Origin of the sequence: Citrobacter sp. Cs237, from assembly GCF_030332325.1 — a bacterium.
In the GTDB taxonomy this organism is placed as follows: Bacteria; Pseudomonadota; Gammaproteobacteria; order Enterobacterales; family Enterobacteriaceae; genus Citrobacter_A; species Citrobacter_A sedlakii.
The window spans coordinates 57,672-115,342 of the sequence record NZ_JAOWIB010000102.1 but is presented as its reverse complement, the minus strand read 5'-3'; the positions used below and the strand labels follow the sequence as shown (position 1 = coordinate 115,342).

At 56.1% G+C, this 57,671-nt stretch carries 49 protein-coding genes (2 of these 49 cut by a window edge); 35 read left to right on the top strand and 14 right to left on the bottom strand.

Going from position 1 to position 57,671, the window contains the following annotated elements:
• A protein-coding gene (locus tag OGY07_RS10080) for a sugar phosphatase (RefSeq protein WP_060570108.1) crosses the window boundary here: on the top strand, positions 1-618 show its 3' portion. It extends 42 nt beyond the left edge of the window; 618 of the gene's 660 nt are visible here — the last part of the coding sequence; its start codon lies beyond the left edge, outside the window; it ends in the stop codon at positions 616-618.
• A gap of 76 nt (positions 619-694) precedes the next feature.
• Complete coding sequence (locus OGY07_RS10075; RefSeq protein WP_286600296.1) at positions 695-2,527, top strand: SLC13 family permease; 1,833 nt, start codon at positions 695-697, stop codon at positions 2,525-2,527.
• A gap of 53 nt (positions 2,528-2,580) precedes the next feature.
• Here OGY07_RS10075 and yfbR read toward each other — a convergent pair whose 3' ends face one another.
• Positions 2,581-3,180, bottom strand: coding sequence for a 5'-deoxynucleotidase (gene yfbR / locus OGY07_RS10070; RefSeq protein WP_042290691.1), 600 nt, complete (start codon positions 3,178-3,180; stop codon positions 2,581-2,583).
• A gap of 101 nt (positions 3,181-3,281) precedes the next feature.
• Positions 3,282-4,499: an alanine transaminase AlaA gene (alaA, locus tag OGY07_RS10065; RefSeq protein WP_042290688.1), complete on the bottom strand. Its 1,218-nt coding sequence runs from the start codon at positions 4,497-4,499 to the stop codon at positions 3,282-3,284.
• Positions 4,500-5,425: 926 nt separating this feature from the next.
• Between alaA and lrhA the strand changes: the two genes are divergently transcribed.
• The 14 genes from lrhA (at position 5,426) to nuoN (ending at position 22,154) form a co-directional block, all read left to right on the top strand.
• Entirely contained in the window at positions 5,426-6,364 is a 939-nt protein-coding gene (gene lrhA, locus OGY07_RS10060; RefSeq protein ID WP_042290686.1) for a transcriptional regulator LrhA, read from the top strand.
• A 627-nt stretch (positions 6,365-6,991) separates the two neighbouring features.
• Entirely contained in the window at positions 6,992-7,435 is a 444-nt protein-coding gene (nuoA, locus tag OGY07_RS10055) for an NADH-quinone oxidoreductase subunit NuoA (RefSeq protein WP_042317806.1), read from the top strand.
• A 15-nt stretch (positions 7,436-7,450) separates the two neighbouring features.
• On the top strand, positions 7,451-8,113 hold the full coding sequence (nuoB, locus tag OGY07_RS10050) for an NADH-quinone oxidoreductase subunit NuoB (protein WP_003028075.1): 663 nt from the start codon (positions 7,451-7,453) through the stop codon (positions 8,111-8,113).
• A gap of 126 nt (positions 8,114-8,239) precedes the next feature.
• Positions 8,240-10,042, top strand: coding sequence for an NADH-quinone oxidoreductase subunit C/D (nuoC, locus tag OGY07_RS10045; protein WP_082636826.1), 1,803 nt, complete (start codon positions 8,240-8,242; stop codon positions 10,040-10,042).
• A gap of 2 nt (positions 10,043-10,044) precedes the next feature.
• Positions 10,045-10,545, top strand: coding sequence for an NADH-quinone oxidoreductase subunit NuoE (nuoE, locus tag OGY07_RS10040; RefSeq protein WP_012131493.1), 501 nt, complete (start codon positions 10,045-10,047; stop codon positions 10,543-10,545).
• Positions 10,542-11,879, top strand: coding sequence for an NADH-quinone oxidoreductase subunit NuoF (nuoF, locus tag OGY07_RS10035; RefSeq protein ID WP_042290680.1), 1,338 nt, complete (start codon positions 10,542-10,544; stop codon positions 11,877-11,879). Before nuoE ends, nuoF begins: the two co-directional genes overlap by 4 nt.
• A gap of 29 nt (positions 11,880-11,908) precedes the next feature.
• On the top strand, positions 11,909-14,635 hold the full coding sequence (gene nuoG, locus OGY07_RS10030; RefSeq protein ID WP_060570110.1) for an NADH-quinone oxidoreductase subunit NuoG: 2,727 nt from the start codon (positions 11,909-11,911) through the stop codon (positions 14,633-14,635).
• A complete protein-coding gene (gene nuoH / locus OGY07_RS10025) occupies positions 14,632-15,609 on the top strand; it encodes an NADH-quinone oxidoreductase subunit NuoH (RefSeq protein ID WP_042290675.1) in 978 nt (325 codons plus the stop codon). Before nuoG ends, nuoH begins: the two co-directional genes overlap by 4 nt.
• Positions 15,610-15,623: 14 nt before the next feature.
• Positions 15,624-16,166, top strand: a complete 543-nt coding sequence (gene nuoI, locus OGY07_RS10020) for an NADH-quinone oxidoreductase subunit NuoI (protein WP_042290673.1) — start codon at positions 15,624-15,626, stop codon at positions 16,164-16,166.
• 11 nt (positions 16,167-16,177) lie between these two features.
• The gene (gene nuoJ / locus OGY07_RS10015; protein WP_042290671.1) at positions 16,178-16,732 is read left to right on the top strand and encodes an NADH-quinone oxidoreductase subunit J; all 555 of its coding nucleotides are present in this window, start codon (positions 16,178-16,180) and stop codon (positions 16,730-16,732) included.
• Positions 16,729-17,031 (top strand): NADH-quinone oxidoreductase subunit NuoK, encoded by a 303-nt coding sequence (gene nuoK, locus OGY07_RS10010; RefSeq protein ID WP_000612644.1) that lies wholly within the window; start codon positions 16,729-16,731, stop codon positions 17,029-17,031. Before nuoJ ends, nuoK begins: the two co-directional genes overlap by 4 nt.
• The gene (nuoL, locus tag OGY07_RS10005; protein WP_042290669.1) at positions 17,028-18,869 is read left to right on the top strand and encodes an NADH-quinone oxidoreductase subunit L; all 1,842 of its coding nucleotides are present in this window, start codon (positions 17,028-17,030) and stop codon (positions 18,867-18,869) included. The genes nuoK and nuoL overlap by 4 nt, the downstream gene beginning before the upstream one ends.
• A 291-nt stretch (positions 18,870-19,160) precedes the next feature.
• Positions 19,161-20,690, top strand: coding sequence for an NADH-quinone oxidoreductase subunit M (gene nuoM / locus OGY07_RS10000; protein ID WP_042290666.1), 1,530 nt, complete (start codon positions 19,161-19,163; stop codon positions 20,688-20,690).
• Positions 20,691-20,696: 6 nt separating this feature from the next.
• On the top strand, positions 20,697-22,154 hold the full coding sequence (gene nuoN, locus OGY07_RS09995; protein WP_042290665.1) for an NADH-quinone oxidoreductase subunit NuoN: 1,458 nt from the start codon (positions 20,697-20,699) through the stop codon (positions 22,152-22,154).
• A gap of 78 nt (positions 22,155-22,232) precedes the next feature.
• On the opposite strand, the gene OGY07_RS09990 is transcribed toward nuoN, so the two are convergent.
• Together OGY07_RS09990 and rbn are read right to left on the bottom strand one after the other, a co-directional pair.
• A complete protein-coding gene (locus tag OGY07_RS09990; protein ID WP_200034606.1) occupies positions 22,233-23,243 on the bottom strand; it encodes a chemotaxis protein in 1,011 nt (336 codons plus the stop codon).
• Positions 23,244-23,306: 63 nt separating this feature from the next.
• Positions 23,307-24,224 carry a ribonuclease BN gene (gene rbn / locus OGY07_RS09985; RefSeq protein WP_286600284.1) on the bottom strand — a complete coding sequence of 306 codons (918 nt, stop codon included), beginning with the start codon at positions 24,222-24,224 and terminating at the stop codon, positions 23,307-23,309.
• Positions 24,225-24,289: 65 nt separating this feature from the next.
• On the opposite strand from rbn, the gene OGY07_RS09980 reads away from it, so the two are divergent.
• The 9 genes from OGY07_RS09980 (at position 24,290) to OGY07_RS09940 (ending at position 33,083) form a co-directional block, all read left to right on the top strand.
• Entirely contained in the window at positions 24,290-24,751 is a 462-nt protein-coding gene (locus OGY07_RS09980; RefSeq protein ID WP_060570114.1) for a GNAT family N-acetyltransferase, read from the top strand.
• A gap of 54 nt (positions 24,752-24,805) precedes the next feature.
• Positions 24,806-25,111 carry a stress response protein ElaB gene (gene elaB / locus OGY07_RS09975; protein WP_042290656.1) on the top strand — a complete coding sequence of 102 codons (306 nt, stop codon included), beginning with the start codon at positions 24,806-24,808 and terminating at the stop codon, positions 25,109-25,111.
• A 96-nt stretch (positions 25,112-25,207) separates the two neighbouring features.
• On the top strand, positions 25,208-26,506 hold the full coding sequence (gene menF / locus OGY07_RS09970) for an isochorismate synthase MenF (protein ID WP_205612453.1): 1,299 nt from the start codon (positions 25,208-25,210) through the stop codon (positions 26,504-26,506).
• Positions 26,507-26,590: 84 nt separating this feature from the next.
• The gene (menD, locus tag OGY07_RS09965; RefSeq protein ID WP_286600282.1) at positions 26,591-28,261 is read left to right on the top strand and encodes a 2-succinyl-5-enolpyruvyl-6-hydroxy-3-cyclohexene-1-carboxylic-acid synthase; all 1,671 of its coding nucleotides are present in this window, start codon (positions 26,591-26,593) and stop codon (positions 28,259-28,261) included.
• Positions 28,258-29,016 carry a 2-succinyl-6-hydroxy-2,4-cyclohexadiene-1-carboxylate synthase gene (menH, locus tag OGY07_RS09960; RefSeq protein WP_286600280.1) on the top strand — a complete coding sequence of 253 codons (759 nt, stop codon included), beginning with the start codon at positions 28,258-28,260 and terminating at the stop codon, positions 29,014-29,016. The genes menD and menH overlap by 4 nt, the downstream gene beginning before the upstream one ends.
• 14 nt (positions 29,017-29,030) lie before the next feature.
• A complete protein-coding gene (gene menB, locus OGY07_RS09955; protein ID WP_286600278.1) occupies positions 29,031-29,888 on the top strand; it encodes a 1,4-dihydroxy-2-naphthoyl-CoA synthase in 858 nt (285 codons plus the stop codon).
• Positions 29,888-30,850: an o-succinylbenzoate synthase gene (gene menC / locus OGY07_RS09950; protein WP_286600275.1), complete on the top strand. Its 963-nt coding sequence runs from the start codon at positions 29,888-29,890 to the stop codon at positions 30,848-30,850. Before menB ends, menC begins: the two co-directional genes overlap by 1 nt.
• Positions 30,847-32,217 (top strand): o-succinylbenzoate--CoA ligase, encoded by a 1,371-nt coding sequence (gene menE, locus OGY07_RS09945; protein WP_286600273.1) that lies wholly within the window; start codon positions 30,847-30,849, stop codon positions 32,215-32,217. Before menC ends, menE begins: the two co-directional genes overlap by 4 nt.
• A gap of 260 nt (positions 32,218-32,477) precedes the next feature.
• On the top strand, positions 32,478-33,083 hold the full coding sequence (locus tag OGY07_RS09940; protein ID WP_042290640.1) for a histidine phosphatase family protein: 606 nt from the start codon (positions 32,478-32,480) through the stop codon (positions 33,081-33,083).
• Between the two features lie 55 nt (positions 33,084-33,138).
• On the opposite strand, the gene nudI is transcribed toward OGY07_RS09940, so the two are convergent.
• Complete coding sequence (gene nudI / locus OGY07_RS09935) at positions 33,139-33,564, bottom strand: nucleoside triphosphatase NudI (RefSeq protein WP_181822838.1); 426 nt, start codon at positions 33,562-33,564, stop codon at positions 33,139-33,141.
• Positions 33,565-33,876: 312 nt separating this feature from the next.
• Between nudI and OGY07_RS09930 the strand changes: the two genes are divergently transcribed.
• The 6 genes from OGY07_RS09930 (at position 33,877) to yfaU (ending at position 40,181) form a co-directional block, all read left to right on the top strand.
• Complete coding sequence (locus OGY07_RS09930) at positions 33,877-34,419, top strand: YfaZ family protein (protein WP_042290635.1); 543 nt, start codon at positions 33,877-33,879, stop codon at positions 34,417-34,419.
• 93 nt (positions 34,420-34,512) lie between these two features.
• Positions 34,513-35,709: a nicotinamide mononucleotide deamidase-related protein YfaY gene (locus tag OGY07_RS09925; protein WP_181822839.1), complete on the top strand. Its 1,197-nt coding sequence runs from the start codon at positions 34,513-34,515 to the stop codon at positions 35,707-35,709.
• 298 nt (positions 35,710-36,007) lie between these two features.
• Positions 36,008-36,790 (top strand): IclR family transcriptional regulator, encoded by a 783-nt coding sequence (locus OGY07_RS09920; RefSeq protein ID WP_042290625.1) that lies wholly within the window; start codon positions 36,008-36,010, stop codon positions 36,788-36,790.
• A 12-nt stretch (positions 36,791-36,802) separates the two neighbouring features.
• Positions 36,803-38,008 (top strand): L-rhamnonate dehydratase, encoded by a 1,206-nt coding sequence (gene rhmD, locus OGY07_RS09915; RefSeq protein ID WP_286600267.1) that lies wholly within the window; start codon positions 36,803-36,805, stop codon positions 38,006-38,008.
• Between the two features lie 54 nt (positions 38,009-38,062).
• Complete coding sequence (locus tag OGY07_RS09910; protein ID WP_042290623.1) at positions 38,063-39,352, top strand: MFS transporter; 1,290 nt, start codon at positions 38,063-38,065, stop codon at positions 39,350-39,352.
• 25 nt (positions 39,353-39,377) lie between these two features.
• Positions 39,378-40,181, top strand: a complete 804-nt coding sequence (gene yfaU / locus OGY07_RS09905) for a 2-keto-3-deoxy-L-rhamnonate aldolase (RefSeq protein WP_042290620.1) — start codon at positions 39,378-39,380, stop codon at positions 40,179-40,181.
• 49 nt (positions 40,182-40,230) lie between these two features.
• Here yfaU and OGY07_RS09900 read toward each other — a convergent pair whose 3' ends face one another.
• The 4 genes from OGY07_RS09900 to glpA all read right to left on the bottom strand — a co-directional run bounded on the left by OGY07_RS09900 (position 40,231) and on the right by glpA (position 45,463).
• A complete protein-coding gene (locus OGY07_RS09900) occupies positions 40,231-41,181 on the bottom strand; it encodes an Rpn family recombination-promoting nuclease/putative transposase (protein WP_286600264.1) in 951 nt (316 codons plus the stop codon).
• 217 nt (positions 41,182-41,398) lie between these two features.
• Positions 41,399-42,589 carry an anaerobic glycerol-3-phosphate dehydrogenase subunit GlpC gene (gene glpC, locus OGY07_RS09895; RefSeq protein WP_181822844.1) on the bottom strand — a complete coding sequence of 397 codons (1,191 nt, stop codon included), beginning with the start codon at positions 42,587-42,589 and terminating at the stop codon, positions 41,399-41,401.
• Positions 42,586-43,845: a glycerol-3-phosphate dehydrogenase subunit GlpB gene (gene glpB, locus OGY07_RS09890; protein ID WP_060570124.1), complete on the bottom strand. Its 1,260-nt coding sequence runs from the start codon at positions 43,843-43,845 to the stop codon at positions 42,586-42,588. The genes glpC and glpB overlap by 4 nt, the downstream gene beginning before the upstream one ends.
• Positions 43,835-45,463 (bottom strand): anaerobic glycerol-3-phosphate dehydrogenase subunit A, encoded by a 1,629-nt coding sequence (glpA, locus tag OGY07_RS09885; RefSeq protein WP_286600261.1) that lies wholly within the window; start codon positions 45,461-45,463, stop codon positions 43,835-43,837. Before glpA ends, glpB begins: the two co-directional genes overlap by 11 nt.
• Positions 45,464-45,735: 272 nt before the next feature.
• On the opposite strand from glpA, the gene glpT reads away from it, so the two are divergent.
• The 3 genes from glpT (at position 45,736) to inaA (ending at position 49,026) form a co-directional block, all read left to right on the top strand.
• Positions 45,736-47,094: a glycerol-3-phosphate transporter gene (gene glpT / locus OGY07_RS09880; RefSeq protein WP_286600259.1), complete on the top strand. Its 1,359-nt coding sequence runs from the start codon at positions 45,736-45,738 to the stop codon at positions 47,092-47,094.
• Positions 47,095-47,098: 4 nt separating this feature from the next.
• Positions 47,099-48,175, top strand: a complete 1,077-nt coding sequence (gene glpQ / locus OGY07_RS09875; protein ID WP_042290610.1) for a glycerophosphodiester phosphodiesterase — start codon at positions 47,099-47,101, stop codon at positions 48,173-48,175.
• 200 nt (positions 48,176-48,375) lie between these two features.
• Complete coding sequence (gene inaA, locus OGY07_RS09870) at positions 48,376-49,026, top strand: lipopolysaccharide kinase InaA (protein ID WP_060570127.1); 651 nt, start codon at positions 48,376-48,378, stop codon at positions 49,024-49,026.
• Positions 49,027-49,032: 6 nt separating this feature from the next.
• Here the strand turns inward: inaA and yfaE are convergent, their stop codons facing one another.
• The 4 genes from yfaE to ubiG form a co-directional block, all read right to left on the bottom strand.
• Positions 49,033-49,287: a class I ribonucleotide reductase maintenance protein YfaE gene (yfaE, locus tag OGY07_RS09865; protein ID WP_042290605.1), complete on the bottom strand. Its 255-nt coding sequence runs from the start codon at positions 49,285-49,287 to the stop codon at positions 49,033-49,035.
• Complete coding sequence (gene nrdB / locus OGY07_RS09860; RefSeq protein ID WP_042290603.1) at positions 49,287-50,417, bottom strand: class Ia ribonucleoside-diphosphate reductase subunit beta; 1,131 nt, start codon at positions 50,415-50,417, stop codon at positions 49,287-49,289. The genes yfaE and nrdB overlap by 1 nt, the downstream gene beginning before the upstream one ends.
• Before the next feature lie 110 nt (positions 50,418-50,527).
• The gene (gene nrdA / locus OGY07_RS09855) at positions 50,528-52,813 is read right to left on the bottom strand and encodes a class 1a ribonucleoside-diphosphate reductase subunit alpha (RefSeq protein WP_286600256.1); all 2,286 of its coding nucleotides are present in this window, start codon (positions 52,811-52,813) and stop codon (positions 50,528-50,530) included.
• A gap of 389 nt (positions 52,814-53,202) precedes the next feature.
• A complete protein-coding gene (gene ubiG / locus OGY07_RS09850) occupies positions 53,203-53,931 on the bottom strand; it encodes a bifunctional 2-polyprenyl-6-hydroxyphenol methylase/3-demethylubiquinol 3-O-methyltransferase UbiG (protein WP_042290598.1) in 729 nt (242 codons plus the stop codon).
• A gap of 193 nt (positions 53,932-54,124) precedes the next feature.
• Here ubiG and gyrA point away from each other — a divergent pair, with 193 nt between their 5' ends.
• Positions 54,125-56,761 (top strand): DNA topoisomerase (ATP-hydrolyzing) subunit A, encoded by a 2,637-nt coding sequence (gyrA, locus tag OGY07_RS09845; protein ID WP_286600254.1) that lies wholly within the window; start codon positions 54,125-54,127, stop codon positions 56,759-56,761.
• A 50-nt stretch (positions 56,762-56,811) separates the two neighbouring features.
• On the opposite strand, the gene OGY07_RS09840 is transcribed toward gyrA, so the two are convergent.
• On the bottom strand, positions 56,812-57,671 hold the 3' portion of the coding sequence (locus tag OGY07_RS09840; protein ID WP_211935491.1) for an acetyl-CoA C-acetyltransferase. It continues 325 nt past the right edge of the window; 860 of the gene's 1,185 nt are visible here — the last part of the coding sequence; its start codon lies beyond the right edge, outside the window — the gene reads right to left on this strand; its stop codon occupies positions 56,812-56,814.

Here is a 57,671-nt window from a genome sequence, read left to right as displayed (position 1 = left end):
GTCGATTCACTCCCCGCCGTCGAGCGAGCATGGTGTAACTGGGCCGATCGTTTTGGCCTGGCGCACGATGAGGTACTCGGTTTTATTCATGGCAAGCAGGCGATTACCTCGCTGCGTCATTTTATGGCAGGTAAGCCTGAAGCGGAAATCGCCGCTGAGTTTACGCGTCTGGAGCAAATTGAAGCCACGGAAACGGCCGGCATCACTGCGCTGCCGGGGGCGATTGCCTTGCTCAACCATCTGAATAAATCCGGGATCCCGTGGGCGATTGTCACCTCTGGCTCTATGCCCGTTGCCCGCGCCCGCCATCAGGTGGCAGGGCTCCCCGCACCGGAGGTTTTTGTGACCGCCGAGCGTGTCAAACGCGGCAAGCCGGAACCGGACGCCTATCTGCTGGGCGCGCAGCTGTTGGGCCTGGCGCCCCATGAATGTGCGGTGGTGGAAGACGCGCCTGCGGGCGTGTTATCGGGCTTAGCGGCTGGCTGCCATGTTATCGCCGTTAATGCTCCGGTAGACACCCCACGTCTGGCGGACGTCGATTTTGCGCTGACCAGCCTCGAGCAGCTTTCGGTGACGAAACAGCCGAAGGGCAATGTGGTTGTACTCAGCAATACCTGATCATGATTTCGCCCCGGCTTGTCGGGGCTTTTTTATGGCAGAATCATGCCATCTTCTCATCTGACAAGGATAGGTTGTGAACGGTGAATTGATTTGGGTTCTTTCATTACTGGCTATTGCCGTAGTGTTATTTGCGACGGGCAGAGTGCGTATGGACGCGGTTGCTTTGCTGGTCATCGTGGCGTTTGTTTTGAGTGGAACGCTGACCCTCAGCGAAGCCTTTTCTGGCTTTAGCGATCCGAACGTGGTGTTGATTGCCGCGCTGTTTATTATCGGCGACGGGCTGGTGCGTACCGGCGTCGCCACTGTTATGGGCACCTGGCTGGTTAAAATGGCTGGCAGCAGCGAAATCAAAATGCTGGTGCTATTGATGCTGACCGTGGCCGGGCTGGGCGCCTTTATGAGTTCCACCGGAGTGGTTGCCATTTTTATCCCGGTGGTGTTAAGCGTCTCCATGCGTATGCAAACCTCGCCGTCGCGCCTGATGATGCCGCTCAGTTTTGCCGGGCTTATCAGCGGCATGATGACGCTGGTGGCGACGCCGCCAAACCTGGTGGTGAACAGCGAACTTCTGCGTGAAGGGTTTAGCGGATTCAGTTTTTTCAGCGTCACCCCCATCGGGCTGGTGGTCCTGGTACTGGGTATTTTCTATATGCTGCTGATGCGCTTCATGCTGAAAGGCGATCCACAGGCGCAGCAGCGTGATGGCTGGAAACGCCGCACCTTCCGCGATCTGATCAAAGAGTACCGTCTGACCGGGCGAGCGCGCCGGCTGGCGATCCGCCCCGGGTCGCCGATGATTGGTCAGCGCCTTGACGATCTCAAACTGCGCGAACGCTACGGCGCTAACGTGATTGGCGTCGAGCGTTGGCGGCGTTTTCGCCGGGTGATCGTCAACGTCAATGGGGTATCTGAATTTCGTGCGCGTGACGTTTTGTTAATTGATATGTCCGCCGCCGATGTCGATCTGCGGGAGTTCTGTAGTGAACAACTTCTGGAGCCGATGGTGCTGCGCGGCGAATATTTCTCCGATCAGGCGCTGGACGTTGGCATGGCGGAGATCTCGCTGATTCCAGAATCGGAGCTAATCGGCAAGTCGGTACGAGAGATCGGCTTTCGAACCCGCTACGGGCTGAACGTGGTTGGCCTGAAGCGTGACGGCATGGCAATCGAAGGATCGCTGGTCGACGAACCGCTGCTGATGGGCGACATTATTCTGGTGGTCGGTAACTGGAAACTGATCGGGATGCTGGCAAAGCAGGGACGAGACTTTGTGGCGCTGAACCTGCCGGAAGAGGTGAGCGAAGCATCGCCCGCGCACAGCCAGGCGCCGCACGCCATTTTCTGTCTGGTGCTGATGGTCGCACTGATGCTGACCGATGAAATCCCGAACCCCATCGCGGCGATTATCGCCTGTCTGCTGATGGGCAAATTTCGCTGTATTGACGCCGAAAGCGCCTATAAAGCGATTCACTGGCCAAGCATTATCCTGATTGTCGGCATGATGCCTTTCGCGCTGGCGCTGCAAAAAACCGGCGGCGTCGATCTGGTGGTGAAAGGACTGATGGACGTGGGCGGCGGCTACGGGCCGTATATGATGTTGGGCTGCTTGTTTGTACTGTGCGCCACCATTGGCCTGTTTATCTCGAATACGGCAACCGCGGTGCTGATGGCGCCTATCGCGCTGGCAGCGGCGAAATCAATGGGCGTATCACCCTATCCGTTTGCGATGGTGGTGGCGATGGCGGCATCCGCGGCATTTATGACGCCGGTCTCTTCGCCGGTCAACACGCTGGTGTTAGGACCGGGGAACTATAGCTTCAGCGATTTCGTGAAGCTTGGCGTACCGTTTACCGTTATCGTTATGGCGGTGTGCGTGGTGATGATCCCCATGCTGTTCCCGTTTTAACCGCAAGCCCGTCATGCCGGATGGCGGTCAATAACCGCGCCATCCGGCAAACCTTACAACGGTGAATCCTGACTGATCTCATCCAGCGACAAATGGAAACTCGGCACGAAGACCGCCATAAAATAATCCATTTCCGGGCTGCGACGGGACGCAAGCGTTTTTTCCAGCCGCGTTTTCGCCAGCAGAAACTCATTATTTCCCGCCGACAGTTCTTCCAGACATTTCAGGTAGGCGCAAAGGGCGTCGGCCTGCTTAACTATCGATTTTTCTTCATCGCTGTAAGCGTGTTCGTCAATCAGCGGCGCGAAGATATCCCGCAATTCGTCGGGCACCATATCCACCAGTTTCTGCTGGGCAATTTTTTCAATGGCTTTATATTCCTGCGCAATCTGCGAGTTGAAATATTTAACCGGCGTCGGCAGATCGCCAGTGAGTACCTCTGACGCATCATGGTACATCGCCAGCAGCGCAATACGTTCGGCATTCACCTGACCGGCAAATTTGCGATTTTTGATCGCCGCCAGCGCATGCGCCACCATCGCGACCTGTAGACTGTGCTCAGAGACGTTTTCCGTACGCACATTGCGCATCAAAGGCCAGCGGTTAATAAGTTTGAGGCGGGAGAGGTGGGCAAAAAAATGACTCTGCTTCATAGCGACCTTTTCGAGTTAACAACCTGAACGTCATTGTGTGCAGAGAAAGGGGGCGGATGCAAATACTCTTCAACGAGGCATTGCATCCGACCCGGGGCAGATTACAGCTGGTGATAACCTGACAGGAAGCGGGCAAATTTATTTAGCGACATTTCGATATCATCAATGCGCGGCAGGGTGACAATACGCACGTGATCCGGCCACGGCCAGTTAAATGCGGTCCCCTGCACCAGCAGCACTTTTTCCTGCAGCAGGAAATCGAGCACCATTTTTTGGTCGTCATGAATATTGAAACGTTTTGCGTCGATTTTCGGGAACATGTACAGCGCGCCGCGCGGCTTCACGCAGGAGACGCCTGGGATGTCGTTGATCAGTTCCCATGCGCGGTTGCGCTGCTCATAAAGACGACCACCGGGCATGATAAATTCGCTGATGCTCTGATAACCGCCCAGCGCGGTTTGAATGGCGTGCTGGGCCGGAACGTTGGCGCAAAGACGCATCGAGGCCAGCATTTCCAGTCCTTCAATGTACCCTTTAGCGTGCTTTTTCGGCCCGTTGAGCACCATCCAGCCCTGACGGAAACCGGCAACGCGGTAGGTTTTGGACAGGCCGTTAAAGGTGACAGTCAGCAGATCCGGCGCCATGGCGGCAATGGAGTGATGCTCTGCATCGTCATAGAGAATTTTGTCGTAGATCTCATCGGCAAAAATGATCAGGTTGTTCTGGCGGGCGATCTCGACGATCTCCATCAACAACGCTTTCGAATAGACAGCGCCGGTGGGGTTGTTTGGGTTAATGATGACGATGCCTCGGGTGCGCGGGGTGATTTTCGCGCGGATGTCGTCAAGATCCGGGAACCAGTCAGAAGATTCATCACAAAGATAATGCACGGCGTTACCGCCGGAGAGCGCGACCGCCGCCGTCCACAGCGGATAATCCGGCGCGGGCACCAGCATTTCATCCCCGCTATTCAGCAGCGCCTGCATCGCCTGAACAATCAATTCAGAGACGCCGTTACCGATGTAGATATCTTCAACAGTAACGTCACGCATCCCGCGCGCCTGATAATGCTGCATGATGGCTTTACGCGCGGAGTAAAGGCCTTTCGAGTCGGAATAGCCCTGTGCGGTAGGCAAATTGCGGATCACGTCGACCAGAATTTCATCGGGCGCGTCAAAACCAAAAGGGGCGGGGTTACCAATGTTCAGTTTAAGAACCTTATTGCCTTCTTCTTCAAGACGTTTCGCTTCTTTCAGAACCGGACCGCGGATGTCGTAACAGACATTATCTAATTTGCTGGATTTTTCTATGGGGGACATGAATCTTGACCTTTAAGCTGTTATCGCCACTCCCTGCCGTGGAAGTCAGCTTGAAACAATGTACTCCCCCAGCGGTGCGTTTTGAAGGCTTTGCAGAAGAAGATTTTGCAAAATTGTGAAGTGAGAATTTGCTACCAATGACTGGAATTACCTGTTTTTGTGGTTTTATATTCTGAATTTTTATTTGAAAATGGTTTTATAACCTAAGCTGTTGGCGTTGGTGGGGCTGATTCTGTTGTTTGAAAAATAACGCGACGTCGTGAAGAGGAAAAACGTTGCGTCTCTGTTATTTGCATAATTCGTAAATAGTGAACGATTAATCCTGAAGCGTGTTTATGGCCGGCGGGTGATACCGTTAGCTGTAAAACTAATGTTAAGCAAGGTTTATGATTGCCTCCAATTCATATTAATTATTATTTAATATTTAAAAAGGCTTTACGTAACGCGTTATTATTAATGAGGTAGTTTGCCGAACCTAACAAATCTTTGCATCAGATTATTCGCATTAAGGCTTATAAATAAAGTGGTTTTAGGTTAAGATACAAGGGACGAATGACGTGCGGTCCGCATTATTTGCTAATATTCAGGACGGATAAATGTGGCTAACTTACTGCCATATATGCTTATTTCTCGTTGATGTATGCTCGGCTCTTTTCTTGTTCTTACCATTTTGGCATCAGCTCGGGTAGAAATCCGCGTTCACTTAATAGGTGAGGCCGTTCTTGATGAAATATCCTGAGAAATTGCGTCAGGTATTATTACTGAAGAAAGGGAGTAGCATTTCACCCGTCACATGATATACATATTTACTTTCACCCTGTTACATCGGGATATCCTGCTAAGGAAGCGCATTACAAACGGAATTGCTTGTTTTTGTATGCACAGCATTAACGAGCTCAAAATGAGCCGCCAGTAAGTGAAAAATTATGATAAACGCAAATCGTCCGATAATTAACCTCGACCTCGATCTGCTGAGAACATTTGTTGCTGTTGCCGATCTGAACACTTTTGCAGCAGCTGCTGCTGCGGTGTGTCGTACGCAGTCGGCGGTGAGCCAGCAGATGCAGCGTCTTGAGCAACTCGTAGGGAAAGAACTTTTCGCTCGTCACGGTCGTAACAAACTGTTGACGGAACACGGCATTCAGCTTCTGGGCTATGCCCGGAAAATCTTACGTTTCAACGATGAGGCGTGCTCATCTTTGATGTTCAGCAATCTTCAGGGGGTATTAACAATCGGCGCCTCTGATGAATCTGCCGACACCATTCTGCCTTTTCTTCTGAATCGCATTAGTTCGGTTTATCCGAAATTAGCGCTGGATGTCAGGGTGAAGCGTAATGCCTATGTCGTCGACATGCTGCAGTCGCAGGAAGTCGATCTGATCGTGACCACCAATCGTCCCACTTCTGTGGACTTTCTGACGTTACGCACTTCACCTACCCACTGGTATTGCGCGGCGGAATATGTGTTGCAAAAAGGCGAACCGGTACCGCTGGTGCTACTGGACGATCCCAGCCCTTTTCGCGACGTGGTGCTAAAGACCCTGAACGCCGCGAACATTCCCTGGCGTCTGGCTTATGTGGCCTCTACGCTGCCGGCGGTTCGCGCGGCGGTGAAGGCCGGTCTTGGCGTAACGGCGCGTCCGGTTGAAATGATGAGCCCGGATCTGCGTGTACTTGGCGCCGTGGACGGTTTACCGCCGCTGCCCGACACTGAGTATCTGCTCTGTCGCGATCCGGCCAGTCAGAATGAGCTGGCGCAGGTTATCTTTCAGGCGATGGATTCCTGGCAAAATCCCTGGCAATACAGTTCGATTACCCCGGAAGGGGGAGATGACTCGGTGCTGGTCGAAGGGGATTTCGAGTAACGCTTTGCGTTCATCGGTTAAAAATTGTGTTTGTAAAAAAGAGCCACTGATGATGAAAAAACATCCAGTGGTTCTTTTTTTGTACTAATATCGTTAACGGGCAGGAGAAAAAGGGCAAAATTCCTCAAAAATCAGCGAGTAGAAATCACGCTTAACCATTGCGCAAAAAACACGCTAAAACCGAACCGCTGTTTTTGCATGTTAAAAAAAGCGAGAAATTGTTGCTGTTTTTTATGGTGAATTAACAAAAGCGTGTCACAGATCAAGAAAATACTCCCTTTTAGGGGAAGGCATTTGCCCTAATTCCTGTCAAAATAGGCGCGCTTTTTTCCTTTACCTCACTACGGACACGATTCAACAACCGCGATTTTAGGCAGTGAGTCGATCGACACGGCGCTAAAACGCATTAAATGTTAAGGTTGTTGTGGTCATGTAAATTAATGTGAGGAAACTTTTGTTAAAGTTGACAAAAGGTTATAGAAAGGAGTAAAAAACCCCATCAATTGGCTGTGTAAAACGATTTTCTACAGTGATTGTAAGGTTTTTTTTATTCCTCCCCATGAATCGATGTGGCGTTCATCTGCCGATAAGAGCAGAGAATTTGGCGCTACTTTTGATGAGTAAGCAATGAGTATGTCAACATCCACTGAAGTCATCGCTCATCACTGGGCATTCGCTATCTTTCTTATTGTTGCCATTGGCCTGTGCTGCCTGATGCTCATCGGCGGTTGGTTTTTAGGCGGTCGCGCACGCGCGAGGTCAAAAAACACCCCGTTTGAATCAGGTATCGACTCGGTCGGCACCGCCCGCTTACGCCTGTCCGCCAAGTTTTATCTGGTGGCCATGTTCTTCGTTATCTTCGACGTTGAAGCGCTGTATCTGTTCGCATGGTCAACTTCTATTCGCGAAAGCGGCTGGGTTGGCTTTGTGGAAGCCGCAATTTTTATTTTTGTGTTACTGGCAGGTCTGGTTTATCTGGTGCGTATTGGCGCGCTGGACTGGACGCCCGCGCGTTCACGCCGCGAGCGTATGAACCCGGAAACGAACAGTATCGCTAATCGTCAACGCTAACCGCGAGGCATTAAGATGGATTATACGCTCACCCGCATAGATCCTAACGGTGAGAATGACCGTTACCCCCTGCAAAAACAGGAGATCGTAACCGACCCCCTGGAGCAAGAAGTCAACAAAAACGTGTTCATGGGCAAACTGCATGACATGGTTAACTGGGGGCGTAAAAACTCTATTTGGCCGTACAACTTCGGCCTTTCCTGCTGCTACGTTGAAATGGTGACCTCGTTTACCGCCGTGCATGACGTGGCGCGTTTTGGCGCGGAAGTATTGCGTGCGTCGCCGCGTCAGGCTGACCTGATGGTAGTGGCAGGCACCTGCTTTACCAAAATGGCGCCGGTGATTCAGCGCCTTTATGACCAGATGCTGGAGCCGAAATGGGTGATCTCCATGGGCGCATGCGCTAACTCCGGCGGTATGTACGATATTTATTCGGTTGTGCAGGGGGTCGACAAATTTATCCCTGTGGATGTTTACATCCCGGGTTGCCCGCCTCGTCCGGAAGCGTACATGCAGGCGTTAATGCTGTTACAGGATTCGATCGGCAAAGAGCGCCGTCCGCTCTCCTGGGTGGTGGGCGATCAGGGCGTTTATCGCGCCAACATGCAGTCAGAGCGCGAGCGTAAGCGCGGCGAACGCATTGCAGTAACCAATCTGCGTACACCAGACGAGATTTAATTTGCGCCTGTCGGCAGCAGCGTATGACTTCGCTAATTATTAGATAGACACAAAATCGTTCAGGTCTGAAAGATGAGTGGATAAATCGCGCGAAGCTCTGTCGACAGTCACCACGGACCATTTGCAATGGTGAACAATATGACCGACTTAACCGCGCAAGACGCCGTATGGCAGACCCGGGACCACCTTGATGACCCGGTCATTGGCGAACTGCGCAACCGTTTTGGGCCGGATGCCTTTACCGTTCAGGCGACTCGCACCGGGGTACCCGTTGTTTGGATCAAGCGTGAACAATTACTGGAAGTGGGCGATTTCTTAAAGAAACTGCCGAAACCTTACGTCATGCTGTTTGACTTACACGGCATGGACGAACGTCTGCGCACGCACCGCGAAGGGTTACCCGCCGCGGATTTTTCCGTTTTCTACCACCTGATTTCCATTGAACGCAACCGCGACATCATGCTCAAGGTGGCCTTGTCTGAAAACGACCTGCACGTGCCGACATTTACCAAAGTGTTCCCGAACGCGAACTGGTACGAGCGTGAAACCTGGGACATGTTTGGTATTGAGTTTGACGGTCACCCACACCTGACACGTCTGCTGATGCCGCCGACCTGGCAAGGGCACCCGCTGCGTAAAGATTACCCGGCGCGCGCCACCGAATTCGATCCGTTTGAGCTGACCAAAGCGAAACAGGATCTGGAGATGGAAGCGCTGACCTTCAAACCGGAAGACTGGGGCATGCAGCGTGGTACCGAAAACGAGGACTTCATGTTCCTCAACCTCGGTCCAAACCACCCGTCTTCTCACGGTGCTTTCCGTATCGTTCTGCAACTCGACGGTGAAGAGATCGTCGACTGCGTGCCGGACATCGGCTACCACCACCGTGGCGCTGAAAAAATGGGCGAACGCCAGTCCTGGCACAGCTACATTCCGTATACCGACCGTATCGAATACCTCGGCGGCTGCGTCAACGAAATGCCTTACGTGCTGGCGGTAGAAAAACTGGCGGGCATCACCGTGCCGGATCGCGTCAATGTGATCCGTGTGATGCTCTCAGAGCTGTTCCGCATTAACAGCCATCTGCTGTATATCTCGACGTTTATTCAGGACGTCGGCGCAATGACGCCGGTCTTCTTTGCCTTTACCGATCGTCAGAAAATCTATGACGTGGTTGAAGCGATCACCGGTTACCGCATGCATCCGGCGTGGTTCCGCATCGGCGGCGTTGCGCACGATCTGCCGCGCGGGTGGGAAAAACTGCTGCGTGAATTCCTTGACTGGATGCCGAAGCGCCTGGCCTCGTACGAAAAAGCCGCGCTGCGTAACACCATTCTGAAAGGCCGTTCCCAGGGCGTTGCCGCCTATGGGGCGAAAGAGGCGCTGGACTGGGGCTGTACGGGCGCTGCCCTGCGCGCCACCGGTATCGATTTCGATGTGCGTAAAGCGCGTCCGTACTCTGGCTATGAAAACTTCGACTTTGAAGTGCCGGTGGGCGGCGGGGTCTCCGACTGCTATACCCGCGTAATGCTGAAAGTGGAAGAGTTGCGCCAGAGCCTGCGTATCCTTGAGCAGTGTCTCAATAACATGCCGGAAGGCCCGTTCAAAGCGGATCATCCGCTGACAACGCCGCCGCCGAAAGAGCGCACGCTGCAGCATATCGAAACCCTGATCACCCACTTCCTGCAGGTGTCCTGGGGGCCGGTCATGCCAGCGAATGAATCTTTCCAGATGATCGAAGCGACCAAAGGTATTAACAGTTATTACCTGACCAGCGATGGCAGCACCATGAGCTATCGTACCCGTATCCGTACCCCGAGCTATGCGCACCTGCAGCAGATCCCGGTGGCGGTACGCGGCAGCCTGGTGTCCGACCTGATCGTCCATCTGGGTAGTATCGATTTTGTTATGTCAGATGTGGACCGCTAATTATGCACGAGAATCAACAACCACAAACCGAGGCTTTTGAGCTGAGTGCGGCAGAGCGTGAGGCGATTGAGCACGAAAAGCACCACTACGAAGACCCGCGTGCGGCGTCCATTGAAGCGCTGAAAATCGTCCAGAAACAGCGTGGCTGGGTGCCGGACGGCGCGATCTACGCGATCGCCGACGTACTGGGGATCCCGGCGAGCGATGTCGAAGGCGTGGCGACGTTTTACAGCCAGATCTTCCGCCAGCCGGTTGGCCGACACGTGATCCGCTATTGCGACAGCGTGGTATGCCACATTACCGGTTACCAGGGGATCCAGGCGGCGCTGGAGAAAAAACTCAACATCAAGCCGGGGCAAACCACGTTCGATGGTCGCTTCACCCTGCTGCCGACCTGTTGCCTGGGGAACTGCGATAAAGGGCCGAACATGATGATTGATGAGGACACTCACAGCCATCTGACCCCGGAAGCGATTCCAGAACTGCTGGAGCGGTATAAATGAAAAACATTATCCGTACTCCCGAAACGCATCCGCTGACCTGGCGTCTGCGTGATGATAAACAGCCGGTTTGGCTGGACGAATACCGTAGCAAAAACGGTTACGAAGGCGCGCGTAAGGCGCTGACCGGTCTGTCTCCGGACGAGATCGTCAACCAGGTGAAAGACGCTGGCCTGAAGGGGCGCGGCGGCGCAGGCTTTTCTACCGGCCTGAAATGGAGCCTGATGCCGAAAGACGAATCCATGAACATCCGTTACCTGCTGTGTAACGCTGACGAAATGGAGCCGGGCACCTATAAAGACCGTCTGCTGATGGAACAACTGCCGCACCTGTTGGTGGAAGGCATGCTGATCTCCGCGTTTGCGCTGAAAGCGTACCGTGGCTACATCTTCCTGCGCGGTGAATATATTGAAGCGGCGGTTCACCTGCGTCGCGCCATTGCCGAGGCAACCGAAGCCGGTCTGCTCGGCAAAAATATCATGGGCACCGGTTTTGACTTCGAACTGTTTGTGCACACCGGGGCAGGGCGCTACATCTGCGGTGAAGAGACCGCGCTGATTAACTCCCTCGAAGGCCGCCGCGCGAACCCGCGTTCCAAGCCGCCATTCCCGGCGACCTCTGGCGTCTGGGGCAAGCCGACCTGCGTGAACAACGTTGAAACGCTGTGTAACGTCCCGGCGATTCTCGCTAACGGCGTTGAGTGGTATCAGAACATTTCGAAGAGCAAAGACGCTGGCACCAAGCTGATGGGCTTTTCCGGTCGCGTGAAAAATCCAGGCCTGTGGGAACTGCCGTTTGGCACTACCGCGCGTGAGATCCTTGAGGATTATGCGGGCGGTATGCGCGATGGCCTGAAATTCAAAGCCTGGCAGCCTGGCGGCGCGGGAACTGACTTCCTGACCGAAGCGCATCTCGACCTGCCGATGGAGTTCGAAAGTATCGGTAAAGCAGGCAGCCGTCTGGGGACGGCGCTGGCGATGGCGGTGGACCATGAAATTGGCATGGTGTCGCTGGTGCGCAACCTGGAAGAGTTCTTTGCCCGTGAGTCCTGCGGCTGGTGTACGCCGTGTCGCGATGGGTTACCGTGGAGCGTAAAAATTCTGCGCGCACTGGAGCGTGGCGAAGGCCAGCCGGGGGATATCGAGACGCTTGAGCAACTGTGTCGGTTCCTGGGCCCGGGTAAAACCTTCTGTGCACACGCACCGGGCGCGGTGGAACCGCTGCAGAGCGCAATTAAATATTTCCGCGAAGAATTCGAAGCTGGCATCAAGCAGCCGTTCAGCAATACCCACGGAATTGGTGGTATTCAGCCGAACCTGCTGAAAGAGCGCTGGTGAGTTAAATTTTTTAATTTGGAAGCATGCTAATGGCTACGATTCATGTAGACGGCAAAGAATATGAGGTGAACGGAGCGGACAACCTGCTTGAAGCGTGTCTGTCTCTCGGCCTTGATATTCCGTACTTTTGCTGGCACCCGGCGCTGGGAAGCGTCGGTGCTTGCCGCCAGTGTGCGGTGAAGCAATACCAGAACGCGGAAGACACGCGTGGTCGCCTGGTCATGTCCTGTATGACACCGGCCTCCGACGGCACCTTTATTTCTATTGACGACGAAGAAGCGAAACAGTTCCGCGAAAGCGTGGTGGAGTGGTTAATGACCAACCACCCGCACGACTGTCCGGTCTGTGAGGAAGGGGGGAACTGCCACCTTCAGGATATGACCGTGATGACCGGCCACAGCTTCCGTCGTTACCGTTTCACTAAACGTACGCACCGTAACCAGGATCTGGGGCCGTTCATCTCTCACGAAATGAATCGCTGCATCGCCTGCTATCGCTGTGTTCGTTACTACAAAGACTATGCGGACGGTACGGATCTGGGCGTGTATGGCGCGCACGACAACGTCTACTTTGGTCGCCCGGAAGATGGCGTACTGGAAAGCGAGTTCTCCGGCAACCTGGTGGAAATCTGTCCGACCGGCGTCTTTACCGATAAAACGCACTCCGAGCGTTATAACCGTAAATGGGATATGCAGTTTGCCCCGAGCATCTGCCAGCAGTGCTCTATTGGTTGTAACACCAGCCCGGGTGAACGCTACGGCGAACTCCGCCGTATCGAAAACCGTTACAACGGTACCGTGAACCACTATTTCCTCTGCGACCGCGGTCGTTTCGGCTATGGCTACGTCAATCTGAAAGATCGTCCGCGTCAGCCGGTACAGCGTCGTGGAAACGATCTGATTACCCTCAATGCCGAACAGGCCATGCAGGGCGCGGCGGATATTCTACGTCAGTCGAAGAAAGTCATTGGGATCGGGTCTCCGCGCGCCAGCGTGGAAAGCAACTTTGCGCTGCGTGAGTTGGTTGGTGCGGAAAACTTCTACACCGGAATCGCGCAGTCGGAACAAGAACGTCTGCAACTGGCGCTAAAAGTGCTGCGTGAAAGCGGCGTTCATACCCCTGCGCTGCGCGATATTGAATCTTACGACGCCGTGCTGGTGCTCGGTGAAGACATCACCCAGACCGGCGCGCGCGTTGCGCTGGCGGTTCGTCAGGCGGTGAAAGGGAAAGCGCGTGAAATGGCGGCGGCGCAGAAAGTGGCTGACTGGCAGATTGCGGCAATCCTTAACATTGGCCAGCGCGCTAAACATCCGCTGTTCGTCACCAACGTCGACAACACCCGTCTGGACGATATTGCCGCATGGACCTACCGCGCGCCGGTAGAAGACCAGGCGCGTTTGGGCTTTGCCATCGCCCATGCGCTCGACGCCGCCGCGCCAGCGGTGGACGGTCTGAGCAGCGACCTGAAAAGCAAAATCGACGTGATTGTTCAGGCTCTGGCTGGCGCGAAAAAACCCCTGATTATCTCTGGCACCAACGCCGGGAGCAGTGACGTGATCCAGGCGGCGGCTAACGTCGCGAAAGCGCTGAAAGGTCGCGGCGCGGATGTCGGTATCACCATGATTGCCCGTTCCGTAAACAGCATGGGTCTCGGCATTATGGGCGGGGGTTCGCTTGACGACGCGCTGACCGAGCTGGAAACCGGGCGTGCTGACGCTGTCGTGGTGCTGGAAAACGATCTGCATCGTCATGCTTCCGCCACCCGCGTTAACGCTGCGCTGGCAAAAGCGCCGCTGGTGATGGTGGTTGACCATCAACGCACCGCGATCATGGAAAACGCCCATCTGGTCCTTTCCGCCGCCAGCTTTGCTGAAAGCGACGGTACGGTCATTAACAACGAAGGCCGCGCACAGCGTTTCTTCCAGGTTTATGACCCGGCGTACTATGACAGCAACGCCGTGATGCTGGAAAGCTGGCGCTGGCTGCACTCGCTGCACAGCACCGTGCAGAACCGCCAGGTCGACTGGACGCAGCTTGACCACGTCATTGACGCCGTCGTGGCCGCGATGCCAGAGCTGGCCGGTATTAAAGACGCCGCGCCGGATGCTTCTTTCCGCATTCGCGGTCAGAAACTGGCCCGTGAACCGCACCGCTATAGCGGTCGTACCGCGATGCGCGCCAATATCAGCGTGCATGAGCCACGTCAGCCGCAGGATAAAGACACCATGTTCGCCTTCTCAATGGAAGGGAACAACCAGCCGTCGGCGCCGCGTTCACAGATTCCGTTTGCCTGGGCGCCAGGCTGGAACTCGCCACAGGCGTGGAACAAGTTCCAGGATGAAGTGGGCGGTAAACTGCGTCACGGCGATCCGGGCGTGCGTTTGATTGAAGCGTCCGAAGGGGGGCTGGATTATTTCACCACCGTTCCGGCGAGCTTCCAGCCGCAGGACGGTCAGTGGCGTATCGCGCCGTACTACCATCTGTTTGGTAGCGACGAGCTGTCCCAGCGTGCGCCGGTGTTCCAGAGCCGGATGCCGCAGCCGTACATCAAGCTCAACCCGGCCGATGCCGCGAAGCTGGGCGTCAATGCCGGTACCCGCGTCTCCTTTAGCTACGATGGCAATACGGTAACGCTGCCGGTTGAAATCGCGGAAGGGTTAACGGCAGGGCAGGTCGGTCTGCCGATGGGTATGCCAGGCATTGCGCCAGTGCTGGCCGGTGCGCATCTTGAGGATCTGCAGGAGGCACAACAATGAGTTGGATTACACCGGATCTGATCGATATCCTGCTGACTATCCTCAAAGCGGTGGTGATCCTGCTGGTCGTGGTGACCTGCGGGGCCTTCATGAGCTTTGGCGAACGTCGCCTGTTGGGTCTGTTCCAGAACCGTTATGGACCAAACCGCGTCGGCTGGGGCGGTTCGCTCCAGCTGGTGGCGGACATGATCAAGATGTTCTTTAAAGAGGACTGGATCCCGAAATTCTCGGATCGCGTCATCTTTACGCTGGCGCCAATGATCGCCTTTACCTCGCTGCTGCTGGCCTTTGCGATTGTGCCGGTTAGCCCGGGTTGGGTGGTTGCGGACCTGAACATCGGCATCCTGTTTTTCCTGATGATGGCGGGTCTGGCGGTGTATGCGGTGTTGTTCGCCGGTTGGTCGAGCAATAACAAATACTCGCTGCTCGGCGCGATGCGCGCCTCTGCGCAAACTCTGAGCTATGAAGTGTTCCTTGGACTGTCCCTGATGGGCGTGGTGGCGCAGGCCGGATCGTTCAACATGACCGACATTGTGAACAACCAGGCTGACATCTGGAACGTTATCCCGCAGTTCTTTGGTTTTGTCACCTTCGCTATCGCGGGCGTGGCAGTGTGTCACCGTCACCCGTTTGACCAACCGGAAGCCGAACAGGAACTGGCCGACGGTTACCACATTGAATATTCCGGTATGAAATTCGGTCTGTTCTTTGTGGGGGAGTACATCGGTATCGTCACCATTTCCGCGCTGATGGTTACCCTGTTCTTCGGCGGCTGGCAAGGCCCGTTCTTACCGCCATTCATCTGGTTCGCGCTGAAAACCGCGTTCTTCATGATGATGTTCATTTTGATTCGTGCGTCGTTGCCGCGTCCGCGTTATGACCAGGTAATGTCCTTCGGCTGGAAAATCTGCCTGCCGCTGACGCTCATCAACTTGCTGGTAACGGCGGCTGTCATTCTCTGGCAGGCGCAATAAGGGGCACTAAGACCATGACCTTAAAAGAGTTGTTAGTAGGTTTCGGCACCCAGGTACGCAGTATCTGGATGATCGGCCTGCATGCGTTCGCAAAACGCGAAACAAAAATGTATCCGGAAGAGCCGGTGTACCTGCCGCCCCGTTTTCGTGGTCGTATCGTCCTGACGCGCGACCCGGACGGCGAAGAGCGCTGCGTTGCCTGTAACCTGTGTGCGGTAGCGTGCCCGGTAGGCTGTATTTCTCTGCAAAAAGCGGAGACCAAAGACGGTCGCTGGTATCCGGAGTTTTTCCGTATCAACTTCTCACGCTGCATCTTCTGCGGTCTGTGCGAGGAAGCCTGTCCGACAACGGCGATCCAGCTTACCCCGGACTTTGAACTGGGTGAGTATAAGCGCCAGGATCTGGTTTTCGAGAAAGAGGATCTGCTGATCTCCGGTCCGGGTAAATATCCGGAATATAACTTCTACCGGATGGCAGGTATGGCAATCGACGGCAAAGATAAGGGCGAAGCGGAAAACGAAGCTAAGCCTATCGACGTCAAGAGCCTGTTACCGTAAGGAGAGGGGCAATGGAGTTCGCTTTTTATATCTGTGGCCTGATAGCCATTCTCGCAACCTTGCGAGTGATCACCCATACCAATCCGGTGCATGCGCTGCTGTACCTGATTATTTCGCTGCTGGCGATTTCCGGGGTGTTCTTCTCGCTGGGCGCTTACTTCGCCGGTGCGCTGGAAATCATCGTCTACGCGGGCGCCATCATGGTGCTGTTCGTGTTCGTGGTGATGATGCTCAACCTGGGCGGGTCTGAAATTGAACAGGAACGCCAATGGCTGAAGCCGCAGGTGTGGATTGGCCCGGCGGTTCTGTCGGCCATCATGCTGGTGGTGATTGTCTACGCCATTCTTGGCGTTAACGACCAGGGCATTGACGGTGAGCCGATTAGCGCGAAAGCCGTCGGTATCACCCTGTTCGGACCTTACGTTCTGGCGGTGGAGCTGGCGTCTATGCTACTGCTGGCCGGTCTGGTTGTCGCTTTCCACGTGGGGCGTGAAGAACGCGCCGGGGAAGTGCTGAGCAACCGTAAGGACGACAGCGCGAAAAGAAAAACGGAGGAGCACGCATGATCCCCTTACAACACGGACTGATCCTCGCGGCAATTTTATTTGTTCTGGGCTTAACCGGTCTGGTTATCCGCCGCAATCTGCTGTTTATGCTGATTGGGCTGGAGATCATGATCAACGCTTCCGCGCTGGCTTTTGTGGTCGCCGGAAGCTACTGGGGCCAGACCGATGGTCAGGTGATGTACATTCTCGCCATCAGCCTTGCGGCGGCTGAAGCGAGCATCGGCCTTGCGCTGCTGCTGCAACTTCATCGCCGTCGCCAGAACCTGAACATCGATTCAGTAAGTGAGATGCGTGGATGAACATGCTTGCCTTAACCATTATTCTGCCATTGATTGGCTTTGTACTGCTGGCGTTCTCTCGCGGACGCTGGTCGGAAAATCTCTCCGCGACCGTGGGCGTTGGCTCCATCGGTCTGGCGGCGCTGGTAACCGCATTTGTCGGTATGGACTTCTTCGCGAACGGCAAGCAGGCGTACAGCCAGCCGCTGTGGACGTGGATGTCGGTCGGTGATTTCAATATCGGCTTCAACCTGGTGCTGGACGGCCTGTCGCTGACCATGCTTTCCGTGGTTACCGGCGTGGGTTTCCTGATCCACATGTTCGCTTCCTGGTACATGCGCGGCGAAGAGGGTTACTCTCGCTTCTTCGCCTACACCAACCTGTTTATCGCCAGTATGGTTGTTCTGGTGCTGTCCGATAACCTGTTGTTGATGTACCTCGGCTGGGAAGGCGTGGGCCTGTGTTCTTACTTACTGATCGGCTTCTATTACAGCGATCCGAAGAATGGCGCCGCGGCGATGAAAGCGTTCGTCGTAACCCGCGTGGGTGACGTATTCCTCGCCTTCGCGCTGTTCATCCTCTACAACGAGCTGGGTACCCTGAACTTCCGCGAAATGGTTGAACTGGCGCCAGCGCATTTCGACGCGGGCAACAATATGCTGACCTGGGCGACGCTGATGTTGCTGGGGGGAGCGGTAGGGAAATCCGCACAGCTGCCGTTGCAGACCTGGCTTGCCGACGCGATGGCTGGCCCGACGCCTGTCTCCGCGCTGATCCACGCCGCGACCATGGTCACCGCCGGCGTCTATCTGATCGCACGTACGCACGGCCTGTTCCTGATGACCCCGGAAATCCTGCATCTGGTTGGGATCGTGGGCGCAATCACGCTGGTGATGGCCGGTTTCGCCGCGCTGGTGCAAACCGACATCAAACGTGTGCTGGCATACTCCACCATGAGTCAGATTGGCTACATGTTCCTGGCGCTCGGCGTGCAGGCGTGGGATGCGGCGATTTTCCACCTGATGACGCACGCCTTCTTTAAAGCGCTGCTGTTCCTGGCGTCTGGCTCCGTTATCCTGGCCTGCCATCATGAACAGAACATCTTCAAGATGGGCGGCCTGCGTAAGTCCATTCCGCTGGTGTATCTCTGCTTCCTGGTGGGCGGCGCGGCGCTGTCGGCGCTGCCGCTGGTGACCGCAGGCTTCTTCAGTAAGGATGAGATTTTGGCTGGCGCGATGGCGAACGGTCATATCAATCTGATGGTGGCAGGTCTGGTCGGTGCATTCATGACCTCTCTGTATACCTTCCGAATGATTTTCATCGTATTCCACGGTAAAGAACAAATTCACGCACATGCAGGGAAGGGGATCACCCACCATCTGCCGCTGATTGTCCTGATGGTGCTGTCCACCTTTGTCGGCGCGCTGATTGTGCCGCCGCTGCAGGGGGTTCTGCCGCAGACTACCGAACTTGAACATGGCCGCGTAATGACGCTGGAAATTACCTCTGGTGTCGTGGCGATCGCGGGCATCCTGATTGCCGCATGGCTGTGGCTGGGCAAACGCACGCTGGTGACGTCCATCGCCAACAGTGCGCCGGGCCGTCTGCTGGGCACCTGGTGGTACAACGCCTGGGGCTTTGACTGGCTGTACGACAAAGTGTTCGTGAAGCCGTTCCTTGGCGTGGCCTGGCTGCTGAAGCGCGATCCGCTGAATGCGCTGATGAACGTACCGGCAATCCTTTCCCGCTTTGCAGGTAAAGGCCTGCTGTTCAGCGAGAACGGCTATCTGCGCTGGTATGTGGCATCCATGAGCATCGGTGCGGTTGTGGTGCTGGCGTTGTTGATGGTTTTACGTTGATTTGAGATCGCGGTTTTGCCCGGTGGCGCTGCGCTTACCGGGCCTACAAGACCGTAGGTCGGGTAAGCAAAGCGCCACCCAACACAACAAACCGCACTCAAACGTGAATTTGTTGAAATTCGTTGAAAATCAGGTCCGACAGGACAGGCGTTATCGGCGAAGTCAGAGTGGACACCGCCTGCGCACAGCAACCGAAGCGTACTTAAGTACGTGCGGATTGCGAGCACAGCCGGGGTCGCTATGACGAGCAAGATAGCCTGAACCGGACTTAAACAAGGAACAAATACTGCCATGTTATTACCCTGGCTAATACTTATTCCCTTCATTGGTGGGTTTCTGTGCTGGCAGACCGAACGCTTTGGCGTGAAGGTGCCGCGCTGGATCGCGCTGATCACCATGGGACTGACGCTTGCGCTTGGCCTGCAGCTGTGGTTGCAGGGCGGCTATTCACTGACGCAATCCGCTGGCATTCCGCAGTGGCAGTCTGAATTTGTCCTGCCGTGGATCCCGCGCTTTGGCATCTCTATTCATCTGGCTATCGACGGTCTGTCGCTGCTGATGGTGGTGCTGACCGGCCTGCTCGGCGTTCTGGCGGTACTTTGCTCCTGGCGAGAAATCGAAAAATACCAGGGCTTCTTCCACCTGAACCTGATGTGGATCCTGGGCGGTGTGATCGGCGTGTTCCTCGCCATCGACATGTTCCTGTTCTTCTTCTTCTGGGAAATGATGCTGGTGCCGATGTACTTCCTGATCGCGCTGTGGGGCCATAAGGCGTCCGACGGTAAAACGCGTATCACGGCGGCAACCAAGTTCTTCATTTACACCCAGGCGAGCGGTCTGGTGATGCTGATTGCGATCCTGGCGCTGGTGTTCGTGCATTACAATGCAACCGGCGTCTGGACCTTCAACTATGAAGCGTTGCTGAATACCCCGATGTCCCACGGCGTCGAATACTTGCTGATGCTGGGCTTCTTCATCGCCTTCGCGGTGAAAATGCCGGTGGTTCCGCTGCACGGCTGGCTGCCGGATGCGCACTCTCAGGCGCCGACCGCCGGTTCCGTTGACCTTGCGGGGATTCTGCTGAAAACCGCGGCCTACGGTCTGCTGCGTTTTTCTCTGCCGCTGTTTCCGAACGCCTCTGCGGAGTTCGCGCCGATTGCCATGTGGCTGGGTGTGATCGGCATCTTCTACGGTGCGTGGATGGCGTTTACCCAGTACGACATCAAGCGTCTGATTGCCTACACCTCCGTCTCCCATATGGGCTTCGTGCTGATTGCTATCTACACCGGCAGCCAGCTGGCGTACCAGGGGGCGGTGATCCAGATGATCGCGCACGGTCTGTCCGCGGCGGGTCTGTTTATCCTTTGCGGCCAGCTGTACGAACGTCTGCATACGCGTGATATGCGTATGATGGGCGGCCTGTGGGGCAAAATGAAGTGGCTGCCTGCGCTGTCGATGTTCTTCGCAGTGGCAACGCTCGGTATGCCTGGCACCGGTAACTTCGTCGGTGAATTTATGATCCTGTTCGGCAGCTACCAGGTTGTTCCGGTGATCACCGTCATCTCCACCTTTGGTCTGGTGTTTGCCTCTGTTTACTCGCTGGCGATGCTGCATCGTGCTTACTTCGGTAAAGCCAAAAGCCAGATTGCGAATCAGGAACTGGCAGGGATGTCGCTGCGCGAGCTGTTTATCATCCTGTTGCTGGTCGTGCTTCTGGTACTGCTTGGCTTCTATCCGCAGCCGATTCTGGATACGTCGCATTCCGCGATGAGCAACATCCAGCAGTGGTTTGTTAATTCCGTTTCTACTACAAGGCCGTAAATCGCCATGACAATAACTCCACAACACCTGATTGCGCTGCTACCGCTGCTGATCGTCGGCTTGACGGTGGTGGTTGTGATGCTCTCCATTGCGTGGCGACGCAATCACTTTCTCAATGCCACGCTGTCGGTCATTGGGCTTAACGCTGCGCTGGTTTCGCTCTGGTTTGTTGGCCAGGCGGGCGCCATGGACGTCACGCCGCTGATGCGGGTTGACGGTTTCGCCATGCTCTACACCGGGCTGGTTCTGCTGGCGAGCCTGGCGACCTGTACGTTTGCCTACCCGTGGCTGGAAGGCTATGACGACAACCGGGAAGAGTTCTACCTGCTGGTGCTGATTGCCGCTCTGGGCGGGATCCTGCTGGCGAACGCTAACCATCTGGCCGCGCTGTTCCTCGGTATCGAACTGATCTCCCTGCCGCTGTTTGGTCTGGTAGGCTATGCCTTCCGCCAGAAGCGCTCGCTGGAAGCCAGTATCAAATACACTATCCTGTCCGCCGCCGCGTCTTCCTTCCTGCTGTTTGGTATGGCGCTGGTGTACGCACAGTCCGGCAACCTGTCGTTCGTGGCCCTCGGCAAGAGCCTCGGCGACGGTATGCTGAGCGAACCACTGTTGCTGGCGGGCTTCGGGATGATGATTGTCGGCCTCGGCTTTAAACTGTCTCTGGTGCCGTTCCACCTGTGGACGCCTGACGTCTACCAGGGCGCGCCTGCGCCGGTATCGACCTTCCTGGCGACGGCGAGCAAAATCGCTATCTTCGGTGTGGTGATGCGTTTGTTCCTCTATGCGCCAGTAGGCGACAGCGAAGCGGTACGCGTGGTGCTGGGCATTATCGCCTTTGCCTCCATCATCTTCGGTAACCTGATGGCGCTGAGCCAGACCAACATTAAGCGTCTGCTCGGTTACTCCTCCATCTCTCACCTCGGCTATCTGCTGGTGGCGCTGATTGCCCTGCAGAGTGGCGAGATGTCGATGGAAGCGGTAGGCGTCTACCTGGCCGGCTATCTCTTTAGCAGCCTTGGCGCGTTTGGTGTGGTCAGTCTGATGTCCAGTCCGTACCGTGGGCCGGATGCTGATTCACTGTTCTCCTATCGCGGTCTGTTCTGGCATCGTCCTGTTCTCGCCGCGGTCATGACGGTAATGATGCTGTCGCTGGCGGGTATCCCGATGACGCTCGGCTTTATCGGCAAGTTCTACGTGCTGGCGGTCGGCGTGCAGGCCAGCCTGTGGTGGCTGGTTGCCGCCGTGGTGGTCGGTTCCGCGATTGGTTTGTACTACTACCTGCGCGTTGCGGTCAGCCTGTACCTGAGCGCGCCGCAGCAGCTTAACCGCGATGCGCCGTCGAACTGGCAGTACAGCGCGGGCGGCATTGTGGTGCTGATCTCCGCGCTGCTGGTGCTGGTGCTCGGCGTCTGGCCGCAGCCGCTGATCAGCATTGTGCAGTTAGCGATGCCGCTGATGTAAGCGAAACGCAGACCTAAAAAAACCCGCTTCGGCGGGTTTTTTTGTGGGCTGGCATAACGCCCAGCCTCTCTGGTGTTATTAGGATCCGCTTAACCGCTGTCTGCTCACCAGCGGGCCGTCAATTCTGTTCACCGCGCGCGTCATCACTTCCTGAATAACTGACGACAGCTCGTTGATTTCAAACTTCGCCACATAGCCGTCAGCTTTCACTTTGCGTACGTGATCTTCGTTGGCGCTGCCAGACAAAGAGGAGTGGATCACCACTGGAATGTGCTTTAGGCGTTCATCGGTTTTAATCTTACGGGTAAGGGTGAATCCGTCCATCTCTGGCATTTCCAGGTCGGTAAGCACCAGGGCGATTTTTTCGCTGATGGCTTTGCCTTCCGCTTCGGCCTCTTTCGCCAGTTGCTGGATTTTCTCCCACGCGTCTTTTCCGGTAACGTGCATCTGGTGCGGAATGTCCATTGCGTTCAAGCCTTTTTCCAGCATCGCCCGGGCCACGCGAGAGTCTTCGGCGACAATGGCCACCGCTCCGGGGGTAATGTTGAATTTACTGGTTTTCAGTTCCGTGGCGCGTAGGTCATGGTTTGCAGGCACGATGTCATACAGGATCTGCTCAACGTCCAGCACTAGCGCCAGGTTGTTGGTCTCTTTGTCCTCGTCCAGGCAGGCGATACTGGTGATGTAACGTCCGTTTACCGCTTTCTCGGCGGTATGCACCTGCTGCCAGTCCAGACGCATGATGTTTTCCACTGACTCGACGGCGAAGGCCTGGACGCTGCGGGCGTATTCAGTGATCAGCAGGATATTCAACCCGTTTTCCGGTTGACACCCGGCGACGGCGGGGAGGTCGATCACCGGGATCACCTGATCGCGAATATTCACCATCCCCAGCAGCGGCGCCTTCATGCCTGCCGGACGCGTAAACGTCGGCATTGGCACAATTTCACGCAACTTAAAGACGTTAATGCCAAACAGCTCAGACTTTTGCTCGTGCAGGGAGGTTCCCAAACGAAACAGCAGCAGCTCAAAGCGGTTGGACAGGGTGAGATTCGCCCTGTCATCGATATCTTTCTGGAAATTGTCCATTCTGTCCTCAGTGTGAATACTGCCTTTTTACTGTTATCGGCACCGGGGACAAAAAGTGGAGCGTTAAACCGTGAAAACGGCGAAATCCGCAGCCAGTTCCGTGTGCGGAAAAATGGCCCGACACTCCGCCAGAAGGCGCTGGCAGCCAGTTTCATCGTAGCGTGAACTGATATGCGTCATGATGAGCTTGCCGACTCCTGCCTCTTTCGCCAGCATCGCCGCCTGACGGGTGGAGCTGTGACCCCGGCTGTTGGCCTTCTCTTCCATCGAGGCATCCAGGGTGGTTTCGTGAATCATCACGTCAACCCCTTTCGCCAGCGCAAGGGCGCCGATGCAGGGCGCCGTGTCGCCAAAAATGGCCACCGCTTTGCCCGTGGTTGCCGGAGCAAGGTAGTCCGCGCCGTTGATGGTGCGGCCATCATCAAGGGTAATTGTCTTTCCGGCTTTCAAGTCCTGAAACCAGGGACCCGGCGTAACCCCCGCGGCTTTCAGCGCGTTGGCGTCAAGCGCACCCGGTTTGTCGTGTTCTTCAACGCGGTAGCCGTAGCATTCCAGCGGGTGTTCAAGCGGGTAGGCGGTCACCTTTCGCAAGCCGTCGTCAAGGATTTCACCGGCGGTAATCTCGATGATATCCAGTGGATAATCGGTCCACGAACCGCTCAGGCGCAGGCTGGTTTCGGTGAATTCACGAAGCCCTTTGGGACCATAAAGGGTCAGCGGATGCGGATTGCCTGCCATCGAGCGGCTACACAACAGACCCGGTAAACCAAACAGATGATCGCCATGCAGGTGGCTGATAAAAATGCGTTCAATCTTGCCGGGATGAAACGCCGTCTCCAGCATCTGCTGCTGCGTGCCTTCCCCGCAGTCAAACAGCCACAGCGCAGGCTGAGTGGGATGGTGCAGATGCAACAATATCGCCGTGACGTTGCGCGCGCGGGTAGGGACGCCCGCCGAGGTACCTAAAAAGATAAATTCCATTATTTCATTACACTTTTTCAACTTATTCTGGCTAGTATAAAACGTTTGAGCAAAAGGAGGGCGCGATGATTACCTGGCAAGATCTGCATCATTCACAATTAACGGTTCCCGCGTTGTACGCGCTACTTAAACTGCGCTGCGCGGTGTTTGTCGTCGAACAGCACTGCCCTTATCTGGATATTGACGGCGACGATCTGGTGGGTGAAAACCGCCATATCCTCGGCTGGCATAACGATGAGCTGGTGGCGTACGCGAGGATTCTGAAAAGTGACAACGCGCTGGAGCCGGTGGTCATTGGCCGGGTGATCGTCAGCGAAGCCCTGCGTGGCGAAAAGCTTGGCCAACATCTGATGTCCCGGACGCTCGCCGCCTGCCAGCAGCACTGGCCGCAAAAAGCGCTGTATCTCGGCGCGCAGGCGCATCTGCAAAACTTCTACGCGCGATTCGGTTTTACGCCTGTGACCGATGTCTATGATGAAGACGGCATTGCCCATATCGGTATGGCCCGTGAGGCAATTCAGGCGTAAATCCGCGTCGTTGTCTATAGTTAGGAACAGGTTTTACTAAAATGGAGAACGAGAATGTCTTATCAGTTTGGTGATTCGCGTATTGATGACGACCTGACGTTGCTGAGCGAGACGCTGGAAGAGGTGCTGCGCTCTTCGGGTGACCCTGCCGATCAAAAGTATATCGAACTCAAAGCGCGCGCAGAACAAGCGCTGGAAGATGTAAAAAATCGCGTCAGCCATGCGTCCGACAGCTATTACTATCGCGCAAAACAGGCGGTATATCGCGCTGATGACTATGTGCATGAAAAACCGTGGCAGGGGATCGGCGTGGGCGCAGCGGTAGGTATGGTACTGGGCTTGCTGCTCGCACGGCGTTAACCCTCACCGGAAACGCATCGACTCCCTAAACTGGGGTACTGCATTTTTTCTGTAGTACCCCGTATAATGTGAGGTTTTTAACAGGGAGAGGTCCGCGTGAATTCACTCACTACTGCGCTGGAAAGCCTGACGCGCCTTTTATCGCAGGAATTACCCGCCGCGCCGGGCATGCGGGTTTTCGATGTCCCTTTCCCCCTCAATGACGCTTTCGACGCGTTAAGCTGGCTTGCGAGCCAGCCTGTTTACCCACAATTTTACTGGCAGCAGCGCAACGGCGATGAAGAAGCCGCCGTGCTCGGTTCGGTTTCCCGCTTTTCCTCGCTTGATGCCGCGCAGCGTTTTCTTCGCGACCACCCACAGCAAAGCGACCTGCGAGTCTGGGGACTGAACGCCTTCGACCCGAAAACGGGCGAACTCTTTTTGCCCCGTCTGGAATGGCGGCGCTGTGCGGGCGTGGCGGTGCTGCGGTTGCATGTCTGGAGCGACAGATCGCTGCGTGAGGATGCCGACCGGGCGCTGTCGTTTCTCGCTTCACTGGCGAGCGTCAAACCGCTGGCGGCGCTGCGGCTCACCCTGGTTGGCGAGCAGCACTGGCCGGAAAAAGCAGGCTGGGTGACGCTGATTCAGCAGGCAACGCGCACGATTGCCGAAGACCAACTGGAAAAAGTGGTGTTGGCGCGCGCCAGCGACCTGCAATTTTCTCGTCCGGTGAATGCGGCCGCGATGATGGCGGCAAGCCGTCGTCTGAATCTGAACTGCTATCATTTCTATATGGCCTTTTGCGCGAACAGCGCTTTTCTTGGCTCATCCCCGGAGCGACTCTGGCGGCGGCGGGATACCGCGCTCCGGACCGAGGCGCTGGCGGGGACAGTCGCTAACGATCCTGATGACTACAAAGCCTGGCAACTGGGCGAGTGGTTAATGAAGGACGATAAAAATCAGCGCGAAAACATGCTGGTGGTCGAAGATATTTGCCAGCGATTACAACAATATACCCATTCGCTGGACGTGCTGCCGCCAAAAGTGCTGAGGCTGCGAAAGGTCCAGCATTTGCGCCGCTGCATCTGGACGGCGCTGAATCAGCCTGACGATACGCTGTGCTTACTGCAACTCCAGCCGACGGCGGCGGTGGCGGGGATCCCCCGGGATCGCGCGCGGATGTTCATTCATCAACATGAACCGTTCGAACGCGAATGGTACGCCGGGTCGGCGGGTTATTTGTCGTTACAGCAAAGCGAGTTTTGCGTGTCGCTGCGCTCAGCGAAAATCACCGACAACGTGGTCAGACTGTATGCCGGAGCGGGCATTGTTCGCGGTTCCGATCCCGAACAGGAATGGCAGGAAATCAACAATAAAGCCGCAGGTCTGAGAACTTTGTTACAGATGGACGGATAATGAGTCACTTAATTCCGATTCATATCAATAATCCATTTTTTCCATTCTTTATACTGAGTCGCAATATTGATACCGGACAAACTCATGTCAGTAAGCGCATTTAACCGACGCTGGGCGGCGGTCATTCTGGAAGCATTAACTCGCCACGGTGTCAGGCATGTCTGCATTGCCCCTGGCTCGCGTTCCACGCCCCTCACGCTGGCGGCGGCGGAAAACGCGGCATTTATTCACCACACGCATTTCGATGAGCGTGGACTTGGTCATCTGGCGCTGGGACTGGCAAAGGCGAGCAAACAACCGGTGGCGGTAATCGTCACGTCCGGTACGGCGGTGGCTAACCTCTATCCGGCGCTGATTGAAGCGGGGCTGACCGGTGAAAAGCTGATTCTGCTGACGGCCGATCGCCCCCCTGAACTGATCGACTGCGGTGCGAATCAGGCCATTCGCCAGGCAGGGATGTTTGCGTCCCATCCGTCGCAAACGATCTCGCTGCCGCGTCCGACGCAGGATATTCCTGCAAGCTGGCTGGTTTCGACCATCGATAACGCGCTGGCGTCGCTGCATGCAGGCGCCGTGCACATCAACTGTCCCTTTGCCGAACCGTTGTATGGTGATATGGACGACACGGGACTGGCCTGGCAGCAGCGCCTCGGCGACTGGTGGCAGGATGACAAGCCCTGGCTGCGCGAAGCGCGTCGGCTGGAAAGTGAAAAGCAGCGCGACTGGTTTTTCTGGCGCCAGAAGCGAGGGGTGGTCGTTGCCGGGCGCATGAGCGCGGAAGAGGGTAAAAAGGTTGCCGAGTGGGCGCAAACGCTGGGCTGGCCGCTAATTGGCGATGTGCTGTCGCAAACCGGACAACCGCTGCCCTGTGCCGATCTGTGGCTCGGGAACGCGAAGGCGGTCACCGAACTGCAACAGGCGCAGATCGTCGTACAGTTGGGCAGCAGCCTGACCGGGAAACGGTTGCTGCAGTGGCAGGCAACCTGCACGCCGGACGAATACTGGATTGTCGATAATATCGAAGGGCGGCTGGATCCGGCCCATCATCGCGGTCGCCGTCTGGTGGCGAAAATTGGCGACTGGCTGGCATTGCATCCGGCGGAAAAACGCAAGCCCTGGTGCGTGGCGATCCCGCGTCTGGCTGAGCAGGCCTGGCAGGCGGTGGCGGCGCGTCGTGACGCGTTTGGCGAAGCGCAACTGGCGCACCGCCTCCGCGACTATTTGCCCGAACAGGGACAGTTGTTCGTCGGTAACAGCCTGGTGGTGCGCCTGATCGATGCGTTTTCACAGTTACCCGCGGGATATCCGGTATACAGCAACCGTGGGGCGAGCGGCATTGACGGCTTATTGTCAACCGCCGCGGGCGTACAGCGCGCCAGCGCCAAATCAACGCTGGCGATTGTCGGCGATCTTTCGGCGCTCTACGATCTTAACGCGCTGGCGCTGCTGCGCCAGGTATCCGCGCCGTTCGTACTGATTGTCGTCAACAATAACGGTGGACAGATTTTCTCACTACTGCCGACGCCGCAGAGCGAACGCGAGCGATTTTATCTGATGCCGCAAAATGTCCATTTTGAACACGCTGCCGCGATGTTCGAGCTGAAATATTATCGTCCGGAAACCTGGGATGAACTGGACGCGGCGATAGCCGGCGCGTGGCGAACACCCGCGACGACGGTGATTGAACTGGTGGTTAACGATACCGACGGCACCCGGACGTTGCAGCAACTGCTGGCGCAGGTAAGCCATCTATGAACCTGCACGCGCAGGCGAAACCCGCTAAGCCCGGCGCGCCCTGGCTGGTTTTTCTGCACGGTTTTTCCGGCGACTGCCGGGAATGGCAGGCGGTCGGCGAGCAGTTGACGGCGTTTTCCCGTCTGTATGTCGATCTGCCCGGCCACGGCGGTTCCGCTGAGATTCGCGTAAGCGGATTTGCGCAGGTGATCGAATTACTGCGCAGTACTTTAATTAGTTACAACATACTGGACTACTGGCTGGTGGGTTACTCGCTCGGCGGCAGAGTGGCGATGACGGCAGCCTGTCAGGGGATGACCGGACTGTGTGGCCTGGTGGTTGAAGGCGGTCATCCGGGGCTACAAAGTGAGGCGGCGCGCGACGCGCGCCGTCGTTCCGATGCCCACTGGGCGCAGCGTTTTCGCCAGGAAGCGCTGCGAGACGTTTTCAGCGACTGGTATCAACAACCCGTTTTTGCCTCGTTAAATGCCGGGCAAAGGGCCGAACTGGTTGCCCTGCGAAGCGACAATAACGGCGGCACGCTGGCGGCGATGCTCGAAGCCACCTCGCTTGCGGCGCAGCCCGATTTACGCGCGGCGCTCACCGCGCGGACATTTCCGTTTTATTATTTATGTGGTGAACGTGACAGCAAATTCCGCGCGCTTGCGGCGGAATTAGCGGCGGAAAGCCATGTGATTCGTAACGCCGGACACAACGCGCACCGGGAAAATCCCGCTGGCGTGGTGGCGTGTCTGGCGCAGATTCTGCGTCTCTGACTAAAGGACACACTATGATCTATCCTGATGAAACAATGCTTTACGCACCGGTTGAATGGCTCGACTGCTCTGAAGGCTACACCGATATTCGCTATGAGAAGTCCAGCGACGGTATTGCAAAAATCACCATTAACCGTCCACAGGTGCGCAACGCTTTCCGTCCTTTGACCGTTAAAGAGATGATCCAGGCGCTGGCGGATGCCCGTTATGACGACAACGTGGGGGTGATTATCCTCACTGGCGAAGGTGACAAAGCCTTTTGCGCGGGTGGCGACCAGAAGGTGCGCGGCGACTACGGCGGTTACCAGGACGACTCCGGCGTACATCACCTGAACGTGCTGGATTTCCAGCGCCAGATCCGCACCTGTCCGAAGCCGGTAGTGGCGATGGTGGCCGGTTATTCCATCGGCGGCGGCCACGTGCTGCATATGATGTGCGATCTGACCATCGCAGCGGAAAATGCAATTTTCGGCCAGACCGGCCCGAAAGTCGGTTCGTTTGACGGCGGCTGGGGCGCATCTTACATGGCGCGGATCGTTGGACAAAAGAAAGCGCGTGAAATCTGGTTCCTGTGCCGTCAGTATGATGCGCAGCAGGCGCTGGATATGGGGCTGGTTAACACCGTAGTTCCGCTGGCGGATCTGGAAAAAGAGACCGTGCGTTGGTGTCGCGAAATGCTGCAAAACAGCCCGATGGCGCTGCGCTGCCTGAAAGCCGCGCTGAACGCCGACTGTGACGGGCAGGCGGGTCTGCAGGAACTGGCGGGAAATGCCACCATGCTGTTCTATATGACGGAAGAAGGTCAGGAAGGCCGTAACGCCTTCAACCAGAAACGTCAGCCTGATTTCAGCAAATTCAAACGGAATCCGTAATGCGTAGCGCGCAGGTATACCGCTGGCAGATCCCCATGGACGCGGGGGTGGTTCTGCGTGACAGGCGGTTAAAAACCCGCGACGGGCTGTATGTCTGTCTGCGTGACGGCGAACAGGAAGGGTGGGGAGAGATCTCCCCGCTGCCAGGCTTTAGCCTCGAAACCGTTGAAGATGCGCAGGTGGCCCTGCTGGCCTGGGTTAACGACTGGCTGCTGGGCGGCGAGTTACTGCCGGATATGCCGTCGGTGGCGTTTGGCGTCAGCTGCGCGCAGGCGGAACTGACGGGAATGCTGCCCGCGGCGGCGGACTATCGCGCCGCGCCGCTGTGTACCGGCGATCCGGACGATCTGGTGCTGCAACTGGCCGACATGCCTGGCGAAAAAGTGGCGAAGATTAAAGTCGGCCTGTACGAAGCGGTACGCGACGGCATGGTGGTTAACCTGCTGCTGGAGGCGATACCGGAACTGCATCTGCGTCTGGATGCCAACCGTGCCTGGACACCGCTGAAAGCGCAACAATTTGCGAAGTACGTCAACCCGGACTATCGCCATCGCATCGCTTTCCTGGAAGAACCGTGTAAAACCCGCGACGATTCCCGGGCATTTGCCCGTGAGACCGGTATTGCCATCGCCTGGGATGAAAGCCTGCGCGATGCCGACTTCGCCTTCGAGGCGGAAGAGGGCGTCCGCGCGGTGGTGATCAAGCCGACGCTGACCGGCTCGCTGGACAAGGTTCGTCAACAGGTTGAGTCCGCACATGCGCTGGGGCTGACGGCGGTGATCAGTTCGTCCCTTGAATCGAGCCTGGGTTTAACGCAGTTGGCGCGTATTGCCGCGTGGCTGACGCCGCAGACCATTCCCGGTCTCGACACCCTGAACCTGATGCAGACGCAGCAGCTTCGCCGCTGGCCGGGCAGCACGCTACCGTGTACAGAACTTGATGCGCTGGAACGGGTGCAATGAGCTTTTCTGACTGGCCGTGGCGTCACTGGCGGCAGGTAAGAGGGGATGCGCCCGCTCTGCGCCTGAATGATGAGGTACTCACCTGGCAAGCGCTCTGCCAGCGCATTAACGCGCTGGCGGGCGGCTTTGCCGCGCAGGGCGTGGTGGAAGGCAGTGGGGTAATGCTGCGCGCCTGGAACCATCCTCAGACGCTGTTGGCGTGGCTGGCGCTATTGCAGTGCGGCGCGCGTGTTCTGCCGATCAACCCGCAGCTTCCGCAGTCGCTTCTGTCCACGCTGCTGCCGGATCTGACGTTACAGTTTGCGCTGGATCGCGAAGGCGACAATCCCTTTGCTTTTTTGACGACGCTGACGATGCGGGAAGAGGCGGGCGATCATGGCGTGGCCTGGCAACCACAGCGTCTGAGTTCAATGACGCTGACGTCCGGCTCTACCGGTTTGCCTAAGGCCGCCGTGCATACCTGCAAGGCGCATCTCGCCAGCGCCGAAGGCGTCCTCTCGCTGATACCCTTCGGCAAAGACGACGACTGGCTGCTTTCCCTGCCGCTGTTTCACGTCTCCGGTCAGGGCATCTTATGGCGCTGGCTGTTTGCCGGCGCGCGGATGACCGTACGGGAAAAACAGCCGCTGGAGCAGATGCTGGCCGGATGCACCCATGCGTCGCTGGTGCCAACGCAACTGTGGCGGTTGCTGATGAACCAGACGCCCGTTTCGCTGAAGGCGGTGCTGCTCGGCGGCGCGGCGATCCCGGTTGCATTAACGGAGCAGGCGCGCGCGCAGGGCATTCGCTGTTGGTGCGGCTACGGACTGACCGAATTTGCCTCGACGGTATGCGCCAAAGAGGCCGATGGGCAGGCGGACGTCGGGGAGCCGTTACCGGGACGCGAAGTCAACGTTGTTAATGACGAAGTGTGGCTGCGTGCGGCGAGCATGGCGGCAGGTTACTGGCGAAACGGCAGACTGGCGCCGCTGGTTAACGACGAAGGATGGTTTGCTACACGCGATCGCGGTGTGCTGTCTAATAATAAATTAACCCTTCTCGGGCGGCTGGATAATCTCTTTTTTAGCGGTGGCGAAGGGATCCAACCGGAAGAGGTTGAGCGGGTGATTGCCGCCCATCCGCAGGTGCAACAGGTCTTTATTGTTCCCGTGGCGGATGCCGAGTTCGGCCAACGTCCCGTTGCGGTCGTGGAATATGACGCCAGCGAAGCGGTTCCGGACCTTCGCGAATGGGTGAAAGACAAGCTGGCGCGTTTCCAGCAGCCGGTGGGGTGGTTGATCTTGCCGGATACGCTTAAAAACGGCGGCATCAAAATTTCACGCCGGGCGTTGACCGACTGGGTGCGACAGATTTACGCGGATCGATAATGAATACGCGGGGGGAGCAATCTCCCCGAAAAACGTCATTAAACTCTTCGGGAAATAATTATTAAATAGCGGGTAATGCAATATTAGCAGGCGAACATTAATTTAACCTTAAGAAATAAAATAAAGACGAAAAAGGGATTATTCGCCTGAATAACCTTTGCTTTTATTCAGATTTTAAGGCATTTTCACGACACGAATTTTCGACTGGTAAACCGAAAGGTAGACCACATTTTATTTATTTTTATTGCGTGGAAAGTGACGTGTCAGCTTTTTTCCAGTATTTTTCTCATTCCCGAAAATATGCCGCTATTTTGATCGTCAGTCTGGTTGTTCTGATTGGTGTTAGCGGCAAGGTGGCGTGGAGCAGCAACGGTTTGCCGCGCATCAATACCCCGACGCTCGCCTTGCTGGCAAAGCAGCACCCCGTCATCGTTCTGTTTCGCCATGCTGAGCGCTGCGATCGTTCCGAACATCCCTGTCTGTCAGATAAAACCGGTATTACCGCATACGGCGCGCATCAGGCCAGGGCGCGTGGAGAGACGTTCGCCGCACAAATTAACGATTATTCATTATTTGCCAGTCCTGCCGTACGCACTATTCAGTCGGCGACGTGGTTTTCCGGCGGTAAGAAACTCACCGTGGATAACGCGATGCGTACATGTGGAGGCGGAACGCAACGGGCTATTCTACGCCTCGCCAAACAGTCACAGGGTAAAAATACGGTTATTTTTACGCATAATCATTGTCTGACGTGGCTGGCGGAAAATATGCGCGGCGTTAAATACGATCCGGGATATCTGGACGCTTTAGTGATGCATGCCGATCACGGTAAGCTTTATTTAGATGGTCAATTGATGATTCAATAATAAAAGCTTATCTCATCAGCGTCTCAATGACAGCCATAAAGGCTGTCATGTTCTGTTAAAGTAATCCTTTCAGTCCCAACGTTTTTCGCGTGGCGATATTCAGATCATATTTCGGTAAATCTTCCGGTTTGACCCAGGCGAAGGCCTGAAACTCTTCGTTAATATGCACTTCACGGTTAGCGGCAATGCAGTCAAAGATCAGGTAAATCATGTAGATCTCTTCCTGACTACCGTCCGGATAGGTTTTAGTACGGATATCATCGCTGAACGTCCAGGGTTTAATATCACTCAGTATCAATTCATCTCCGAGCTCTTCGCGGATCTCACGACGCAGGGCGTCTTCAATTAGCTCCCCCGGCTCCACGCCACCGCCTGATAAGGCCCATTGACCCGGAAAAACACCGCGATCGTCGGCCATCTGGCACAACAGGTAACTGCCATTATTCTGTATTAAGGGGCAAACAATAGTCCTTTGACGCACGATAATGTTCCTTAAAGCAGAGGTAAATGTGCCAGCGAAAAGCATATCGCCTGACAACACGAGTAAAAAACGTCTCTTTTCCAGACAAAACCGGGAATTAATGTAAGGAAGATTGATCAATAAAAAATTGATCCTGGGCAAGCCCCTATTGGCTATACGGATTTCGTTACCGTTTCCCCTTACCAGACCGATCTTATTTAGTTACAAAACCCTGAACTAACCATTTTTTAACACCTTGATTCCTGCGTTAATGACAGTACAATCCGGCGGTTTTGGGACGTTTTGCGCAATTGCTTGCTGGAAAGGGTAAAAATGAAAAAAAGCGTAATAGTTGGACTGGCTGGAATGCTGTTCGTGTCTGCGACCGTGAATGCGATGAGTATCAGCGGTCAGGCGGGGGAAGATTACACCAATCTCGGTGTTGGATTTGGTACGGAGTCCAGCGGCCTGGCGCTGAGCGGTAACTGGATGCACAACGATGACGACGGCGACGCCGCAGGTCTGGGTTTGGGGTTAAATATTCCTCTTGGACCCATGCTGGCAACGGTCGGCGGCAAAGGCATTTATACCAATCCCAAGGATGGTGAAGAAGGTTACGCGGCGGCGGTCGGCGGCGGGCTGCAGTGGCCGATTGGCGACAGCTTCCGTCTGTTTGGCGAGTACTATTACTCACCGGACTCGCTGTCCAGCGGTATTGACAGCTATGAAGAAGCTAACGCTGGCGCACGCTGGACCCTTCTGCGTCCGCTGAGCATTGAAGCGGGCTATCGCTATCTGAATCTGGCGGGCAAAGACGGCAACCGCGACAACGCAATTGCTGACGGTCCGTATGTTGGGGTTAACGCCAGCTTCTAATCGCTTCGGCGCGGCGTCCTGCCGCGCCTGTTTTTTTCTCCTCCTCCTTCTTCATGCGTTATAGTGTTTGCATCATAAAAGCAGGAGAACACGATGTTACACGTGGAGATGCTATCCACCGGGGATGAAGTGTTGCATGGGCAAATTGTCGACACTAACGCCGCCTGGCTGGCCGATTTTTTCTTTAATCAGGGATTACCCTTAACGCGTCGCAACACGGTGGGCGACAATCTTGACGACCTGGTCGCCGTTTTGCGCGAGCGCAGCCAGCACGCAGATGTTCTGATCGTCAATGGCGGGCTGGGCCCCACCAGCGATGATCTGAGCGCCCTGGCGGCGGCGACGGCAAAGGGGGAGGGGCTGGTGTTACATGAACCCTGGCTTGCTGAAATGGCGCGTTTTTTCCGCGAGCGCGGTCGGGCGATGGCGCCCAGCAACCGCAAACAGGCGGAGCTGCCGGCCAGCGCCGAGTTTATCAACAATCCGGTCGGGACCGCCTGTGGCTTTGCGGTTCAGTTGAATCGCTGCCTGATGTTTTTCACGCCGGGCGTGCCGTCTGAATTTAAGGTGATGATTGAGCACGAGATCTTGCCGCGCCTGCGTGAACGCTTCGCGCTGAGCGAAGCACCGCTGTGTCTGCGTCTGACGACCTTTGGACGTTCGGAAAGCGATCTTGCCCAAAGCCTCGACTCGCTGACGCTGCCGGAAGGGGTGACGCTGGGGTATCGTTCGTCAATGCCGATCATCGAGTTGAAGCTCACTGGCCCATACGCCCAGCGTGAAGCGATGCAAACTCTGTGGCAGGAGGTGAAGCGCGTTGCCGGACAAAGCCTGATCTTTGAAGGCACGGAAGGCCTGCCTGCGCAAATTGCCCGTGAACTGCAGAAAAGGCAGCTTAGCCTGACGCTCAGCGAGCAGTACACCGCAGGGCTGGTGGCGTTGCAGCTTTCAAGGGCGGGCGCGCCGCTTCTGGCCAGTGAAGTGGTGCCTTCTCAGGAAGAAACGCTGGCGCAAACCGCGCACTGGACGAACGAGCGTCGCGGTAACCATTATGCCGGTCTGGCGCTGGCGGTATCCGGCCTGGAAAACGAACATCTTAATTTTGCCCTGGCCACGCCAGACGGCACCTGGGCGCTACGGGTTCATTTTAGCGTCACACGGCATAGCTTGCAGGTGCGTCAGGAAGTCTGCGCGATGATGGCGCTGAATATGCTGCGCCGCTGGCTTAACCATCAGGAGATCGCGACAGAGCACGGCTGGATTGAGGTGGTCGAGTCGTTTACGCTGTGATCGCGCTGACTCGCTTGTAAAAAAGTATCCGGCACACTGCCCGGTTGCGTTACGGCATACCGGGCCTGGGCGATAGCGCTTTTTAAGATGCCCACCGTGGCGTCAGTCGCCATCCGGCAATAAGCCGTCATGCTTGTCCAACCTGCTGTACTCCCGCCGAAAAAATCCGTGCGTTTATTCACATTTTTCCTCATTTTTTTTCCATTCTACTGGAAGTGAGGCGCGATTTGATGTGCTTCACAAATTTCCCCCCGCGTACCGATCACACTGATTCCAGTATCTCAGACTGGAGTCCAGTATGTTGGAATCAAGTAAAGTGCCGGCGCTTACCCGCGCCATCGACATCCTTAATCTGATCGCGAGGATTGGCCCGTGCAGCGCGGCGACGATCATTGAGACGCTGGGCATTCCCAAGAGCACCGCGTATCTGCTGCTCAACGAACTGAAGCGCCAGCGATTTATCAGCGTCGACCATCAGGAGAATTTTTGCCTGTGGACCAAACTGGTGGAGCTTTCCGGACATGCGCTTAGCAAAATGGATCTGCGTGAACTGGCACGCCCGCGCCTGACACAGTTGATGGATGAAACCGGCATGCTCTGCCATTTGGGGATCATCGATCACGAGAGTGCTTACTACATCCTGAAAGTGGAATCTTCCTCCACCATCAGCGTTCGCTCCCACGAAGGTAAAAGCCTTTCGCTCTATCGTTCCGGTATCGGCAAATGTCTGCTGGCCTGGCAACCGGCGCCGGTGCGCAAAGCCATCATTGCGCAACTGGTATGGGAAAAGGCGACGCCGACGACCATTACCGATCCGCAACAGCTTAGCGACGAACTGGAGCGCATCCGCCAGCGTGGATGGAGCTTTGACAACGGTGAAGATTACCCGGACGTGCGTTGCGTCGCCGCGCCAGTTTTTAATGCCAACAATGAACCCGCCGCCGCCATTTCGGTGGTCGGCACCCGATTACAAATCAACGATGAGAACCGTGATTATCTGGCCGGGAAGGCGATTGCCTGCGCGAAGGATATTTCACGCCTTCTGGGATGGAAAAGTCCCTTCGATTCACTCGCATCATAAATGGAGAACATCATGACCCTACCTAAAATTAAACATGTTCGCGCCTGGTTTACCGGCGGCGCTACGGCTGAAAAAGGCGCTGGCGGCGGTGACTATCACGATCAGGGGGCCAATCACTGGATTGACGATCACATCGCCACGCCGATGAGTAAATATCGCGAGTACGAACAGTCGCGTCAGTCTTTCGGGATCAACGTACTGGGCACGCTGATTGTGGAAGTCGAAGCCGATAACGGCCAGACGGGCTTTGCCGTTTCCACGGCGGGCGAGATGGGCTGTTTTATCGTTGAAAAGCATCTCAATCGGTTTATCGAAGGGAAATGTGTCAGCGACATCAAACTGATACACGATCAAATGCTTGGCGCGACCATGTACTATTCCGGTTCCGGCGGTCTGGTCATGAACACGATTTCCTGCGTCGATCTGGCGTTGTGGGATCTGTTCGGTAAAGTCGTTGGCCTGCCGGTTTACAAACTGCTTGGCGGCGCAGTGCGGGACGAAATTCAGTTCTATGCCACTGGCGCCCGTCCTGATCTGGCGAAAGGGATGGGCTTTATCGGCGGGAAAATGCCGACCCACTGGGGGCCGTATGACGGCGATGCGGGGATCCGTAAAGACGCGGCAATGGTCGCCGATATGCGCGAGAAATGTGGCCCGGACTTCTGGCTGATGCTCGACTGCTGGATGAGCCAGGACGTGAACTATGCCACCAAACTGGCCCACGCCTGTGCGCCTTACAATCTGAAATGGATTGAAGAGTGTCTGCCGCCGCAGCAGTACGAAGGCTACCGCGAACTGAAGCGCAATGCGCCGGCGGGGATGATGGTCACCAGCGGTGAGCATCACGGCACCCTCCAGTCTTTCCGCACCTTGTCGGAAACCGGCATCGACATTATGCAGCCGGATGTGGGCTGGTGCGGCGGCCTGACCACACTGGTCGAGATCGCCGCTATCGCCAAAGCGCGCGGACAGCTGGTGGTGCCACACGGTTCCTCGGTCTATTCGCATCACGCGGTCATTACCTTCACGAATACGCCATTCAGCGAATTCCTGATGACCAGCCCGGACTGTTCAACGATGCGCCCGCAGTTTGACCCGATCCTGCTCGATGAGCCGGTGCCGGTGAACGGACGCATTCATAAATCTGTACTGGATAAGCCTGGATTTGGCGTCGAGCTTAACCGCGACTGCAACCTGAAACGCCCTTATAGCCACTAATGACCTGTGCGTTGCCGTTTATCCGGCAACGCCCTCCCTGTTGAGGATCTTGCTATGAGTACCACTTTGCTTGACCGCGTCGTAAAGAAAAACCGCGCGCGTTTGATCCCGTTCATGCTCACGCTGTACGTACTGGCGTTTCTGGATCGTTCGAATATTGGCTTCGCCAAAGAGACCTATCAAATTGATACCGGGCTAAGCAATGAAGCCTATGCGCTGGGGGCGGGGATTTTCTTCGTGGTCTACGCCTTTCTCGGGGTGCCTGCCAACCTGCTGATGCGCAAACTGGGGGCGAGAACCTGGATCGGCACCACCACGCTGCTGTGGGGCTTTCTCTCCGCGGCGATGGCGTGGGCGGATACAGAGGCGAAATTCCTGATTATTCGTACCCTGCTGGGGGCGGCGGAAGCCGGTTTCTTCCCCGGCATGATCTATCTGACCTCGCAGTGGTTCCCGCAGCGCACCCGCGCAAGCATTATGGGGCTGTTCTATATGGGCGCGCCGCTGGCGCTGACGCTGGGGTCGCCGCTTTCCGGCGCGCTGCTGGAAATGCACGGCTTCATGGGGCATCCGGGATGGTTCTGGATGTTCGTTATCGAAGGTTTACTGGCGGTTGGCGCAGGCGTGTTCACGTTTTTCTGGCTGGACGACACGCCGCAACAGGCACGTTTCCTGAGCGCAGAAGAAAAGGCCGCGCTGATAAGCCAACTGGCGAGCGAAGAAGAGAAGAAAGTCACGTCAAAACTCACCGATGCCCTGCGTAACGGACGCGTCTGGCAACTGGCGATCATTTACCTGACGATCCAGGTGGCGGTGTACGGCCTGATCTTCTTTCTGCCGACGCAGGTGGCGGCGTTGTTGGGCACCAAAGTGGGGTTCACCGCGTCGGTGGTCACCGCCATTCCGTGGGTCGCCGCGCTGTTTGGCACCTGGCTCATCCCGCGCTATTCCGACCGCACCGGCGATCGCCGAAATGTCGCCGCGCTGACGCTGTTAGCGGCTGGCATTGGTATTGGGCTTTCCGGGCTGGTTTCTCCGGTGCTGGCGATACTGGCGCTTTGCGTCGCGGCGGTGGGCTTTATTGCGGTACAACCGGTGTTCTGGACCATGCCGACGCAGCTGCTTTCGGGTACGGCGCTGGCGGCGGGGATCGGCTTTGTTAACCTGTTTGGCGCGGTAGGGGGATTTATCGCACCGATCCTGCGCGTGAAGGCGGAAACGATGTTCGCCAGCGATGCGGCGGGTCTGCTGACTCTGGCCGGGGTCGCCATCATTGGCGCGTTAATCATCTTCACTCTGAGCGTGAACCGTGCCGCGTCGCAACCGGGTGCTGCGCATCAATAATTTTATCCACGTTGTAAGGATCATTATGAACGCATTGTTAGCAAACCCTTTTAAGGAAGGTTTACAAAAAGGGGAAGTGCAAATTGGGCTGTGGCTGAGTTCGACCACGTCTTATATGGCGGAAATTGCCGCGACCTCCGGTTATGACTGGCTGCTGATCGACGGTGAACACGCACCGAATACGGTGCAGGATCTGTATCATCAATTACAGGCTATCGCGCCGTATGCCAGCCAGCCGGTGATCCGGCCGGTTGAGGGAAGCAAAGCGCTGATTAAACAAGTCCTGGATATCGGTGCGCAAACGCTGCTAATCCCGATGGTCGATACCGCCGAACAGGCGCGTCAGGTGGTTGCCGCCACCCGTTACCCACCGCTTGGCGAGCGCGGCGTAGGGGCCAGCGTCGCGCGGGCGGCACGCTGGGGACGTATCGACAACTACATGGCGCAGGCCAACGAATCGCTGTGCCTGCTGGTACAGGTCGAAAGCAAAACGGCGCTCGACAATCTCGACGCTATTCTCGACGTGGACGGCATTGACGGCGTGTTTATTGGCCCGGCGGATCTCTCTGCGTCGCTGGGTTATCCGGATAACGCCGGACACCCGGACGTGCAGCGCATCATTCAGGAAAGCATTGCTCGCATACGCGCCGCCGGTAAAGCGGCAGGGTTCCTCGCGGTTGACCCGGCCATGGCGAAAAAATGCCTGCAGTGGGGGGCTAACTTCGTCGCCGTGGGCGTCGATACCATGCTTTATACCGAGGCGCTGGATCGCCGACTGGCGATGTTTAAAGCTGTCGGTTCAGCGACCCCGGTAAAAAGTAGCTACTGAGTAAACGTGCCGGATGGCGACGCTTCGCTTATCCGGCCTGCTTATGGCATCAGTGGTGGCTGGCTATGACCTCATCAACAGAGATACCGGTGATGGTCAGCACCAAATCACGTTCGATCCCTTTCTCGATCATCATTCGCGCAATGCGCAGCGCCTCTTCTCTGGTGCCTGTTCGCTTACCTTCGTGTAATCCTTGCTGCAGGCCTTTTTGCAGCCCCTCCTGCAATCCATGACGGTGGCCTTCCTGCCGCAGTCGTTCTGCAATTGTCATCAGTCTCTCCTTATGATGGGGGGAACGTTCGGCGACCTCGCGGATAAACTCGCTAAAGCGCGTCGCATCGCCGTACTGCACCAGATAATTAAACAGCGTTTGCAGCTGGCTGTCATTAGCAATACCGTTAATTAACAGCGTCACCAGCCGGTCAACCAGACCCATCAGATCGCGATCCCGGATATGCTTTTGCATAAGCTCAAGCAGAGCAACGCGCTGGTGTTGCATGATTTCATCGTCAGGCACCACCGTTATGTCCACCAGCGGAAAGGCCTCCGTATAGAGCTGCCGTGCCAGCTGCGGATTATCAAATTCGTCCAGCCAGTTTAGCGACCAGGGATACGGACTTTGCACGCCGTGGTAAAACAGCATCGGGATCACCAGCGGCAGCGTTTTATGCCCGGCATCCAGATGATGTTGCATGGCGGCGGTGGCATAGCGCATGAGCCGAAAGGCCATATGCGGCACGGCAGTGCTCTGATGTTCAATGACGCAATAGATATAGCCTTCGCCTTCTTTTGTTTTCAGCGACCACACGACGTCAGAATAATATGCGCGGAGATCCTGTTCGATAAACGTGGTGGCTTCCAGCCTGAGCGTTGTTAAATCGCACATTTCGCGCAATGGCGCGGGAAGGTGGATAGTGAGAAAGTCCCGTGCCACTTCAGGACTGGAAATCAGCTTTTTAAACACCGCATCGTGCGGAGTGGATGTGGTTGAATGCGTCATGGTAGTCCGTCACCTTAACATTGTGTTGTCGTGACGTTACAGGCTGATGGCGCGGGTTGCATTAGTTGAATACAGGCTTTGCGCGGCGGGACGAGGGAAAGTTGCTTGCGGTTGCAACGTATACAGTTTTATGGAAAGAATCACGCAAAAATGCCGGATGCAATCCGGCATGGATGTGATGTTCAGGCTCTGCGTTTTGCGCCGTCAGGTAAGTGCGTTAACCGAGCGCCTGCGCTAACAGCGTTATCGGATGTTCGCAGCGTTTGCTGGTGGACATCTCAATTTGCCATTTGCAGGTTTCGCAGTCGGTGACCACCAGATCGGCGCCGCTCTCTTCAATCTGCTTAAACAGCGGCGCGCCAATGGACTGCGAGGTGGGGTAGTTCTCTTTCTTAAAGCCATAGGTTCCGGCGATTCCGCAGCACTGAGAGTCCAGCACCGTTAGCTCCAGACCCGGTATCCGGCGCAGCAGTTCAAGGGTATACAGCGTCCAGCCCATTTTTTCCATGTGGCACGGCGTGTGATAAACCACTTTCAGCGGCAGCGTTTTCAACGGCAACGTTTTGCCTTCATCAAGTCTGCGCCACAGCCAGCGGGTCGCCAGTTCGATGTGCTCTCGGAGACCGCGGTTGTCGACATCCAGCACTTCCGGATACTCGTCGCGCAGGGCGAAGGTACAGGTGGAGGAGGTGGCGATAACGGGGATGCCTTTTACCGCAATCGCTTCGCGCAGCGATTCGACGTTCGTCACCGCCTGCTTACGCGCTTTGTCGGTGAAACCGTTGGCGATAAGCGGTACCCCGCAACACTTCTCTTTGCTCAACAACTGGACGCCGGTGCCCATGGCGTTCAGTACCTTAATTAAGTCCTTTCCGAGTTGCGGATGGTTGTAATTGACAAAACAACCATGAAAGAAGGCGACCTGATCCTTATACTGCGCCTGCTGCTGCGCTACGCTGCGATACCAGCGACGGAAGGTGCCAAACGAGTATTTGGGCAGGGTGCGACGATGGTCGATTTTTAGCGCGTAATCAAGCAACTGGCGCACCGGTTTTAGCGATGTTGCGGTATTCACCACCGGGGCGAACGGCGTAGAGACGCTTCCCATCAGATCCGTATGGCTGAGGATGAAATTGCGTAGCGACGGGCGCGAAGTGTCATATTTTGCCCGCGCGCGCTGAATGATATCGCCAATCTTCACATCAGACGGACACGCCACTTCGCAGCGCTTGCAGTTAATGCAATATTTCAGCGCCTCATCGTATAGCGCACCGTCTTTCAGACGCAGACGCTCGCCGTCGGGTCCGGCCTGTTTGGGGCCGGGATAACCGGGATTGACGCGGCTGACCGGACAGGCGGTGGTGCACACTGTGCACTTGATGCAACTTTCAAAACGGGTATCGCTCATTGCTCACCTCCTGCACGTTTTGCGATCTCATGGGCGGCGTGTAAGGCGGTGACGGCGCAGACGCCGCCGCCGCATCCCTGGGTTATCGGGTCGAATCCGCCGAGCACCGAACCAATGGCAAACAGGTTTTCTACCGTTTGCCCGGCCAGAGATGGACGTAACGCTGCGTCGGTGGTGACGCCAAACTGCTGCCAGGGTTGGGCGTCAAAGAAATCTTGTCGGTACCACCCGGCACGGTTGGCCGTTTGCTGAACATCCAGTCCAAGAATCGGTTCGCGAATGCCCTGACGGTCAGCCACCAGCCCACTGCTGAAGAAGCTGCCGCTGGCCAGTACCGCGAAGCGCGGACGGAGTGGAATATCAGCATGATTGCGGGTCCAGATTTCGCTCACCGCGCCGTTTTTGCAGGTCACTTTCTTCACTTCATCGCCTGGCATCCAGATCCCGCCCTGACGTACAAACTGGCGCTGAAGCTGATTATGCAGACGAATGCCCAGCACAGACGGCGGCAGGGTCGGCAGCAGCGTCAGCGGACACGGCAGGCGCGCGTTGAGCCAGCGCCATAGGCGCTCATCCGCGAGGCCAAAGCAGGCGGGCATCATCACCATCTCGCAGCTTTTCGCCACGGGTAACAGCGCGTCGAACAGCAGCGGCCATTTGTCTTCGTTGTCAAGAAAACGCGCAATGTTCACCGCGCGAAACTCCGTGGCGTTGTCGCGTAGCACGTCCAGTTCGGGCAGGTCGATCTCCGCCGTGTCGACCGTCAAACCGGCCTGCTGCAGAGAGGCGGCGGCAAGATGCGCCTGAAAATCGAGCAGACCGGTGATACCGACCACGCACAAATGTTTTGCGGTAAGCGGCCAGACCGGAATTTCCGGCGCGCTAAGCCAGGTTGTCCGCAGCGTGCCCAGCGGGGTGACGCGCTGATGCGATTGCCTTACGTCGCCCTGCATCTGCGCGCCGGATGCCTGCAGCACTGCCTGTGCTTGCTGTGCAAGCTGTAGCACATGTTCTGTTCCCAGTTGTGAATAAGGGTGGGCAGGCGCCTGTTTTTGCAGTGCGTCCAGACCGGCAGCGATATCCGTTACCGGTTGTCCATCCGGTAATGCGCTGAGCAGATCCAGCGAACCGGAGGAGAAGTGCAGCGCGCTCTGCCCGCGGGTGACGATCGCACAGCGCTGGCCATGTTTTTGCAACTGCAAACCGCAGAGGAGTCCGGCCAGACCGCCGCCCATAATGACTGTATCAAATCTCATCGCGCGGCTCCTTTTCCAGACCACATAAGCCCTGGTATACCCAGCGGGTGAATTCGCTTTCGCGCAGCGCGTCGCCCCAGGCGATAGGCTGCACGCCTTTCCAGCGTTCATTTAAGAAATCAGAGAGTTGGCTGATGGATTGTGTGGCGGTGGTGATATTAAAACGTTGCAGCAATCCGGCGGCACGGCAGGCGCACAGTTCACCCTGGCAGGTGCCCATGCCTACGCGGGTACGGCGGCGCAGGTCAAGCAGGCTGTTCACGTTTAAATTTTCCACCGCGTACTGGACTTCGCCAGCGGTGACGGCTTCACATTCGCAAACCACGCTGCGATGCTGACGTCCCTGGCTTAACCACGCCGGCGTGCGATCGCCGTGGCGATAAACGGCGGAGCCGCGCAACGGCGCGGGCAGGGAGATCACGCGCTTAAGGGTGGTTTCTGTCGGTTCGTGCGAACCAGGCAGCGGCGTGTCGGCGGTCATGCAGGGGCGAGTATTACCCAGTTTGCGACAGACCGCATCGGTGGCCCACTCCGCCATCAGGCGGTAGGTCATCAGTTTGCCGCCGGTAATGGTGATAAATCCGTCCAGACCATCGCGTTCCGCATGGTCGAACAGCACTATACCGCGGCTGACGTTGCGTCCGCTCGGATCGTCGTCGCTGGCGACCAGCGGCCTTACTCCGGAGTATGCACGCAGGATACGGGTCTTCGCCATCACGGGCGCCAGTTTTTCCCCTTCACGCAGCAGAATATCCACTTCCTCGGCGGTGACGCGGTTGCTGTCGATATCGTTGTAATCAATGTGGGTTGAGGTGGTGCCAATGAGTGAAATGGTGTCGCCCGGCACCAGAATATCGGCATCGGACGGCTTACGGCAGCGGTTTATCACATGCTGATTAATACGGTGATCCAGAATCAGCAGCGATCCTTTCGCCGGGAACATGCGGATGCTCAGGTCGGCGTATTCCGCGATTCGTTGCCCCCAGATCCCGGCGGCATTGACCACCACTGGCGCATGCAGCGTTTGCGTTTCGCCAGTCAGCGCATTGCGTACATGCACGCCGCTGACCGTTGCCCCTTCGCGGATCAGGCCGGTCACTTCATGAGCGGTCAGAATCACTGCGCCATGCTCCTTCGCATCAAGCATATTCGCCGCCGTGAGGCGGAACGGATCGACCGTGCCGTCAGGGACTTTTACCGCGCCAGTCAGCTGTGGATTGACTGAGGGTTCAATTATGCGCGCCTGCTGCGGATCGATCGCCTCTGCGCGGATCCCGGCCTCTTCGCAGGCGCGAATAAACGTGGCCTGGAATGCGAGGTCGTCTTCGGGCAGGGTAATAAACAGACCGTCCGTCGGTTCAACGCAGTGACGGGCGATACGTTTTAAAATCTGGTTTTCGCTGATGCACTCGCGGGCGGACTCTGCGTCAGTGACCGCATAGCGCGCGCCGCTGTGCAGCAGACCGTGGTTGCGCCCGGTCGCGCCGGTGGCGATGTCGTGGCGTTCAACTAAAATAACGCGCAGGCCGCGTAGCGCGCAGTCACGGGCAATACCGGCCCCCGTGGCGCCTCCACCAATGATAATCACGTCAGCAGTTTGCGAGTCGCGAGTTTTCATTGTTTTCCCTCACAGTTCGTTTTTTATCATTTAGCCACATAAAACGCATGGTTTGTTTGATTTCGCGCATATTCGCTCATGATTCGAAAATGAAACGTGATTTCGTGCGCCTTTCTGAACATTTGTCATAAAACTGTAACAATATGTGCTGTAATTCACATTAACCGCATGTATCTTTACTTAACATCGCGGCCACACTGGAAGCAGCGGGGTTGTTTGTACGAACTGCGGTGTTGACCACTTATAAAGAGACGGGCCACGGAGGCTACATTATGTTGAGTATTTTTAAACCAGCCGCGCATAAAGCGCGCTTGCCGCAAGCGGAGATTGATCCGACCTATCGTCGGCTCCGTTGGCAGATTTTCCTGGGGATATTCTTTGGCTATGCCGCGTATTACCTGGTGCGCAAGAACTTCGCGCTGGCCATGCCGTATCTGGTGGAGCAAGGGTTTTCGCGCGGCGATCTCGGTTTTGCGCTGTCAGGGATTTCCATCGCTTACGGATTTTCGAAATTCATCATGGGGTCGGTGTCCGACCGCTCGAATCCGCGCGTTTTCCTTCCTGCCGGTCTGATTCTCGCGGCGGCGGTTATGCTGTTCATGGGCTTTGTGCCGTGGGCGACATCGAGCATTGCCATTATGTTTGTCCTGTTATTCCTGTGTGGCTGGTTCCAGGGGATGGGGTGGCCGCCGTGTGGTCGTACTATGGTGCACTGGTGGTCGCAGAAAGAGCGCGGCGGAATCGTGTCGGTATGGAACTGCGCGCATAACGTCGGCGGCGGGATCCCTCCACTGCTGTTCCTGCTTGGTATGGCATGGTTTAACGACTGGAAAGCCGCGCTGTATATGCCTGCGTTTGGCGCCATCATCGTTGCGCTCTTTGCTTTCGCCATGATGCGCGACACGCCGCAGTCCTGCGGCCTGCCGCCGATCGAAGAGTACAAAAACGATTATCCGGACGACTACAACGAAAAAGCGGAAGAAGAGCTGACCGCGAAGCAGATTTTCATGCAGTACGTGTTGCCGAACAAACTGTTGTGGTACATCGCTATCGCTAACGTCTTTGTTTATCTGCTGCGCTACGGCATCCTCGACTGGTCGCCGACCTATCTGAAGGAAGTGAAGCATTTTGCGTTGGATAAATCGTCCTGGGCTTATTTCTTGTATGAATATGCAGGCATTCCGGGCACCCTGTTGTGCGGTTGGATGTCGGATAAAGTGTTCCGCGGCAACCGTGGCGCCACCGGCGTATTCTTTATGACCCTGGTGACCATTGCGACCATCGTCTACTGGATGAACCCGGCGGGCAACCCGACTGTCGACATGATTTGCATGATCGTTATCGGCTTCCTGATTTACGGTCCGGTTATGTTGATTGGTCTGCATGCGCTGGAACTGGCGCCGAAAAAAGCGGCAGGGACTGCGGCAGGCTTTACCGGTCTGTTTGGCTATCTCGGCGGTTCTGTGGCGGCGAGCGCGATAGTGGGTTACACCGTTGACTTCTTCGGCTGGGACGGCGGCTTCATGGTGATGATTGGCGGCAGCATTCTGGCGGTGGTCCTGCTGGTTATCGTCATGTTCGGCGAGAAACGCCATCACCAGGAGATGATGCTGAAACGCAACGGAGGCTAATGTAATGAAAACGACGTTTAAGAACCTGAGCCTGGCGCTGATGATGAGCGGGATGGTGCTGGGAAGCAGCGCGCTGGCTGCCAGCGATAACGACAAAGTGGTGATTGCGCACCGCGGCGCAAGCGGCTATCTGCCGGAGCATACGCTGCCTGCGAAGGCGATGGCCTACGCCCAGGGAGCGGATTACCTGGAGCAGGATCTGGTGATGACGAAGGACGACCGGCTGGTCGTCCTCCATGACCACTATCTTGATCGCGTCACTGATGTCGCTGAGCGCTTCCCGGATCGCGCGCGGAAAGACGGACGCTATTACGCTATCGACTTCACCCTTGAGGAGATCAAATCCCTGAAGTTTACCGAAGGGTTCGACCTGGAAAACGGCAAGAAGGTGCAAACCTATCCGGGCCGTTTCCCGATGGGAAAATCGGATTTCCGCGTGCATACTTTTGAAGAAGAGATCGAGTTTGTGCAGGGGCTGAATCACTCTACCGGCAAAAACATCGGCATCTATCCGGAAATTAAAGCGCCGTGGTTCCACCATCAGGAAGGAAAGGACATTGCGGCAACCACGCTGGACGTGCTGAAAAAGTACGGCTACAGCGACAAGCAGGATAAGGTTTATCTGCAAAGTTTTGACGTCGCGGAACTCAAGCGCATCAAAAACGAGCTGGAGCCAAAGATGGGGATGGATCTCAACCTGGTGCAGCTCATTGCGTATACCGACTGGAATGAGACTCAGGAAAAACAGCCGGACGGAAAATGGGTGAACTACAGCTATGACTGGATGTTCAAGCCCGGGGCGATGAAGCAGATTGCCGAATACGCCGATGGCATTGGCCCTGACTATCATATGCTGATTGATGAGACGTCGAAAAAAGACAACATCATCCTGACTGACATGGTGAAAGACGCGCACCAGAATAAGATGACGGTTCATCCTTATACGGTACGCGCGGATCAACTGCCGGACTACGCCGCGAATGTCGACCAGCTTTATGACATTCTTTACAACCAGGCGGGTGTTGACGGGCTGTTTACTGATTTCCCCGATAAAGCGGTAGTGTTCCTGCGTAAAGAGTAAACCGCGCCGTATCAACCTTACCACTGCACCCAAAAGCGGTTTTTCGCGCACCCGGGTGCAGTTTTTATTTTTACCCTCCTGGCCGCGCAGCCGAGCGTGAAGTCCGCAACCGAACATCACCTTCTCATGTATTTCTTATGTAAGCGATCTATATTTCCTGTCTAAATCGTTTTCCACGTGACTATAACGGATGGTGAAAGATGGCGCAGGACGTTCTGCAGTCAACCTTTTATGACTGGTGGGCCACGGAAGGGGATTGGGTGGAAGAACCTAACTCCCGACGCAAAGGCATGAGCGGAGTACAGTGTATTGAGCGGGACGGAACCCGGCTGTACGTGAAGCGGATGACGCAACATCTATTTTACTCGCTGCGTTATCCGTGGGGGCGCCCGACGATTGTGCGTGAAATCGCGGTGATCAAAGAACTGGCGCGAGCTGGCGTTATCGTACCGAAAATCGTATATGGCGACGCGATGAAAGTTAACGGCGAGTGGCGCGCGTTACTTGTTACTGAGGACATGAGCGGCTTTGTCAGCATTGCCGACTGGTACCACCAGCATGCGCTAACGCCCTATCCTGATGATCTGCGGCAGGACATGCTCAAAGCCGTGGCGCTGGCCTTCAAAAAGATGCATGCCGTGAACCGTCAGCACGGTTGTTGCTATGTACGTCACATCTACGTAAAAACGGAAGGTGAAGTGGAAGCCGGATTTCTCGATCTGGAAAAAAGCCGTCGCCGCTTTCGTCGGCGTAAAGCCGCGCAGCACGACTTTTCCCAGTTAGAGAAAAACCTGCATCCGATTCCGCAAGCGGACTGGGAGGCGGTTAAAGCGTATTATGCCGCGCTGTAATACGCGTTACATCTCAATCTCAATATCGCCTTTTGCCCTGCAACAGCAGGGTAAAATTTCGTCAGGCTGCACAAAGGCCAGCGGTTCGGTGAGCCAGTCAACCTGACCGGCGACCAGACGGATGCGACACGAGCCGCAGTAGCCTTCGCGGCACTGATATTCCACTTCCACGTTATGCGATTCAAGCGCGGCGAGCAGGGAAGGGTGCTCATCCTGGCACAGCAGCTGTGTGCCAGTGATGCGCAGCGTAACGCGTCCCATCAGAGCTGGAAATTGCTCAGATCGTCGGTATCGACTTCAGAGTCGATCTGACCGACCAGGTAAGAACTGACTTCCACTTCCTGCGGCGCGACCTGCACGTTGTCCGACACCAGCCAGGTGTTGATCCACGGGATCGGGTTGGAGCGCGTCTGGAAGGGGAGATCAAGGCCAACCGCCTGCATGCGGATGTTGGTGATATATTCCACGTACTGGCAAAGAATGTCTTTGTTCAGACCGATCATTGAGCCGTCGCGGAACAGATAATCTGCCCACTCTTTTTCCTGCTGCGCCGCCTGGACAAACAGGTCATAGCACTCTTGCTTGCACTCTTCGGCAATCTCCGCCATTTCCGGATCGTCGCTGCCGGAACGCAGCAGGTTCAGCATGTGCTGAGTGCCGGTCAGGTGCAGCGCTTCGTCGCGGGCAATCAGGCGAATGATTTTGGCGTTGCCTTCCATCAGTTCGCGCTCGGCGAAGGCGAACGAGCAGGCAAAGCTGACGTAGAAGCGAATGGCTTCCAGCGCGTTAACGCTCATCAGGCACAGGTACAGCTTTTTCTTCAGTTCACGCAGGTTCACGGTGACGGTTTTGCCATTTACCGTGTGCGTGCCTTCGCCCAGCAGATGCCAGTAGCTGGTCATCTCAATCAGTTCGTCATAATAGCTGGCGATGCCTTCAGCGCGTTTCTGAATTTGCTCGTTGGTCACGATATCATCAAACACCACCGCCGGATCGTTGACGATATTACGAATGATATGGGTGTAAGAGCGGGAGTGAATTGTTTCTGAAAACGCCCAGGTTTCGACCCAGGTCTCCAGCTCCGGAATGGAGATCAGAGGCAGCAGCGCCACGTTCGGACTGCGTCCCTGAATGGAGTCCAGTAGCGTCTGATACTTCAGATTGCTGATAAAAATGTGTTTTTCATGCTCCGGCAGCGCCTGGTAGTCGATGCGGTCGCGGGAAACGTCCACTTCTTCCGGACGCCAGAAGAAGGAGAGCTGTTTTTCAATCAGCTTTTCGAAGATGTCATATTTTTGCTGATCGTAACGCGCAACGTTCACCGGCTGGCCGAAAAACATCGGTTCCAGCAACTGGTCATTTTTCGTCTGTGAAAAAGTGGTGTATGCCATTGAAGTGAGTCCTTTGTGGGATGAGCGCCGGATAGGGGCAAGCACCGTATCCGGCCTACAAACCGTGCAATCGTAGGCCGGGTAAGCGTAGCGCCACCCGGCATCTTTCATCAGATCTTACATGCGCCGCTTTCGCAGCCATCGTCCTGAATGGATGGCACCAGATCGTCCTGGGCATCTTCCGCACCATCGCGGGTGTTCTGATAATACAGCGTCTTGACGCCGAATTTATAGGCGGTGAGCAGGTCTTTCAGCAACTGCTGCATCGGCACTTTTCCTGACGGGAAGCGTGTCGGGTCATAGTTGGTGTTAGCCGAAATCGACTGATCGATAAATTTCTGCATGATGCCAACTAACTGCAGATACCCATCGTTACCCGGCATTTCCCACAGCAGTTCGTAGGCCTTGCCCAGATGCTCATAGTCCGGTACCACCTGACGCAGAATGCCGTCCTTCGACGCTTTAATGCTGACGTAACCGCGCGGCGGCTCAATACCGTTGGTCGCGTTCGAGATCTGCGAAGAGGTCTCGGACGGCATCAGCGCAGAGAGCGTGGAGTTACGCAGGCCGTGGGTCTTGATGGATTCACGCAACGCTTCCCAGTCGTGATGCAGCGGCTCGTTGGCAATCGCGTCGAGGTCTTTCTTGTAAGTATCGATCGGCAGAATGCCCTGCGCATAGGTGGTCTCGTTAAACCACGGGCAGGCGCCTTGCTCGATCGCCAGTTCGTTAGAGGCTTTCAGCAGATAGTACTGGATCGCTTCAAACGTTTTGTGCGTCAGGTTGTTGGCACTGCCGTCGGAGTAGCGAACGCCGTGTTTCGCCAGATAGTAGGCGAAGTTAATGACGCCGATACCCAGCGTACGGCGACCCATAGCGCCACGTTTCGCGGCCGGGATAGGGTAGTCCTGGTAATCCAGCAGCGCGTCGAGGGCTCGAACCGCCAGCACCGCCAGCTCTTCCAGTTCGTTAAGGCTGTTGATCGCGCCGAGGTTAAACGCAGACAGCGTACACAGCGCGATTTCGCCGTTTTCGTCGTTAACGTCCATCAGCGGCCTGGTCGGCAGGGCGATTTCCAGGCACAGGTTGGACTGACGTACCGGCGCGACCTGCGGGTCGAACGGGCTATGGGTGTTGCAATGGTCAACGTTCTGAATGTAGATACGGCCCGTGGACGCACGTTCCTGCATCATCAGAGAGAACAGATCTACCGCTTTTACGCGCTGTTTACGGATACTGTCGTCTTTTTCGTATTTGGTATACAGACGTTCGAACTCATCCTGATCGGCGAAGAACGCGTCATACAGGCCCGGGACGTCAGACGGGCTGAACAGGGTGATCTCTTCCCCTTTCAGCAGGCGGGTGTACATCAGTTTGTTGATCTGTACGCCATAGTCCATGTGACGCACGCGGTTGCCTTCCACGCCGCGGTTGTTTTTCAGCACCAGCAGGCTTTCGACTTCCAGATGCCACATCGGGTAGAACAAGGTTGCTGCGCCGCCGCGCACGCCGCCCTGCGAGCAGGATTTCACCGCCGTCTGGAAGTGTTTGTAGAACGGGATGCAGCCGGTGTGGAACGCTTCGCCGCCGCGAATCGGGCTGCCCAGCGCGCGGATGCGACCGGCGTTGATGCCGATACCGGCGCGCTGGGAGACGTATTTCACGATGGCGCTGGAGGTCGCGTTAATCGAGTCCAGGCTGTCGCCGCACTCAATTAGCACGCAAGAGCTGAACTGGCGCGTCGGGGTGCGCACGCCGGACATAATTGGCGTCGGCAGGGAAATCTTGAACGTAGAAACGGCATCGTAAAAACGCTTAACGTAATCGAGACGGGTTTCTCGCGGATAGTTCGAGAACAGGCAGGCGGCCACCAGAATATACAGGAACTGGGCGCTCTCGTAGATCTCGCCGGTGACGCGGTTCTGCACCAGGTATTTGCCTTCCAACTGTTTCACGGCAGCATAGGAGAAGGTCATATCGCGATCGTGCACGATGAACGAATCCATCTGCTTGAACTCTTCTTCCGTGTAGTCTTCCAGCAGATGATTGTCGTATTTGCCCATCTCAACCATTTTCACCACATGGTCGTACAGCGCGGGCGGTTCGAACTCGCCGTAGGCTTTTTTACGCAGATGGAAAATCGCCAGGCGAGCGGCCAGGTACTGGTAGTCCGGCGCGTCGCGGGAGATCAGATCGGCGGCGGCTTTGATGATCGTTTCATGGATATCGGATGTCTTGATACCGTCATAAAACTGGATGTGGGAGCGCAGTTCGACCTGAGAAATCGAGACGTTGTTCAGTCCTTCTGCCGCCCAATCCAGAACCCGATGGATTTTGTCGAGATTGATGCGCTCTGTACTACCATCACGCTTTGTCACCAGCAGACTCTGATTCATGTGGTTTTTACCTGTCCGTGAAAGAAAAAATATCCCCCGCATTATCCACAGCGCCACCTTGTGACTAACTCTGTGGATAAATACTATATGTAGGGGGTGGGTGTTAAAGTAAACGCTATATGGTGAGTATTCTAGTAGGGAATCTTTTCAGTACAAGAGTTGATTTTAAGGTTAAATTGAGGTTGCAAAAGGGTAAGAAAGGCTAAGTGCGCGTCTTATAAGGCCTGGCGGGGATGTCAATAATTCATAAAAAAAATAGATAATTTGATCGAGTGCTGATTTCTTCAACGAAGGTGAAGAAAGTTCTTATGAGCTGGCACAATTTTTTCGGATTTTTATTTTTTCCGCAGGCCGGACAGGACGCCGTAGCGTCTCATCCGGCGACGGGATTACTCAGCTTTAGCCGTGGTGTGCACCATGTAGTTGACGTCAACGCCTGGGCCCAGCTTGAAGCTGTTGGTGAGCGGGTTATAGTGCAGGCCGGTGATATGGCGTTCTTTCAGTGCCGTCTCGTCCACCCAGCCTAACAGCTCGGCGGGCTTGATAAATTTTTTCACATCATGCGTGCCCTTGGGCACCATTCGCAGAATGTATTCTGCGCCGACGACCGCCATCAGCCAGGACTTACCGTTACGGTTAATCGTCGAGAAAAAGACTTCGCCGCCGGGTTTGACTAACTGTGCGCAGGCGCGAACCACCGACTGCGGATCCGGGACATGCTCCAGCATCTCCATGCAGGTCACCACATCATACTGTCCGGCATGCTTCGCCGCGTGTTCCTCCACGGTTTCCTGCACGTAATCGACGTGAATACCGCTTTCCAGCGCATGCAGTTTTGCCACCTGCAGCGGCTCGAAGCCCATATCCAGCCCGGTAACGCTGGCGCCTTCGCGGGCCATACTTTCAGCCAGAATGCCGCCGCCGCAGCCGACGTCGAGCACCTTTTTCCCAAACAGACCCCCGGAACGCTCCGCGATGTAACCGAGGCGCAGCGGGTTAATGCGGTGCAGCGGCTTAAATTCGCCTTCCAGATCCCACCAGCGCGACGCGACTGCTTCAAATTTGGCAATTTCTTCGTGGTCAACGTTCTGGTTTACCGGCTGTTTTTCGGCATTCATCGGGGCTATTACTCCTTATTTGGCATGACGAATGAGTATATCAGGCATTCACGCTGAATAAAGCGCAGATCCCGGTCATACAGCAGGTCGCGGCCAGCTTAAGTATTTAGGGGATAGGTTTACCTCAATCAGCGCGGTTGTGTTATAATTTGCGACCTTTGAATCCGGGATACAGTAGAGGGATAGCGGTTAGATGAGCGACCTTGCGAGAGAAATTACACCGGTCAACATTGAGGAGGAGCTGAAAAGCTCTTATCTGGATTACGCGATGTCGGTCATTGTTGGCCGTGCGCTGCCGGATGTCCGAGATGGCCTGAAGCCGGTACACCGTCGCGTACTTTACGCCATGAACGTATTGGGCAATGACTGGAATAAAGCCTATAAAAAATCTGCCCGTGTCGTTGGTGACGTAATCGGTAAATACCATCCTCACGGCGATTCCGCGGTGTATGACACCATTGTTCGTATGGCGCAGCCGTTTTCGCTGCGCTATATGCTGGTGGATGGTCAGGGTAACTTCGGTTCTATCGACGGCGACTCTGCTGCGGCGATGCGTTATACGGAAATTCGTCTGGCGAAGATTGCCCATGAACTGATGGCCGATCTGGAAAAAGAGACGGTAGATTTCGTTGATAACTATGACGGCACGGAGAAAATCCCTGACGTTATGCCAACGAAGATCCCGAACCTGCTGGTAAACGGTTCGTCCGGTATCGCGGTAGGTATGGCGACCAACATCCCGCCGCACAACCTGACGGAAGTGATCAACGGTTGCCTGGCGTATATCGACGATGAAGACATCAGCATTGAAGGGCTGATGGAACACATCCCGGGTCCGGACTTCCCGACTGCGGCGATCATTAATGGTCGTCGCGGCATTGAAGAAGCCTACCGTACCGGTCGCGGCAAAGTGTACATTCGCGCGCGCGCCGAAGTGGAAGCGGACGCGAAAACCGGTCGCGAAACCATTATCGTTCATGAAATCCCGTACCAGGTGAACAAAGCGCGCCTGATCGAGAAAATCGCTGAGCTGGTAAAAGATAAGCGCGTTGAAGGCATCAGCGCACTGCGTGACGAGTCCGATAAAGACGGTATGCGCATTGTGATTGAAGTGAAACGCGATGCGGTTGGGGAAGTGGTTCTGAACAACCTCTATTCCCAGACGCAGCTGCAGGTCTCCTTCGGTATTAACATGGTGGCGTTGCACCACGGCCAGCCGAAGATCATGAACCTGAAAGATATCATTTCCGCGTTCGTGCGCCATCGCCGTGAAGTGGTGACTCGCCGTACCATTTTCGAACTGCGTAAAGCACGCGATCGCGCGCATATCCTTGAAGCGTTGGCGATTGCGCTGGCGAACATCGATCCGATCATTGAACTGATCCGCCGCGCGCCGACTCCGGCAGAAGCGAAAGCCGCGCTGATCGCGCGTCCGTGGGATCTGGGCAACGTGGCGGCGATGCTGGAGCGTGCGGGCGATGACGCTGCGCGTCCGGAATGGCTGGAACCGGAATTCGGTGTGCGTGATGGTCAGTACTATCTGACTGAACAGCAGGCGCAGGCGATTCTGGATCTGCGCTTGCAGAAGCTGACCGGTCTTGAGCATGAAAAACTGCTCGATGAGTACAAAGAGCTGCTGGAGCAGATCGCTGAACTGCTGCATATTCTGGGCAGCGCCGATCGTCTGATGGAAGTGATCCGCGAGGAGCTGGAGCTGATCCGCGATCAGTTCGGCGATGCGCGTCGCACCGAAATCACCGCCAACAGCGCGGACATCAACATCGAAGACCTGATCAACCAGGAAGACGTTGTGGTGACTCTGTCGCACCAGGGTTACGTGAAGTATCAGCCGTTGACCGACTACGAAGCCCAGCGCCGTGGCGGAAAAGGCAAATCAGCGGCACGCATTAAAGAAGAAGACTTTATCGACCGCCTGCTGGTGGCCAACACCCACGACACCATCCTCTGCTTCTCCAGCCGTGGACGCCTGTACTGGATGAAAGTTTACCAGTTACCGGAAGCGAGTCGCGGCGCGCGTGGTCGTCCGATCGTTAACCTGCTGCCGTTAGAAGCTGATGAACGTATCACCGCTATCCTGCCGGTACGCGAGTACGAAGAGGGCGTGAACGTCTTTATGGCGACCGCCAGCGGTACGGTGAAGAAAACCGCGCTGACCGAGTTCAGCCGCCCGCGTTCCGCCGGTATCATTGCGGTGAACCTGAACGAGGGCGACGAGCTGATTGGCGTCGATCTGACCTCCGGTCAGGACGAAGTCATGCTGTTCTCTGCCGCCGGTAAAGTGGTGCGCTTTAAAGAGGACGCCGTCCGTGCGATGGGCCGTACCGCGACCGGCGTGCGCGGCATCAAGCTGGCGGGCGAAGACAAGGTCGTTTCGCTGATTATTCCTCGTGGCGAAGGCGCGATCCTGACCGTGACGCAAAACGGTTACGGTAAGCGTACCGCGGCGGACGAATATCCGACCAAGTCACGTGCGACGCAGGGTGTTATCTCTATCAAAGTGACCGAGCGTAACGGTTCCGTTGTTGGCGCGGTGCAGGTAGACGATTGTGACCAGATCATGATGATTACCGATGCCGGTACGCTGGTGCGTACCCGCGTGTCGGAAATCAGCGTGGTGGGTCGTAACACCCAGGGCGTGATCCTCATCCGTACTGCGGAAGATGAAAACGTCGTGGGCCTGCAGCGTGTTGCTGAACCGGTGGATGACGAAGAGCTGGATTCTATCGACGGCAGCGTCGCGGAAGGGGATGATGACATCGCTCCGGAAGCGGAAACCGACGACGATGCGGCGGATGACGCAGACGAGTAATTGACTCACCGCTGAGTGCGAAGGGCCGGATATTCTCCGGCCCTTTTTATTTAGTTCATCCTTTCCACGATCATGGCAATTCCCTGCCCGCCGCCAATACACAGCGTCGCCAGTCCCAGCGTTTTATCTCTCGCTGAAAGCGCGTGCAGTAACGTCACCAGGATACGTGCGCCGCTGGCGCCGATAGGATGGCCCAGCGCAATCGCGCCACCGTTGACGTTGACTTTTTGCGGATCAAACCCCAGCGTTTTACCGACCGCTAAAAATTGCGCGGCAAAGGCTTCATTCGCTTCAATCAAGTCAATATCTGACAGCGCTAGTCCACATTGCTGTAACGCTTTTTGGGTGGCGGGAACGGGGCCCATCCCCATTAACGCGGGGGCGACGCCGCCGCTGGCATAGGCTTTGATCCGCGCCAGCGGCTTAAGCCCTGCCGCCAGCGCCGCCGATTCGGCCATGACGATAAGCGCCGCCGCGCCGTCGTTGATCCCAGAAGCATTACCGGCCGTTACCGTACCCGCCTTGTCGAAGGCGGGACGCAGCCCGGCCAGACCTTCCGCCGTACAGTCCGCTTTAGGAAATTCGTCGCGTTCCACCACCGCCGTTTTCTTCCGCGACGTGACGCTAACAGGGACGATTTCAGCCTCGAACGCGCCGGCGTTAATCGCGGCAACCGCCTTCTGCTGAGAGAGCAGCGCCAGTTCGTCCTGCATTTCGCGGCTGATGCCATATTCGCGGGCCACGTTTTCCGCCGTAATTCCCATGTGATAGCCGTGCGTGGCGCAAAGTAAGCCATCGCGCAGGATCACGTCAGAAAGCTGGCCGTCGCCGAGGCGATAACCCCAGCGGGCCTTTGCATCCAGGAGATACGGCGCCTGGCTCATGTTTTCCATTCCCCCTGCGATAATCG

Excerpts from the sequence above, each read along its gene's own strand:
- yfbR (WP_042290691.1), bottom strand. The coding sequence starts at position 3,180 with ATGAAGCAGAGTCATTTTTTTGCCCACCTCTCCCGCCTCAAACTTATT.
- alaA (WP_042290688.1), bottom strand. The coding sequence starts at position 4,499 with ATGTCCCCCATAGAAAAATCCAGCAAATTAGATAATGTCTGTTACGAC.
- lrhA (WP_042290686.1), top strand. The coding sequence starts at position 5,426 with ATGATAAACGCAAATCGTCCGATAATTAACCTCGACCTCGATCTGCTG.
- nuoA (WP_042317806.1), top strand. The coding sequence starts at position 6,992 with ATGAGTATGTCAACATCCACTGAAGTCATCGCTCATCACTGGGCATTC.
- nuoB (WP_003028075.1), top strand. The coding sequence starts at position 7,451 with ATGGATTATACGCTCACCCGCATAGATCCTAACGGTGAGAATGACCGT.
- nuoC (WP_082636826.1), top strand. The coding sequence starts at position 8,240 with ATGGTGAACAATATGACCGACTTAACCGCGCAAGACGCCGTATGGCAG.
- nuoE (WP_012131493.1), top strand. The coding sequence starts at position 10,045 with ATGCACGAGAATCAACAACCACAAACCGAGGCTTTTGAGCTGAGTGCG.
- nuoF (WP_042290680.1), top strand. The coding sequence starts at position 10,542 with ATGAAAAACATTATCCGTACTCCCGAAACGCATCCGCTGACCTGGCGT.
- nuoG (WP_060570110.1), top strand. The coding sequence starts at position 11,909 with ATGGCTACGATTCATGTAGACGGCAAAGAATATGAGGTGAACGGAGCG.
- nuoH (WP_042290675.1), top strand. The coding sequence starts at position 14,632 with ATGAGTTGGATTACACCGGATCTGATCGATATCCTGCTGACTATCCTC.
- nuoI (WP_042290673.1), top strand. The coding sequence starts at position 15,624 with ATGACCTTAAAAGAGTTGTTAGTAGGTTTCGGCACCCAGGTACGCAGT.
- nuoJ (WP_042290671.1), top strand. The coding sequence starts at position 16,178 with ATGGAGTTCGCTTTTTATATCTGTGGCCTGATAGCCATTCTCGCAACC.
- nuoK (WP_000612644.1), top strand. The coding sequence starts at position 16,729 with ATGATCCCCTTACAACACGGACTGATCCTCGCGGCAATTTTATTTGTT.
- nuoL (WP_042290669.1), top strand. The coding sequence starts at position 17,028 with ATGAACATGCTTGCCTTAACCATTATTCTGCCATTGATTGGCTTTGTA.
- nuoM (WP_042290666.1), top strand. The coding sequence starts at position 19,161 with ATGTTATTACCCTGGCTAATACTTATTCCCTTCATTGGTGGGTTTCTG.
- nuoN (WP_042290665.1), top strand. The coding sequence starts at position 20,697 with ATGACAATAACTCCACAACACCTGATTGCGCTGCTACCGCTGCTGATC.
- OGY07_RS09990 (WP_200034606.1), bottom strand. The coding sequence starts at position 23,243 with ATGGACAATTTCCAGAAAGATATCGATGACAGGGCGAATCTCACCCTG.
- rbn (WP_286600284.1), bottom strand. The coding sequence starts at position 24,224 with ATGGAATTTATCTTTTTAGGTACCTCGGCGGGCGTCCCTACCCGCGCG.
- OGY07_RS09980 (WP_060570114.1), top strand. The coding sequence starts at position 24,290 with ATGATTACCTGGCAAGATCTGCATCATTCACAATTAACGGTTCCCGCG.
- elaB (WP_042290656.1), top strand. The coding sequence starts at position 24,806 with ATGTCTTATCAGTTTGGTGATTCGCGTATTGATGACGACCTGACGTTG.
- menD (WP_286600282.1), top strand. The coding sequence starts at position 26,591 with ATGTCAGTAAGCGCATTTAACCGACGCTGGGCGGCGGTCATTCTGGAA.
- menH (WP_286600280.1), top strand. The coding sequence starts at position 28,258 with ATGAACCTGCACGCGCAGGCGAAACCCGCTAAGCCCGGCGCGCCCTGG.
- menB (WP_286600278.1), top strand. The coding sequence starts at position 29,031 with ATGATCTATCCTGATGAAACAATGCTTTACGCACCGGTTGAATGGCTC.
- menC (WP_286600275.1), top strand. The coding sequence starts at position 29,888 with ATGCGTAGCGCGCAGGTATACCGCTGGCAGATCCCCATGGACGCGGGG.
- menE (WP_286600273.1), top strand. The coding sequence starts at position 30,847 with ATGAGCTTTTCTGACTGGCCGTGGCGTCACTGGCGGCAGGTAAGAGGG.
- OGY07_RS09930 (WP_042290635.1), top strand. The coding sequence starts at position 33,877 with ATGAAAAAAAGCGTAATAGTTGGACTGGCTGGAATGCTGTTCGTGTCT.
- OGY07_RS09925 (WP_181822839.1), top strand. The coding sequence starts at position 34,513 with ATGTTACACGTGGAGATGCTATCCACCGGGGATGAAGTGTTGCATGGG.
- OGY07_RS09920 (WP_042290625.1), top strand. The coding sequence starts at position 36,008 with ATGTTGGAATCAAGTAAAGTGCCGGCGCTTACCCGCGCCATCGACATC.
- rhmD (WP_286600267.1), top strand. The coding sequence starts at position 36,803 with ATGACCCTACCTAAAATTAAACATGTTCGCGCCTGGTTTACCGGCGGC.
- OGY07_RS09910 (WP_042290623.1), top strand. The coding sequence starts at position 38,063 with ATGAGTACCACTTTGCTTGACCGCGTCGTAAAGAAAAACCGCGCGCGT.
- yfaU (WP_042290620.1), top strand. The coding sequence starts at position 39,378 with ATGAACGCATTGTTAGCAAACCCTTTTAAGGAAGGTTTACAAAAAGGG.
- OGY07_RS09900 (WP_286600264.1), bottom strand. The coding sequence starts at position 41,181 with ATGACGCATTCAACCACATCCACTCCGCACGATGCGGTGTTTAAAAAG.
- glpC (WP_181822844.1), bottom strand. The coding sequence starts at position 42,589 with ATGAGCGATACCCGTTTTGAAAGTTGCATCAAGTGCACAGTGTGCACC.
- glpB (WP_060570124.1), bottom strand. The coding sequence starts at position 43,845 with ATGAGATTTGATACAGTCATTATGGGCGGCGGTCTGGCCGGACTCCTC.
- glpA (WP_286600261.1), bottom strand. The coding sequence starts at position 45,463 with ATGAAAACTCGCGACTCGCAAACTGCTGACGTGATTATCATTGGTGGA.
- glpT (WP_286600259.1), top strand. The coding sequence starts at position 45,736 with ATGTTGAGTATTTTTAAACCAGCCGCGCATAAAGCGCGCTTGCCGCAA.
- glpQ (WP_042290610.1), top strand. The coding sequence starts at position 47,099 with ATGAAAACGACGTTTAAGAACCTGAGCCTGGCGCTGATGATGAGCGGG.
- inaA (WP_060570127.1), top strand. The coding sequence starts at position 48,376 with ATGGCGCAGGACGTTCTGCAGTCAACCTTTTATGACTGGTGGGCCACG.
- yfaE (WP_042290605.1), bottom strand. The coding sequence starts at position 49,287 with ATGGGACGCGTTACGCTGCGCATCACTGGCACACAGCTGCTGTGCCAG.
- nrdB (WP_042290603.1), bottom strand. The coding sequence starts at position 50,417 with ATGGCATACACCACTTTTTCACAGACGAAAAATGACCAGTTGCTGGAA.
- nrdA (WP_286600256.1), bottom strand. The coding sequence starts at position 52,813 with ATGAATCAGAGTCTGCTGGTGACAAAGCGTGATGGTAGTACAGAGCGC.
- ubiG (WP_042290598.1), bottom strand. The coding sequence starts at position 53,931 with ATGAATGCCGAAAAACAGCCGGTAAACCAGAACGTTGACCACGAAGAA.
- gyrA (WP_286600254.1), top strand. The coding sequence starts at position 54,125 with ATGAGCGACCTTGCGAGAGAAATTACACCGGTCAACATTGAGGAGGAG.